A 54,978-nucleotide genomic window follows, 5' to 3' on the forward strand; every position below is an offset into this window, starting at 1 on the left:
TCAACTGCCTCGACGGACTCGGCCTCGGTCACGTTCTCACTGGTCATCGATGCATCTTCCTTGATCAGGAGTTACACCGAACGTTTTACAGTCCCTATGTGATCACCCATCGGACACCACGCCTCGTGAAAGCCGGAGGTTAGGGGCCGGCGTGAGACCGAGGGGGTCGGCTGTGAGGTAGCGGGCGGTTTCGGGGTCGTAGTAGCGGAAGAGATTGTAGTGGAGCCCGGTTTCTGGGTCGGCGTATTGGCCGGGGAAACGGAGGGGGCATGCGACGTCGGCGAGGGCGGGTGGGCCCTGGAGAAGTGTGCCCCAAAGGGTGGTGCGGTGTTCCCAGGCGTGTGGCCGTCCGGAGTGACCAGTTCAGTGGGGGTGCCGGTGACGTCGGTGAGTACGACGTGGAAGCGGGGGTTGGTTGTTGGTTCGCCGATCTTGGTGAGGAGTGAGCCTCCTGGGCTGCTGGTCAGCGCGGTGTGGTCGGTCTGGGTGAGGGGACGGTGCGTGCCGGCGGCGTAGTCCCAGGCCGTGGTCCTGCCGTCGCTGGTGGTCTGTTCGGCCAGGCGAGTGCCATCCCAGGTGAAGGTGACGGTGGCACCCTCTGGGCTGATTTTCGATATGCGGCGGCCCAGCGGGTCGTAGGTGTAGTGTCATGGCTCGCCCGTGGGTGTGGTCGCTCGGGTGAGGCGGTCCTCGGAGTTCCGGGTGTAGGACCAGTTTTGCCGTTGGCCGTTGAGGCGTTTGCGGTTCTTGTGTGTGAGTCGGCCAGCCTCATCGTGTCCCTTGTTCCTGTCATCGCGGGAGGGACTTCCCAGGTGAAGCACTCTATCGGGTCCTACCCTCGCGTCCGTGTCCAGGACGACGGCCGCCGGATCGTCTCCCAGGCCGGGTCGCTCTTGCTAATCGAAACATTCCGTAAGACCGGTCTTGACCGGGCCGTATTCCAGGCTCTGGCTCCGTGAAGCAAACCGCGAGCTGTCCACGATCCCGCAAGGCCCCGCTGTACGTCGCTCGGGCGGTCGCACCGGGTGGGGACTGCCACGCGGACGCCGCGACGCTGCGCTGTGAGCCGACCGTCTTTGGCCTGGTGGCCTCCGCCCCGACCATCTCCTGCCTGATCGACACCCTCCCCGCTTCCGGCGAGAAAGCCATGCAGGCTATCCGGTCCGCACGCTCCGAAACCGGGTGTGAGTAGTTGAGGTGCAGGGAATCCCGGTGACAACGATTGGGACGTTTAGTATATGTAATCGGCCTGGTGCGGGGGTTCGGAGGAAGATCCTCGATCGATTCCGGGGTATGGCTACCGTCCGCCGCATGCCGGTGGAACTTCTAGTTCGACGTGTACGTGCGGAATCGTGGTGGAGTCGTCCTGAAACTGAGTCATGTCGGCTCAACGGCTTGCCGTCCCGCGCTCCCGATAGGCGGACAACAGGGGTTCTCCCGCCTGGTCGATCTCGGGGGCAGAGGCGAGCGGCGACAGCGAAGCGTCGTACATCTCCATCATCCCGCGGGCCTGGTGAAAGTCTGCCCCGAGGGCCTCGTACAACACTCGCATGAGATTGAACGGCGTGGCGGCAAAAGATTCGGTTTCACAGAGATCTGCCACAATCACCGTGAAAGACTTGCCTTCGATCGCCATCCGGCGAACCATTTCCAGTGCTTCTTTCATTGATTTTCCCTTTTTTATGGTTCATCTGATGAATCTCACCTGAACATTCGTGTAATGTCCTAGTGGGCCCTCCAGTTTAACCACTTCCACACGGCCGAAGCCATGCCGGGCTGCCATTTTTCCCGTAAATGTATCAGCTGCTGCTTCCTGGGGAGTCAGACCGGAACGTACCTTCTCGTTAAAGGTGTTGAGGTTGCTGGGCATCGCCGGAACCCATTTCCCTTCCACTGCGTTCAGTTTTTCCGGGCCGAAGTGTCTGATAGCGTCATCGAACATCTGGGCCCCCCTGGGGGTAGTCGGACCTTTCTCAATAGCAAGGCTCAACACGCCGTCCTTCACATTGGCTATTACACCGCCTTCCTCCCCGCCGTACAGATTTGCGTAGTCACCGTCTGAGCATCCCGCAAGGCCGAGAGGGTCGGACCATGCGTGCGGGTTGGTCACGTACGCGTGATGATTCGGAGCCGGCGCCAAGCCGAGGGGATCGGGCGTGAGGTAGCGAGCCGTCTCGGGGTCGTAGAAGCGGAAGTAGTTGTAGTGCAGGCCCGACTCAGGGTCGGCGTACTGGCCCGGGAAGCGGAGTGGGCAGGTGACGTCGCCGTGGCCGTCAGGCGAGGGGAGGGGAGTGCCCCACAAAGCGGTGCGGTTTTGCCAGGCCAGCACCCCCTCGGGGGTGACGAGTTCTGTGGGAGTGCCCGTCAGGTCGGTGACAACAGCGTGGAATGCGGGACGCGTTGCCGTGGGCTCGGTGAGTTTGGTGAGAAGTGAGGAACCGGGCTCCGGGACGAGCTCGGTGTGGTTGGTTTGAGTGAGGGGGCGGTGGGTGCCCGGGGTGTAGTCCCAGGTGATGGATTTGCCGTCGGGCGTGGTCTGCTCGGCGAGGCGGGTGTCGTCCCAGGAGAAGGTGGTCGTCTCGCCGTCCGGAGAACTCTTGGATATTCGGCGGCCCAAAGGGTCGTAGGCGTACGTCCAGGTCTCGCCGTCCGGCGTCGTGACTGCGGTGAGGCGGTCCTCCGCGTTCCAGCTATAGGTCCAGGCGCGGCGTTGGCCGTTCAGGAGGCGGCGTGTTGTGGCGGTACGCCGGGCCGCCGCATCATGGTCGTACGAGGTGCGGCCGGCTCGGTGGAGAAGGGTTCCTTCGGCCTGGCGTTTGCCTGGGACCGGGTGGTCGGGTGCTTCGGCGTTGGTGAGGTTGCCTGCCGGGTCGTACGCGTATGTCTCCCGCCAGCCGTGCGCGCTGACGCGCGTCACGCGGCCGATCGGGTCGAGGGTGAAGCGGCGGGTGCCTGTGGCGAGCTCGCGGATCTCGGTGAGGTGGCCGTCCGGGCGATAGCCATAGGTGCGGTGCTGGAGAAGCTCCGGCCCTGACTTTGCCGTCTGTGTGGTGAGGCGGTTGGCCGCGTCCCACTGCTGGGTGAAGGTGACCGCGCCGCTGCGGCGTTCGGTTTCGCGGCCTGCTGCGTCGTAGGTAAATGCCAGCGCACCGTGATCAGTGGACAGTTCCAGAGGCTGGCCTTCGGGATCATAGGTCCAGGTAGAGGTGAGTCCGGAGGGTGTGATGCGTTGGGTGCGCCGGCCGAGCGAATCGTAGGTGTACGAAACAGTGAGGCCGTTGATCGTCTCGGTCAGTACGCGACCGAGCACGTCTCGGGTGAAGGCGAGCTCAGCATCCGGGTTGGTGGCACGTATGAGGTCGCCGGAGGGGTCATAGGTATACGTTGTCACCTCGGTCGCGTCCTCGTCGTGCTGCTCGACGATCCGTCCCAGCACATCACGGGTATAGCGAAGGGTCTGGCCCATCGCATTGTTGCGAGACGTCAGTCGGCCCACTGCGTCGCGTTCGTAGCAGAGGGTCGCGCCATTGAAGTCGGTCTCGGATATGAGGCGGCCTGCCGGGTCGTACGTGTATTCCCAGTGCAGGCCCTGTGGGTTGGTGACCCGGGTGAGGCGGAGGGCCTCGTCGTGGGTGAAGGTGTAGGTGGCCCCGTCCGGGTCTGTGCGCGACACCGGCATGTCCCATGGCCCGTGGGCGTGGTGGCTGGTGTAGCCGGCAAGGTCGGTGTGGGTGAGGAGGTTGCCTTCGGCATCCCAGGTCCAGCTCTCGCGTCCCCCTTCGGCATCCTCTCGCCAACGTGGTTTGCCTTCGACCGTCCAGGCCATGCGGGTGACGTGTCCGAGGGGGTCGGTGATCGAGGTGATGCGGCCGAAGGTGTCGCGCTCGATGTGAGTGGTGTGCCCCAGCGCGTTCGTCACGGCGGTGGGAAGTCCTGCCGCGTCGGGAGTGATCTCGCGTGTGTGGTCGAGGGCGTCCGTCACGCTGGTCAGATGCCCGTTCGTGTCGTACACGTAGTGGGTGGTCGCTCCGGTCGGGTCTGCCGAGCGGGTGAGGTTGCCGAATGTGTCGTAGGTGTGCTGCCAGCGCGCGCCGCCCGGTTCTGTCACCTCGGTCGGCTGGTGCAGTGTGTTGTATGTGGCGGTTGTGCGGGAGCCGTCGGGCAGTATTACTTCGGCCAGGTTGCCGTCCTGGTCGTAGTGGTAGCGGGTGGTGTGGCCGAGTGCGTCTGTGTGGGAGAGGCGGTCGTGGCCGCGGGTGTCCCATTCGGTGTGGGTGGTGTTGCCCAGTGGGTCGGTTTCGGTGGTGACTTGGCCGTCGTCGTTGTAGTGGTAGACGGTGCTGTGGCCGAGTGCGTTGGTGTAGGTGGTGGTGCGCGTGGCGTCGTCGTAGGTGAAGGTGTCGTTGTAGATGCCGTCGGTGCCCTCGGTGCGGACCGCGCGGCCCGCCTCGTCGTAGGTGAAGCGGCACCACACCCCGTTGCGGTCGGTCCACGAGAGCATGCGCCCGTCACCGTCGTAGGTGAAGCGCATCGCCTTGCCGCTGGAGTTGATCACCTCGGCCAGATTGCCGGCCTCGTCGTATCCATAGCGCATCACCAGCGTGCCCGGTGCCGGCGCCTGCTCCCGCTCATACGCCGAGGGCGCCTCCTCCAGCAGCCGCAGGGCGGTGATCCGCTGTCCCTCGGTCTCGAGGGCGAGGTGGTAGCCGCCGGAGTGGCGCACCGCGCTGGGTATCCCGTTCGCGTCGCGGTCCACCTCGATGCGGGTGCCGTTGCGGTCCTGCCAGGATTCCACCGGCAGTCTGAGGGTTGTCTCGTCCTGGGTGGGGCCGGGGTGGGCGAAGGTGCGGGTGACGCCGCTGTCGGGGTCGGTGACGGTCAGCACGCCGTCGGGTTTGCCGTCCCATTCCAGGGGCCAGCGCGGGCCTTTCTCCGGCAGGAGGGGCACGCCCGGCTCCGGGACGGGGTAGACCAGCCGCATGCCGTCGGCGGCCGCGAAAACGATGCCCTGCGGATCGAGTTGGACCTGTTCGTCCAGGGTGGAGGACCAGCTCGGGCCGAAACACACCCCGGCCCGGTACGACGACACATGAGTGCGGGTGAAGTGCAGCGGCAGCGACGCCGGCAGGGACAGGTCGGTCAACTGCATGAACATCGCGCCCGTGGCGACATCGACCGGCTCACCGGCGCCCGGCACCTTCTCCGTCGGCCGCGCGGATTTGCCCGGGATGAGCTTCTCGCGCAGCGAGGCGGGCGGGCGCATCATCGGCGGCCTCGCCCCCGGTCCGGGGGCGAAGGGTCCCAGGACCGCGCCGGTCAGGGTGCCGTACTTCGCGGCGTTGCTGACCTCCTCCAGGCTGATCCCGTCCTGCTGTCCGGCCAGGATGCGCGCGGGCTGGGCCACGGCCAGGTCCATGGCGACGCTGCTCACCCCGGCGAAGACCGCACCCCGCGCGATACGTGCGACCAGCGCCGCGGCGCGTGTGGCCAGGGACGTGGACTTCTCGATGCTGAGGGTGACGATCCCGGTCGCCGCTGCTGCCGCCGCCGCGTCCGAAGCTCCGAGGGTGGGGCCGGTCAGCACGATCCCGGCCGCGATCACCGCCGCGCTGCCCACGATCTCGCTGCGGATCTGCTTCTTTGTGCCGTCGATGTCATCGGCGAGTTCGTCGAGCATCTTGGCCATGTCCCGGGCCGCTTCGGGCAGGCTGCGCAGCCAGCCCTTCTCCCCCTTGCCGACATAGCGGGACCAGAACGTCTCGAACGCGTCGACCCCTTCGCCGCTGTTGACCTCCAGGATCCGCTGCGCCGAGTGGTTGGTGTCCCCCTGCACCTCCTCGGCGTCCTTCGCGAACGCCCGCCATGCCTTGGCCGCATCCCGCAGCTTGCCCTCGTCCCCGTCGGGCCAGATCAGGCCCATCCGCTCGAGGATCTCCCACGCCTTCTCCAGAGCGCTCACGCGCCGCCGCCCCCCTGTGTGGTCCTACTTGCCGTCCGCATCCCGGTCACCGCGCTCACGGACAGCCTTGGTGAACATCCCCTTGATCAAGTCCTCGTTCTCGACATGCCCGTCCTTCATGTCGTCAAGCGCCTCATGAATACTCACCAGCCCGAGCACCAGCACCCCCGCCGCCTCCTCGAGAGACCGCTGGTAGGACTTGTAGTCCTTGGCGAAGTTCTCACCCGTAGGGTCATCGCCCCACGGCTCCCCCAGACCGTCCAGCGTGGTGATCAGCGTCGTCAGCGCCCTGCTCAGCTTCCTGCTCTGCTTGCCGAAGACCGGAGCCGCCAGCTTCAACTCCGGCACCTCGATCCCCAGCACCTCCCCACCCTTGGTCGCCCCCGCCCCGTAATCCGAACTCGTGGTGTGATTCAGCTGCATCCGCGCAAGCTCATCACCGTGCGACAAGGCAACCTCCTGCATAGCTGGTCGAGACAGCCGACCGCGTGATCAATCGCGGACGAAAGACTGGAACTCCTGGACGGTCAATTCCTGCCGGAAGGTCTGACTACCTGTCGGAAGGCTGTCATCGACCGTCGGGGCCGTCGGGGTGTGCAGAGTCGGTAAAGGGCATGTCCCATACCGGGGTGTGCCGTTTGCGCGTAGGCACCTTCGCCACCGTGGAAGGAGGCGTGCTCATAACCGATGTTGCACTCAGCGTCTCTCGCCTCGGCCCGGCGGTCTCCTGAGCCGTCCTCGCGACGTACGTGCAGGTTCGCGGGTCCGCATCGCCCTCGCCGGAGTCGACCGCGAGGGACTCGGCGGCGGGGGAGGCCGATGTGGCCAACGAGGCGTGACAGAAGCTCCGCTTGCTCACCGAGTTCAACTCCAGAATGACCAACTGGCGGCGCGGCACGGTCGGTTCAGATCGCACTCGAGCCCCCGCACGCCGAAACATACTCGATTGTAATCATGCCATCACTCAGACAGCTGGATGAATGTCCATTGGCAGGGCGCGGGCCGCTGCGGTACGCCTCTCCTGGAGTGGGTGCAGGCGTTCGAGTCGGTGGCGGACAGGGGGTGCGAGCTGGGCGAGCGTTATGACGGCATGATTCGCCAACTTGTGCTTGGTTTCCCGTACTCACTCGAGAGGTGCTGATCGTCGCGTCCGGAGCTCTGCGTGCGAGGAGCTGCATGTCGGAGCCGAGCCGGTGTGTCAACCAGGTGGCCCCGTAGAAGCCGAGACGCCCAACTTCTCGCCGATCAGGGGGCATGACCATGCCGGACCCTGCGGACTCCGTCTCCGTGGTGCCGGCAGCCGCTTAGCTTCGTGCTGTGTCCGCCACTTGGGACCCCGGTGCTCCGGGGGTCTGCGTCTGCCGTCCGGGAGGCTCGTCCGCGGTCGCGGGCTGCGCCATGCCCTGCCGTCCGGCGCGGAGCCGGAGTTCGGCATCTACCTGGGGCGGCTGCCTGCCCTGGCCGTCAGGGAGTCCCGCTGGCTGCGGTGGCCCGGCTTCCGGTTGCCGAGTGACCGCGCCGAGGCACGGTCCGCGCTGCGCCAGATGTGGGAGCGGGCGGCGGACGAACGGGTGGAGGTCGCCTGCGGTGGCGGGGTGGGCCGCACCGGTAGCCCTCGCCTGCCTGGCCGTGCTCGACGGGGTGCCGGCCGAGCGGGCCGTCGGCTACGCCAGGAGCACTACGCGCGCCGCGCTGTCGAGACCCCGTGGCAGCGCCGGTATGTGTGGCGGTGCCGGCGGACTCAGCGTGCCTCATCTGGCGTCGCGGCCGGAGGAGTTGCCGGACCCGTCGCCGGACGCCGGCCCGCCGCCGGACCCGTCGCCGGACGCCGGCCCGCCGCCGGACGCGCGCCGGGCGGCGGCGACGCGGGCCGCGAGCCGGGGGTGGTGGGCGCCGGGCCAGTAGAGGTGTCCGCAGGCGGTGCAGCGGGTGAACGTGTCGTAGGTGCGCCGGGTGCCGGACGGGAGCTGCTCGGCGACCTCCTCCTTGGGGACGGACGCGAGCGTCCCGTTGCACGCCGGGCAGCGGGTCCACGGGTCCAGGGGCGGGGCGAAGCGGTCCAGTACGTCGGTGAGCTGCTCGTCGGGGCGGCTCCCGCGCACATAGGCGCCCAGCCACAGTGCTCGTCGGAGCAGCAGGCCGCGGTCCTGGGTCAGCAGGATGCGGCGCTCTGCCGCGGCCTGCTCCACCAGCTCCGGGTCGGCCGCGTCGTTGCGGTAGGCGGTGTCCACCCCAAGCAGCCGCAGCCGCCGGGCCAGCGCTCCCAGGTGCACGTCGAGCACGAACCGGGGCGGCATGGGTGCCGTGGGCGGCAGCGACTGTGGGCGGGGCACGGGGAACAGTTCGATACGGGCGCCGTCCGGCGGGCGGTACGCGGCAGGAACAGGCTCGCCGTCGGCCCGCAGCCGGGACACTTCCGTCAGCGGTACGCCGAGCGACTGCACCACGTGGCCCAGCGAGGCGGCACCGTCGTAGGGGCAGGGCATGCCGTCTGGGTCCCGGGCCGAGCCGCGCCGCCGCGCGGGGAGGAAGTGGCGCAACTCCTCGGGTACCAGGATGCGGAGCCGGGCCGCGGAGGCCGGCGGCCGCGCCGGGGTGGTCACCGGGTCCCGCCCCGGGGTGGGGCGGTCACGGGCCCAGGTCCGGTGTCAGGGCGGTCACCGGTCCTCCTCCGGTGCGGGCGCGGTGGTGCGTACCTGGAAGGCGGTGTGTCCCTGCGGTTCCTGTTCGGTGATCCACACGTCGTCGACGAACGCGTCCGGTGGTCCTTCGCGGGCCCACTCCACCAGGGCGTCGACGTCTTCCGGCGCACCCTCGAAGACGGCTTCGACACCGCCGTCCGGCAGGTTGCGCACCCATCCGCGTACTCCTTGCGCGGCGGCCGTCCGGCGGCAGGTGTCCCGGAAGAAGACGCCCTGCACTTGCCCCGTCACGACGACCCGCCGGGATCGCACAGCCATCGGTTCACTCCAGCCCTCGGGTGGTGGCCCGGCCATGGTCGCGCGAACCCCGCCCGGGGGCATCCCGGCTTCCCGCGTCTCTCATGGACGCGGTGCTCCGGGCCGGACGCGGTTGTTCCGGGCGTTCTGCGGCCGCTCGGCGCCGGGTTCGCAGCCCGCGCCCGCGTACGAGGGGGTCAGCCGCTGTGCTGCCGGGCCCGGCGGGCGGGCGCGGGGGAGGGGGTGCTCAGGTGGCCGGTGGCCAGGTGCTCCAGGAGCCGTAGGAACGTCTCCCGGTCGCCGTCCGGCAGCGCGTCGAGCGCTTGTCCGTGCACGGAGTCCACGATCCGCTGGCTGCGTTCGGCCGTCCGGGCGCCCTTCTCGGTGACGGCGATGATCCGTGCCCGGCGGTCGGTGCTGGAGGGGCGGCGCTCGGCGAGTCCGGCCTTCTCCAGCGCGTCGACGGTGACCACCATCGTGGTCTTGTCCATGTCGCCGATCCCGGCCAGCTCGCTCTGGGTGCGCTCGCTCTCCAGCGCGTGCACCAGTACGCAGTGCATGCGCGCCGTCAGCCCGATTTCCGCGAGCGCCGCCGCCATCCGGGTGCGCAGCACATGACTGGTGTGGTCCAGCAGGTAGGAGAGGTCCGGCTGGGTGCGGGCCGGTGGGGTCATGGCGGTCATGGGGTCAGCCTACCGGGAGGATCGTCCCCAAGAATATCGTCTGCAACAAAACTATCTGCTACGGTCATGTCTCGTTCCGCTCCCTCCGCCGTGCGAACCGAGAGGCCGCCATGTCCGCATCCCCCTCACCCTCCGCAGCCAGAGGCCCCCGCGGCCTCGCACTCGGCGTCATCGCCGCCGGCACCTTGATGATCATCCTGGACGGTTCCATCGTCACCGTGGCGCTCCCGGCCATCCAACGGGACCTCGACTTCGCCCCCTCGGAGCTGAGCTGGGTCGTCAACGCCTACCTCGTCGCCTTCGGCAGCCTGCTGCTGCTCGCCGGCCGGCTCGGCGATCTCCTCGGCCGCAAACGGATGTTCCTCGCCGGGACCGGCGTCTTCACCGCCGCCTCGCTGCTGGCCGGACTCGCCACCACCCCCGCCCTCCTGCTGGCCGCCCGCTTCCTGCAGGGCGTCGGCAGCGCCATGGCGACCGCCGTCGGGCTCGGCATCCTCGTCACGCTCTACCCCGGAAGCAAGGAACGAGCGGGGGCCATAGCCGTCTTCAGCTTCACCGGCGCCGCCGGGGCCTCCATCGGCCAGGTCCTCGGCGGCGTCCTGACCGACCTGCTCGACTGGCACTGGATCTTCTTCATCAACCTGCCCATCGGCGCCCTCGTGTTCGCGCTCGCCCTCCCCTCGCTCCCGTCGGACGCCGGGATCGGGCTGCGGGCCGGCGCCGACGGCTGGGGCGCGCTCCTGATCACCTCGGGGCTGATGGCGGGCATCTACGGAGTCGTCAACGCCACCGGCCACGGGTGGGGTTCGCCGCACACCCTGGTGCCCGCACTCGCGGGCGCCGTCCTGCTCGCGGGCTTCGCGCGGCGCCAGGTGCGGGCCCACACCCCGCTGATGCCGCCACGCGTGCTGCGTTCGCGCAGCGTGGCCGTGGCGAACCTCGTGCAGATGCTGATGGTCGCGGCCCTCTTCTCCTTCCAACTCCTGCTCGCCCTCTACCTGCAGAACGTCCTCGACTACAGCGCCGCCCGCACCGGCATCGCCATGCTGCCCGCCGCCGTGATCATCGGAGCGGTCTCGCTGGGCGCCTCCGCCCGGCTGATCGCGCGGTACGGCGAACGCGCCGTGCTGCTGACCGGGATCGCGCTCCTGATCGGCGTGCTGGGACTGCTCGTCCGACTGCCGGTGCACGCGCACTACGCCACCGACCTGCTGCCCGTGATGCTGCTCGCGGCGGGCTTCGGCCTGGCCCTGCCCGCCCTCACCTCGCTGGGCATGAGCGGCGCCGACGAGAGCGACGCCGGACTGGCCTCCGGGCTGTTCAACACCACCCAGCAGATCGGCATGGCGCTGGGCGTCGCCGCCCTCTCCACCCTGGCGGCCGCCCGCACCGACAGCCTCACCGCCGCCGGCGGCAGCCGCGCCGCCGCACTGACCGGCGGCTACCACGCGGCGTTCGCCACCGGCACCGGGCTGCTCGTCCTGGCCTTCGTCCTCGCGTTCGCGGCACTCCGCAAGCCCGTATCCGAAGGCGGCACTCCCGTGGCACCGGCCCCGGACCCGTTCGCCGCCGCTGAGCAACCCGCGAACTGACAGCCGACCTCCCGTCCCACCACCCCGAAGGAACCGCCATGCCCGGCCCCGCCCCCCGCCCGCTCACCGACTCCGAGCTCGACCACTCCTCTCCCAGCAGCAGTTCGGCACGCTGGCCAGCGTCCGCAGCAGCGGCCACCCGCACCTGACCACGGTGCTGTACCGCTGGGACGCGGCGGCACGCGTCCTGCGGATCTCCACCACCCGCGACCGCCTCAAGCCCCGGCACTTCCGCGCCGACCCGCACGCGGCCCTGCACGTGAGCCGCGACGTGTGGACCTTCGCGGTCGCCGAGGGCGAGGCCGAGGTCTCCGAGCCCACCGCCGATCCCGGCGACGCCGTCGGCCGTGAGCTCGCTGCCATGGCCGGCGGCTTCGCCACCCCGGAGGACGAGGAGAGGTTTTTGGCCGAAGCCGTACAGGAACGGCGTGTGGTCATCCGCCTCCGGGTGTCCCGGCTCTACGGCACCGCGCTCGATGTCGAGGGCGCCGGCTGACCCGCACCGGGACGCGGCGGCCGGGGACGGCTGCGGATTTCTTCCGGGCCGAGCGATGAATTCCGGCGACGGAGCCGGTCCGCCTCTGTATGACACGCATCATCGCCGACATCTCGGTCTCTCTGGACGGCTTCGTCACCGGCCCGGACCCCGGCCCCGAGAACGGGCTGGGCACCGGTGGCGAGGCCCTGCACACCTGGGCGTTCTCCGACGACCCCGACGACCGCCGGATCCTGCGCGAGGCGACCGCCCGCTCGGGTGCCGTGGTCCTCGGCCGCCGGCTCTTCGACGTGGTCGACGGGCCCCACGGCTGGGACGACCGGAGCGGCTACGGCGCCGGCGAGGTCGGCAAGCCCGCGTTCTTCGTCGTCACGAGCACGCCGCCGGAGTCGGTGCGGCTCACCGACCTCGACTGGACCTTCGTCACCACCGGCCTGTCCGACGCGGTCTCCGCCGCGCGCGCTCGCGCCGAGGAGGCATCGTCGGGCAGCGGCAGGGAGCTGGACGCATTCCTGATGGGTGGCGGCGCACTGGTCGGCTCGGCGCTCGACGCCGGGCTGGTCGACGTGCTGCAACTGCACCTCGCACCCGTCGTGCTGGGCTCCGGGACGCCGCTGTTCACCGGCGGGACGCCGCGCACGCTGGTGCAGCGTGCCGTGACGGCGACCTCGACCGCCACGCATCTGACCTACGACGTCCGCTGACGGCTCCCTGCCTCGCGCCTCAGGACGGGTCCAGGAGCCCGGCGAGCGCGCCGCGGCTGCGCTGCAGCGCGTCGATCCGCTCGTCCATCTCGGCCAGCTCGCCGTTGAGAATGTCCCGCAGCTCCGCGCACCACCGGATTTCCGGCTTCTCGCCCCGGGCGCACGGCAGCACCGAACGGATCACTTCCGTGGACAGACCCGCGCGCAACAGGGCGCGGGTCTGTGCGACGGTGACCACGGCTTCCTCCCCGAAGTCGCGGTAGCCGTTCGGCCCGCGCCCGGCCACCAGCAGCCCCTGCGCCTCGTAGTAGCGCAGCATCCGGGAGCTGACTCCGGTGCGCTCCGACAACTCGCCGATCAGCATGTGCCCCTCCCCTGTCCGACCGTGTTGACCTTCACACCGGTGTCAGACCTTAACGTCCGGATCATGAACCACCATTCCGAACCCGTCCTGGAACCGTCCCGCAGAGCAGACATGTACGCAGTGCACCGGGACGGCCGCCCGGCCACACCCGAGGAACTGGCCCCGCTCGCGTTCGCGGGATACGCGCACTTCACCGCGATGCAGGTGCGCGGCGGCCGGGTGCGAGGACTCGACCTGCACCTGGAGCGGCTGCGGAACGCCTCCGTGGCGCTGTACGGCAGGGCGCCGTCCCAGGACCGCCTGCGGGCGCACCTGCGGGCGGCACTGAAGGCCGGTCCCGCCGATGTCTCCCTCACCGCCGTGGTCTACTCCGCGGCCCCCGAATTCACCGCCGGACAGGCGGACGCGGAGCTGTCCGTCCTGGTACGCACCGCACCCGCCGCCTACGGCCCGGAAGGCCCGCTGAGCCTGGGAACGGTCGAGTACGAACGTCCCCTCGCGTCCGTGAAGCACGTCGGCGAGGTGGCCAAGACCCACTTCCTGCGCCAGGCCAGGGCCCAGGGGTTCGACGACGCCGCCTTCGTCGACCGGCGCGGCCGGCTCAGCGAGGCGACGATCTGGAACCTGGCCTTCTGGGACGGCGAGACCGTGCTCTGGCCCGACGCCGACGTGCTGGCCGGGACCATGATGGGCACCGTCCGCCGACAGCTCGACCGGCTCGGCATCCCGCAGCACGAGCGTGAGATCACCCCGGCCGACCTGCCCGCTCTGCGCGGAGCGGTCGTGCTGAACTCCTGGACCCCGGGCATCCCGGTGCACCGCATCGGCTCCGTACCGCTGCCGGCCGCGCCCGGCTTCCTGGAACTGCTGCACCGTGCCCACGAGGCGGAGCCGCCTACGTCACCCTGAGTGGCCGCCGCGGCGGAGGCGGTGGACGACGCGTGCCGCCGACCTCACGGCACCCGGATGCCACGTTCGACGCGACTGTTCCGACGGCATCGCACAGGGTCTTCGGTAGTTGCCCCGGATACCGGCCGCCCGGTCGGCGGCACTGCGAAGTGCGTCGGCACTGCGGAGTGCATGGGTACCGCTTCTGCCCCTGCGAGGAGGGAGTCCATGCCGGACGTGACCGACGGCGGTATCCGGGAAACCGCCCCGCCTGCGGCGAAGCTGTCCTTCTTCACGCTCGCCGCGCTGGTCGTCGGGTCCATGGTGGGTGCCGGTGTGTTCTCGCTGCCGGGGAGGTTCGCGCAGGAGACCGGCGTCGCCGGGGCGCTGATCGCCTGGGCGGTCGCTGGTGTCGGCATGCTGATGCTGGCCTTCGTCTTCCAGATTCTCGCCAACCGGCGGCCGGATCTCGACGCCGGTGTGTACGCCTATGCCAAGGCGGGTTTCGGCGAGTATCTGGGGTTCTTCTCCGCCTTCGGTTACTGGGCCAGCGCGTGCGTGGGCAACGTGACGTACTGGGTGCTGATCATGTCCACGGTGGGCGGGGTGTGGCCCGCGCTCGGTGACGGTGACACGGCGACAGCGGTGGTACTCGCTTCCGTCTGCCTGTGGGTGTTCTTCCTGATGATCAGGCGCGGCGTCAAGGAGGCCGCGACCGTGAACCGGATCGTCACGGTGGCGAAGATCGTTCCGATCGTGGTCTTCGTCGCGCTGGCTCTGGGGTATTTCGACCCCGGGGTGTTCGCCGACAACGTCGGCGGTGCCGACTACGCGGGCTCGCTGTTCGGGCAGGTGCGCGGCACCATGCTGGCCACCGTGTTCGTGTTTCTCGGCATCGAGGGTGCCAGCGTCTATTCCCGGCACGCCAAGAAGCGTTCCGACGTGGGGAAGGCGACTGTTCTCGGGTTCCTCGCCGTCTTCGCGATCTTCGCCTCGGTGACGATCGTGTCCTACGGAATTCTGCCGATGGCCGAGATGGCCGAGCTGCGCCAGCCGTCCATGGCGGGTGTACTCCAGGAGGCGGTGGGGACCTGGGGGAAGGTCTTCATCAGTGTCGGACTGATCGTGTCGGTGCTCGGCGCCTATCTGGCCTGGACGCTGATGGCGGCCGAGGTGCTTCTCGTGGCGGCCAAGGACGACGACATGCCGCGCTTCCTGCGCCGCACGAACCGAGCGGACGCCCCGGTGCCTGCCCTTGTGATGACGTCCCTGCTTGTTCAGCTCGCCCTGATCGTCACCGCGTTCTCGGACGACGCCTTCAACTTCGCCCTCGATCTGACGAGTTCCCTCTCCCTGATCCCCTATCTGCTGGCGGCGGCCTTCGCGGTGAGGTTCGGTCTGGCCGGAGCCACCCCCGGGCGGACCGTTGCGGGCGGCGGCCTCTCGCGCTCCGAACTCGTCATCGCAGCGCTCGCCACGGTGTACACCGCCTTCCTGGTCTTCGCGGCCGGGCTGAAGTTCGTCCTGCTGTCCCTCATCGTGTACGCCCCGGCCACGGCCCTGTTCGTGATGGCCCGCCGGGAGCAGGGGCGGCGCCTGTTCTCGGCGGGGGAACTCGTCATCCTGGCGATCTCGGCTGTTGGTGCCGTGGTGGGCATCATCGCCCTGGCCGCCGGGTGGATCAGCCTCTGAATCCGATTCCCCGTCCCGGGAGGCCGCACATGGCCGACACGAACACCGCATCCCAGCCGGACCTCGGAGTCCACTCCGAGGTGGGAACCCTGCGCAGGGTCCTGGTCTGTGCTCCGGGAGCCGCACATCGCAGACTCACCCCGAGCAATGCGGAAGACCTGTTGTTCGACGACGTCATGTGGGTGGAACGCGCCCAGCAGGACCATGCCGACTTCGTCGCGCAGCTGCGCGACCGCGGAGTCGAGGTGCTCGAACTGCACGACGTCCTGGCCGAGACGATGGCCGTGCCCGGCGCCCGCACCTGGCTCCTCAAGCGCAAGATCGTCGCCAACCAGGTGGGCGTCGGCCTCGTCGACGGCACCCGGGAATACCTGGAGACCCTCGATTCGCGCAGCCTGGCCGACTGCCTGATCGGCGGTCTCGCCACCACCGACCTTCCCGGTGAGTACCGTTCCCGGTACGTGGCGCTGGCACGCGAATCCTCGGGCGTACGGGAGTACGTGATGCCGCCCCTGCCCAACACCCTCTACACGCGGGACACCACCTGCTGGCTGTACGGGGGCGTCACTCTCAACCCGCTGTACTGGCCGGCCCGGCACCACGAGACCCTGCTGATGAAGGCCGTGTACGCCTTCCACCCCGCGTTCCGGCAGGCACAGGTGTGGTGGGGCGACCCTGAGGCGGACTGGGGACAGGCCACTCTCGAGGGTGGGGACATCATGCCCGCCGGCAACGGGGTCGTCCTCATGGGCATGAGCGAACGTACCTCCCGCCAGGCTGTCACCCAGGTCGCCGCAGCCCTGTTCCGCCAGCGCGTTGCCGAACGTGTCGTCGTCGCGGGCATGCCGAAGCTGCGCGCCGCCATGCATCTGGACACCGTCTTCACCTTCGCCGACCGCGATCTGGTCACGCTCTACCCGGCAATCATGGACGGGGTGCACACCTTCTCCCTGTATCCCACCGACAAGCCGCCGGGTCTGGATGTCGTCGACGAGGGGTCACGCCCGTTCGTGGACGTTGTGGCCGAGGCGCTCGGCCTCCCCGCGCTGCGCGTGGTCGGGGTCGGCGGCGACGTCTACGCCTCTGAACGCCAGCAGTGGGACAGCGGCAACAACGCCGTCGCCGTCGAGCCCGGCGTCGTCTTCACCTACGACCGCAACACCCACACCAACCAGCTCCTGCGGAAGGCGGGAGTCGAGGTCGTCACCATCGCCGGAGGCGAGCTCGGACGTGGCCGAGGCGGGGGCCACTGCATGACCTGCCCCCTGAGCCGCGACCCGGTCGACTTCTGAGGTGCGTGTGCTCGAGGGCCCGCGCAGGCGCATGGGCACCGGCCTCTCGTCCGCTTCGTCGTGCGCCGGGCCGCGGACGGGGAGTCCTGTGGTGCGGCACCCTTCGCCCGCTTGCCTGTGCCGCTGTGTGTCGTCCTGCTGCCTGCTGGAAGGAGCGTGGTCGGAGTGTCGCGGAACCGCCGCCTGATCATGAGTCCACCGCCCGAGGTCTGGAGCCTGCTGTCCGACGGCAGCCGGTACGGGGAGTGGGTCACCGGAACCCAGCGCGTCCTCGACGCGGACCCGCACTGGCCGGAGGTCGGCGCCCGGCTCCGGGTGCGCGTCGGCATCGGTGCCCTGACCCTCGACGACACCTCTGTCGTCCGGATCTGCGAACCCGAGCGCCGCCTGGAACTGGAAGCCAAGGCCGACCCCTTCGGCGCGGCCCGCATCGCCATGGAGCTGATCCCCTGGGGCGAGCACACCCTCGTCGTCCTGGAATGGCATCCGCTGCGCGGTCCGGGTACGCGGATGCACGGTCTTCCCGTCGACTACGTCGTCGCAGTCCGCAACGGCATGATGCTGACCAAACTGGCCCGCATCGCCGCACGCGAACACATGCGCGGCATCGGACGCACCACCCCACCAGAAGGCCCCGAGCCGCAACCGCGGCCCTCCTCCGCGCCCTCCTGACGGTGACCTGCCGGGAAGGTTCTTCCGGCGATCCGGGGCGGCCGGGACGACGGCCCGCCGCAGCAGCCGATCACCCCGCGTCCCCCGAGTGGCCGCCGCGGCGGAGGCGGTACACGACACTGTGCCGCAGCGGGCCGGGCGGCACGGTGGGATCCTCGAAGTCGTCGGCCGGGTCGTGGGTCATACCCAGCCGGCGCATCACCGCCTGGGAGCGCACATTGCCGACGGGAGTGATCGCCACGATCTCCGGAAGGCCCAGCGACGCGAATCCGAACTCCAGCGCCGCGCGGCCCGCCTCCGTCGCGAAGCCGTGCCCCCACGCGGAGCGGGCCAGCCGCCAGCCGACCTCCACCCCCTCGACCGGCAGCTCCTCCTCCACCGGGTCCAGCCCGGCGAAGCCGATGAACTCCCCGCTCGCGCGCACTTCGACCGCCCACCAGCCCCAGCCCCGCGCCTCCAGATCCGCCTGGAAGCGGGCCACCGACGCATCGCTCTCCGCCCGGTCGAGCACCCCGGGAAAGTGCTCCCGCACCTGCGGGTCGGCGTTCATCGCGGCCCAGGGAGCCAGGTCGCTCTCCCGCCACGCGCGGAGCAGCAGGCGTTCGGTCAGCAGCTCGGTCGTCACGGCGCCAAGTTAGCGGTCCGGGTGCGGGGCGGCGAGAGCATTTCGCCCCGGCGAGGCGGTCGCGGACCGCCCTGCGGGCCCGGGTGCGGGATGCGCGGCGCACGGCCGCCCGGTCCGCGCCGCTGCCCTCGGACGTCGCCTCCCGACGCCGGGGTGTACCGGCGTGCGCATGAGGCTGCGAGCAGCGCGGACGGGAACCTCCCCCCGTCCGCCGTGGACCGGGCGGCCGACCGAGAAGGCCGGGGGTCACCCGGCGTGAGATCTCGCGCACACCGAAGGTAGGACGGACCGCGCCCCCGGGACTATGTACAGATGTCACACCCCTGGAGCCCATGGGTGTGACAGATGCTCAAGACGGCCGCCGTCAAGCGCTCAGGTGCTTTCGCAGCTCAACCGTGTCGGCCGGGAACCGGGCCCGCCGAGCGCGCTTCCACCGGCCGTCTCGGTGTGCCGGGCACGTGGAGCCAGGCCCTGCCGGGCGCCTTCCGACTGCACAACTCGCCCTCGCCCCGCGGCGCGTGGTCTGCGGGGAACGGCCTCTCGCCCCGCGGCTCGAGCGGGCGGTCCCAGTTGGGCCGCGGCAGCCGGGGCGGGATCAGGGGAGGGCGTAGGCCCGGGCGAGTACTTCGATGGTGGCGGCCATGGCCCGGCGCAGTTCAGCCGGTGCCACGACCTCGACGTCGACGCCGAGCCGCAGCAGTTCACCGCAGGCGTGTCCGGTGCTCTCGGTCGGGATGACCGCCTCGATCCAGCCCTTGTCGCCGACGGCGGTGGCGGTGGCGTCGACCGATCGCACCACCTCCGGGGGGACGTTGTCCGGCAACCGTCGGCGTCCCTGGGGCGACAGCCGGATGGTGGCGCTGCCGGTGTAGCGGCGTGCCTCGAAGTCCGCCAGGTAGGCGCTCCAGTACGAACCCAGGTCGAAGCCGCCCGGCCGTTCGAACACCTCGTCGCTCAGCGCCGCCTCCAGCACCTGCCCCGCACGGTAGGTCGCGACGCCCTTGTCCGTGGCGGCCACCAGATACCAGGTGCCGGACTTGAGGACCAGCCCGTACGGGCGGAGGCGGCGGTCCACCTCCTGCGGTGCCCGCCAGCGGCGATAGCGCACGTCCACCGCACGTCGGGTGAGCACCGCCTCCACGAGGAGGGGCAGCTGCGGCGCCGGCTCCGCCTCCCGGTACCAGCCGGGAGCGTCCAGATGGAAGACCGCGGAGGTCCGCGCCGCCTCCGCGCGTGCGCCCGTCGGCAACGCCGCCAGCAGCTTCAGCCGGGCCGCCGTCACCTCCTCGGCCAGCCCCAGCTCGGCGGCCGGGCCGGGCAGCCCGGCGAAGAACAGGGCCCGCGCCTCGCCCTCGGTCATCCCGGTCAGCCGGGTGCGGTAGCCGTCCAGCAACTGGTACCCGCCGCCGCGGCCCGGCTCCGCGTACACCGGAATCCCGGCGGCCTGCAGCCGTGCCAGATCGCGGTAGGCGGTGCGTACGGACACCTCCAGCTCCTCGGCGATCGCCTGCGCCGACATGCGGCCGCGGGACTGGAGCAGCAGAAGCACCGACAGCAGGCGACTGGCAGTCATGACGGCATTCTCCTCGGAAACCCTGACAGTCTCTGTCACACGGCTCTTCTACTGTCGGTCCGCATCCCGGCGCGGACCGTACGTGCCGCGATTCCCATTCGCCGAGCACCGGACAGGAGCCCCGCCGTGCCCTCGAACGACCTCCCCGGCCCGCCCGCCGTGATCGAGCTCCGCCAGTACACGCTGCGCCCCGGCCGCCGGGAGGAACTCGTCGATCTTTTCGAGCGGGAGTTCGTCGAGTCCCAGGAAGACGTGGGCATGCGGGTGCTCGGCCAGTTCCGCGAGCTCGACGACCCGGACCGGTTCGTCTGGTTGCGCGGATTCCCCGACATGACGGCGCGCCGTCGCGGGCTCACGGACTTCTACGGCGGCCCCGTCTGGGCCCGGCACGGCCCCCGGGCGAACGACACCATGGTCGACTCCGACGACGTCCTCCTCCTGCGCCCGGCGCCGGGCGTGCGCGTCGCCACCGACTCGCCGCCTGTGCGGCCCCCGGTCGGAGCCCCCGCACTGGACCGGTTCGTCTCGGCGACCGTGTGGTCCTTCCCGCCGGGACAGCACGAGGGCGTCGCGATGATCCGCGACGGCCTCCTGCCGGCCCTCAGGGAGTCCGGGCCCGCGCCGCTCGCCTTCCTGATCACGGAGCAAGCCCCCAACACGTTCCCCGGACTGCCGGTCCGCGTCGGCGAGAACGTCGCCGTGCTCCTCTTCTCGTACCCCGACGAGAGCGTGCACCGTCGGCACCTGGACGAGGTAGCCGCCCGTTCCCACGTGCGGGACGCCATCCTGCCGGGACTCGCCCGTCTGCAGACAACGGCACCCGGGAGACTCCGGCTGGCGCCCACCGGCCGCTCGCTCCTCACCTGAGCCGTCCGCTTCTCACCGCCGTCCGCCGAACTCCCAGTCGTGGACCTCGATGCCGGCGTACTGCTCCGCGGCGAGGGCGGCGCGCGCCGCGTCCGCGTCCGGCGCCCGCACCAGGGCCGCCGTACCGAGCCAGGCGGTGCCGTCGTCCGACAGCAGCGGTCCGAATGCGATCAGCTTGTCCTCGCCGGGCGGGAGGGTGGGGCCGGTGGCCTGTGCGCCGTGCTCCTCCCGCGCCGGCCCCAGGCCGAGCACCAGATACCGGTCGCCGCCGGTACGGCCACCGGGGAACTCCCACATCGTGCGTCCGAGCAGATTGCGCCACCGGAAGAGCAGCACGTCCCGGTAGATCCCCGCCTGATGGTTGGGCTCCTCGAACGCGAACGCCCGGGCCGCCGCCGGGTCCGGCAGGTCGACGGCATGCACACTGCCGGTGGGTGTCTCGCCGTCGGCGGCGAGGGTCGGGCCACGTGCGATCAAGCCCTCTGCGTATCCGTCCATGTAGGACCAGTGCTCCTCCAGCAACTGGTACCGCAGTGTGGCCGAGCCGGGACGATCGCGGTGGTAGCAGAAAAACTCCATGCCGAAGAGTGCACCAGTGGGCGGAGATTCGGCCAGGTCGGACCATTGAGGAGTGTGCATCGTGAAGACTGCCCGTCAGGTGGGCTGGTGTGCGTAGGTGTCGGGACGCTCGGCCAGGTCCGGGCCGGTAGTCCAGCGACAAGATCGTCCGTCATCGGGCAATTTCCTTGTTCGTGAGGACCAGCAGGGCCCGCACCAGCGCGGTCGCCCACGTCGGATCCGTGCGCACCTTGCCCAGGACGCGCCAGTTCTTCAGGTGGGCGAAGCCGTGCTCGACCGGGGCGCGCACTGCGGCCAGTGCCTTGTTGGACAGCTTCTGGCCACGGGTCGGCGACAGGTTCCGGGCGGCCTTGTAGCCGGTGATCACCGCCGGGTCGGCGTCCGGGCCGCTGTCGTCGAGGCCGACGAATCCCAGGTCAGCGATGGCTCCGAGGCTGGCCGCGCGGAGATGGGCGGTGAATTGTCGTGACGGTAGGCGGTGATCTCCGAGGTCTGCCCGGGCCGGGCCGCGGAGACCCACAGTAGTCGGCCCCGGTCGTCGGTGAGCGCGATCACCAGCAGGCCATGGTGATTTGTGCTTGCCGGAGTAGTTCACGATGCGCACTGCTCAATGTGGCAGGCATCGGCATACGCGGTCGCGTGCTTCTTGTCGGTCCGGCTCGGGTGCACGGACGCGGGAGCGCGCCGACATTCCCTGCGAAGGGAGAGACCTGTCCGCAGGGCCTCGTGCCGCCCCTACTCAAAGGCCCGTCGGAGCTTGGCACGAAAGAAGCAGAACAACAGGATGCCCTCGACGGCAACGACGACACCCGTGCTCCAGTGCGCGGTTCCGTCAGGCACCAGGCCAGGCGTGTTGCTGAAGGTCTCCATCAGCAGGGCGAGGCCCAGCCAGGCGTACATGAAGCTCGCCGCGATACCCCAGCTGTGGGCCACTTGAGCGTCCTGCCGGCGAGCTGTGAATCCCCATGCGGCAAAGACTCCACACATCATGCCCGGCAAGGCCAACAGTGGCGTGTACGTGCCGTGTTGACCTCCAGTCAGCGCCTCCAAAGCCGAGAAGGAAATCACGTACAGCATGCCCCAGCCGAACAGCCAGACCGTCAGAATGTTGAGCAGGATCACTCCGCGCCCGATGGCTTTACAGAGCTTCCAAAAACCACTTTCGATGTAGTTGTGTTGATCACCAGTTCCAAGGTGAACGCCGTACGCCCGAGACCTGTAGAAGACAACTCTCACGACGGACCTCAGGGCCGAAAGGTGTTGTGCTGGTCACCCGTTCCCGTGTGCAGGCCGTTGACCGTGCTGTTGTGAAATAGGTTCTTGGCTCCGGACTGGTTTCGGTTGGCGGCTCCCGGGAAGAGTTTCTCCACGTCGGCCACAGCCTGAGGGTGGGCGGTCAGCAACTGCTCGAAGCGGTCACGCCAGGCACTTTCGACTGTTTGCCTGTCTGTGGGATGCTGCCGGAGCCATTCCACGGAACCGTCGAGTTGTTCCTCGATGCCACTCTGTGCGTCCGCTTCGCCCCGTTTGAACAAGGCCACGACTCGGCCTCGCAAGGCGTCCCAACCGTCGGAAACCATGACACCGACTAGGGCCGTCGAAGCGACAGTGATCAGCTCAGGGTCCACAGGGTCCTCCGTTGCTTGTGTCACCACATTCTATGTGATTACTAACTGTCTGTCAGGAAGTTGAGGCCACCACTAGGCTGCGGCCTTCCTGCAAGCCGCGAACACCTCCTCGTTTCACCCGTGTCCGCTGCCTGGGCGGGGGCGGGGAACCAGCAACACCAGGTCCCACTCAAAATCATGAGGCTCGCCCCCGCCACTCGATCAGCCCTGAGTCGCCGTCCATCAGCATCTCCGCAGCGTCGAGCCAAGCGGTGGCGGCCGTGCGGACCGGTCGTGCACGGCTTCGCGCACCGATGACCTTCGACGAAGTCCTCCGCCCGTGACCAGCCTGAGCATCCCGAACCCCACGCACGCCAGGTACGTGACCAGCAACTTCACGATGCACAGTGCTCATTGCTTCCGAGGCGAGCAGGCGTCAACGAGCAAGCGTTGGCGAAGATTGATGAAGCGTCAGCTCAGTGCGAGGTGTTGATTCCGTCCCGACCCCGGTGACAGGGTTCTTGCGTCTTGTACACCGTACAATCACGCAGACAGGAGTTTCTGTCATGAGAACCAGAACTCTCGGGTTCGCCGGCAAGTCCTGCGCCGCCATCGCCTTCGCCTTCGCGGCCACGCTGCTGATGCCGACCACACCGGCCGCCGCCTCGGACTGGGACCGGAGCTGCTACCACATCTCAGCCCCGTACAAGGGCATCAGCGAGGTCATCGGCGCGGCCAGCAAGGCCCGCAGCAGCTGCAATGACGCCACGATCTCCCTGCAGCGCCACCGCTGGTACGGCTGGGAGGAGATGGACTGGGTCCGCCTCGAGAGCGACTCCGAAATCGCTTGGTGGACCTGCACGGGTTCCGGCACCTACACCTACAAGACGCAAGTTGCTGTCGGTTCCCTCGGCGTCTACGAGAGCGCCGAGCGCCGCATCACCTGCTGAGGCCGGTCCGGCGGGGCCGGGTGGGCCGGTGAGAGGCCCGCCGGCGTTGTGTGCGCCATTCCGCTGCCCGGCACCACCACCCGGCCCACCGAAAGTGGCGCCCTCGAACGCCGGCGCTGGACGTCGCCATCGCGGCGTCGTACCAGCGTCACCGGCTGGGGTGAAACTGCCACGGCCGGTAGGAGAACAGCCCGCCCCACCTCGCCCCCCGCCGCGCTGTGTGCAGATGTCACTCGCCCGTCGCGGGGCCCTCGTGCAGGGGAGACACTCGCTGATCAGCGCTCGAAGCTCCCACTGCGGACCGCCGCGACGAAGTGCCTCCACTGCGGCGCGGGAAAGACCAGCACCTGCCCTCCGGGCCCTGCCTTGGTATCCCGCATCGGGACCACCCCACCGTGCGCCGGAACGGCGACCTCGACGCACTCGCCACCGCTACCGTTGCTGTAACTGCTCTTGCGCCACTGCGTGGAGTTGGGGTGGGGCTGCACGGTCATCTCCGGCGCTCCTCTGACTGCGGGAAGGTCAGGCGTTTCTGTGCCCGTTGTGCAGTGTGGTGACGAAGCGGGCCCACTGGGTTGCGGGGAACACGAGGACGGGATCAGTGGGCGCTCTCTTGGTGTCGCGCACCGGGACGATGTCTGACGCGGCGAGTGTGCCGATCTCGACGCAACTGCCCCCGTCGCCGTTGCTGTAACTACTCTTCCGCCAGCGGAAAGCGCTCAGGTCGAACTCTCGGCTCGCCATTCCGGTACTCCTCTGCCGCTGCCTCGATCATGGCCAGGGACGCCTGTGGCGACAGTGCGGCGGCCCTCAACCGATCGTATGCCTTACGGTACGGCCTCACGAGTGCCGGATCGTCGATGGCTTCTCCGCTGTACATCGACTCCGTGTAGACCATGGGCGGAGCGTCAGGGAATGTCATGATAGTGGCCATGCCCATCATGAACGGATGGGCTCCGGCACTCCACGGTAGGATCTGTGGAACGACGCGCCTCCTGCGGACCAGCCTCACAACGCTGTCAAGCTGTTCGGCCATAGCCCTGGGCGGGAGGATGGGGTGCCGCAGCAGATACTCGTGTAGTACGGCCCAGAATTCAGGACGCTCGCGTTCTCTTTCGAAGAGCTCGGCACGGGTGAGCCGAGCCTGAACTTTGGCGTCGACCACATCTGGCTCTGCCAGCGGATGAGCCGCTTCAACGACCGCTCGCGCGTACGTCTCGTTCTGCAACAGGCCTGGCAAGAGCATAGGACTCCACTCTTCGATGGAGTCGGCGCGCTCTTCAGCCTCCAAAGCCTTCTCGAAGTACGGGGCGTGCCCCCTCAATCGCGCGTTCCGCACATCCTCGCAGCGGCGGCTGAAGAAGCCGTCGGTCTTCAGTACCTTGTCCACGTGTGCGGCGAGGTCCGGCGGCATGCGCCGCTCGCCGCGTTCGATCTCGCTCAGGTGGCTGTGGCCGTAGAAGCTGCCCTCCACCAGTTGGGGTTGGGTCAGTCCGGCCTGCTCGCGCTTCCAGCGGAGCTCCTTGCCGTAGAAGGTGGGCACGCCCGCCGAGCCGTCGATGTCCTTGGGTCCTGGCACGGTTCACCGCCGAGAGAGTGCTGGCTGTTTTCGCTCACTGGGGAGCCATTCCCGGGGGGTCCGCAATTGGTCGTAGCTGATGGGCAGTTCGCTTGCGGAAGCCCGATCGGCCGCAACGTTACCCGCCCTCCGGCCATTGTGTGGGGTGTCAGTCACACACTGCTCAAGGAAGGTGCGACACATGAACGAGTGTGCGTACGGGCGATCGAAAAACGGCGACGAAGGTGAGGAATGCATTGCGGAACTGGGCGCGGCGCTGCGCGCGCACGGGCTCACGCTGCCGTCCCTCGGCGTCGATCCCGTGACGTATGCCGGACGGCAGCCCCGCCCGCTCGTCTCGCTCGGCAACTGCAACGTCGAGACCGCCCGTGCTCTCGCGGCGGTGCTGCGTGCCGCGGCGGGGGAGAGGCGGGCGGGAGGGTGAGGACCCAGACCTGGCGGATCGCCGAGGCGCCGCAGCGTCCCGCGCTCTCGCTCGCCCTGCTGGCGCGGGCCGCGGACGTCGGCGCGGTACGGCGCCAGGTGGCCGGGCACTGTGCGCAGTGGGGTGCCCGCAGAGCGGCGGACGCGATGGCGCTCTGCGTCAGTGAACTGCTCACCAACGTGGTCGTGCACGTGGGGGAGGGGGTCCCGGTGACCGTACGGGTCACATGGTGCGGCGGTGAGCGGGTGCGGCTCGCGGTGACCGACCCGGACCCGCGGCCGCTCCCGCTGCTGCTCGCCGCCGCGCCGGAGGCCGAGTCCGGCAGAGGGGTCGCGCTGGTCGACTCGCTCGCGCTGCGCTGGGGCGTGGAGCAGGGCGCCTACGCGAAGACGGTCTGGTGTGAGCTGGCCTGCGAGGACGAGGATCGACGGGGAGTGTAGACAGTGTCTACCGATACCTGGTAGACACTGTCTATGGATGAACCGAACACGGACGCCGGGCTGCGCGGGCGGCTGGTCCGCGCAGGGGTCGAGCTGGTCGCGGCGGAGGGGGCCCGGGGGGTCTCGCTCCGGGAGATCGCCCGGCATGCGGGGGTCTCCCACGGGGCGCCCCGCCGGTACTTCCCGACGCATCTCGCGCTGCTGTCGGCCATCGCCCGGGAGGGGTTCGGCCAACTGGCGGCCGAGGCGGGGGAGGTGCTGGCCGACCGGCCGCAGGAGACTCCGCGTGCCCAGCTCGCCGCGCTGGCCCGCGGCTATCTGGCCTTCGCCCGGGAGCACCGGGGCATGTACGAGCTGATGTTCCGGCACGACCTCCTGGAGAGTGGTGAGCTGGGGCTGCGGGAGGTGAGCCTGCCGCTCTTCGAGGTGCTGGTGGACCTCGTCGCGCGTGCGGGCCGGGAGAGCGGGGACGGCCCGGTGGCCGACCCGCGGGCCCGGGCCGGCGCGCTGTGGGCGAACCTGCACGGGATCGCCCAACTGAGCGCCTGGCGCAGCCTCCCGTTCGCCGCCGCGGCCGGGCAGGACGAGGTGCTGGACGCGGCCCTGGACGCCCACCTCGGCCCGGTGGGCAGGTGAGCGTGCCGCCGGAGCGCAGGGTGCGGGCGCTGACGTTCTTCGGCAGTGTCACGGGCGCGGCCGTGGTGGCGCTGGACGGCACGGTCCTCACCGTCGCCCAGCCCCGGCTGCAGCAGGAGCTGGGCGCCACGTTCGCGCAGGTGCAGTGGACGAGCACCGGATATCTGATCGCCGTCGCGAGTCTGCTGGTCTTCGCCGGGCGGCTCGGCGACCGGTACGGGCATCAGCGCCTGTTCGCGCTGGGGATGCTCGGCTTCGGGGCCGCCTCGGCGGGGATCGGGCTGTGCGGAAGCATCGGCTGGGTCGTCGCGCTGCGGGTCGTCCAGGGTGTCTTCGGCGCACTGCTGCAACCCGCCACGCTCGGCATGCTGCGCGCCGCGTTCCCGCCCGAACGCCTCGCGACGCCGATCGCGGTCCGCACCAGCGTGATCGGGCTGGCGGCCGCGTGCGGGCCGGTGCTCGGCGGGCTGCTCGTCGCGGGACCGGGCTGGCGTGCGGTGTTCCTGCTCAACGTCCCCGCGGCGGCGGTGGGCCCGCTGGTCCTGCTGGCCGGCCGCCGGGACCGGCCCGAACCGGCTCCGCGCGAAGCCCTCGACCTTCCGGGCGCCTGCCTGCTGGGGGGCGCGCTGCTGGGCCTGGTGCACACGCTGGTCGTCACCGTCCAGGACGGCTGGACGGTGGTGAACGCGTGCCTGGCCGTCGGTGGCGCGGCCGCAGCGGTCGCCTTCGTCCGGCACGAACGCCGTGCAGCCCACCCTCTGGTGCCCGCCGGACTGCTGCGTGCGCCCGGGATCGCCCCCGCGCTGGCGCTGCTGGTGGTCTCCTCCGCCGCGCTGTTCGGGACGCTGTTCGTGGGGACCTTCTTCCTCCAGGACGTCCTCGGCCTCGACCCCTTCGTCTGCGGACTGCGCACGCTGCCGCTCGCCGCCACGATGGTGCTCGGCGCGCCGCTGTGCGCCGTGCTGCTGCGGCGGTGCGGTCCGCGCCGCACGGCGGGGGCGGGCGCCGCGTCGCTGGCGGCCGGGGTGTGGCTGCTGTCCCGGATGGGTGCGGACGCCGGGGCCGGTGCGGTCGGCGTCGCGTTCTTCGCGCTGGGCGCGGGTTTCGCCGCGGTGCTGGTGACGGCCACGTCCGTGGTCGTGGGGCGGGCTCCGGCCGAACAGGCCGGGGTGGCGGGCGGGGTGAAGCAGACGGCGATGAACGTGGGGCCGACGGCGGGAGTGGCGCTGGCGACGACGCTGCTGGCCCTCTGGACGCCCGCGCGGCGGTCCGGGGACGGTGCCGGGTTTCTGACGGCGATGGGCCCGACGTTGACCGTGCTGGCGCTCCTGGCCGCCACCGGTGTGCTGCTGGCCGTCCGCCTCGGCCCCGACCGGGGAATTCGTGGTTACCGACGAGTTGACAGTGTTTCTCGCCGCGCCCACTCTTAGCTGCGCCGTGTACATGTCACCTTCACCCGTAGGGGGTGGTGTCTGTGCCAGACACACACGAGGAGAGACGCATGGGAACTCTGGGGGCCGGCACCGGCGTCAGCAGGCGGACGGTGCTCGCGGGAGCCGGCGGGGTGGGCGCGGCCGCCGTACTGGGCGGCGCGTCGGTGCCGCAGGCGCTCGCCGCCGGGGTCGACAAGCTGCCGATACCCGACAAGGCCGAGCTGACCGTGCTGCTCACCGGCGACGCGGGCACCGGCGGGGACGGCCAGTGGCAGGTCGCCGACGCCGCCCGCACCGTGTGCGCACGCCGCGGAGTGGACCTGGCGATCGGACTCGGCGACAACATCTACGAGAACGGCCCCGAGAGCGACACGGACGACGAGTTCCAGTCCAAGTTCGAACGGCCCAACGCCGGCATCGACGTGCCCTGGCTGATGGTGCTCGGCAACCACGACACCAGCGGCATCATCCCCGGCAGCGGCGGCTGGCCCTCGCGCGGCGACCACGAGGTCGCCTACCATGCGCACTCGGCCCGCTGGTACATGCCCGGCCGCTACTACTCGGTCGCCGTGCCCGGCGGTGCCGACGAGCCGGTGGCGGAGTTCTTCGCGCTCGACACCACCCCGCTGGCCTCCTACGTGTTGCAGACCGACCCCGAGTACTACTGGAACGGTCCCTTCGCGCGCGAACAGCGCGCCTGGCTCCAGCAGTCGCTGGCCGCCTCCCGGGCCCGCTGGAAGTTCGTCTTCGCGCACCACCCGCTGCGCAACAACGGCACGCACCGCAACGCCGGGGAGTACGAGGGCATCTCCTGCGGCGACTACCTCAGCGGCAAGCACGTCAAGGAGCTGTACGAGGACGTCGTGGCCGGGAAGGCGGAGTTCCTGCTGGGCGGGCACGACCACACGCTGCAGATCCTGGACACGGCGGCGCGGTACCAGGGCACCCAGCAGATCGTCTGCGGCGCCGCGGCCAAGACCAAAGGCCGGGCGGACGAGCCGAGCAACAAGGCGTTCTGGGAGGCGTACGACACCCTCGGCTTCATGCTGCTGACCATCAACGCGCAGCAGGTCGTGGTGGACGCCTACACCCTCGAACCGGGCACGGGCGAGCCCGTCCACGCCTACCGGCACACCCGCACCGACCGGCTGCCCGCCGGGGCCCGCCGCGCGGACGCGGTCGGCTGAGCGGGGACACGGCGGCCGGCCGGCTGACCGGCGACACAGCGGCCGGCCGGGAAGGTCACCGCACCAGGTGCGCCACCCGCTCGCCCGCGGAGCGGGAGTGGGGAAGTTCCGGTGCCCTCCGGGGTGATTCACGGAAGGTGATCAACTGCCCTTAGATTGTCCGGATGGCAGACGGAACGCGGCCGGTGGCCGCTGCGCGGACAGCGCCCGAGTCCCCGACAGCCCCCGGCCGGTCCGGGCTCGCCCGCTCGTCGCTGCTGATGGCGGCGGGCACCGTCGTCTCGCGGGCCACCGGGCTCATCCGGCAGGTGCTGCAGGCAGCGGCGCTCGGCACCGGACTGCTGGCCAGCACGTACAACACCGCCAACACCGTGCCCACCAGCCTCTACACCCTGCTGATCGGCGGGGCCCTCAACGCCGTACTCGTGCCGCAGCTCGTGCGGGCGCGCGCCACGCACGCCGACGGCGGCAGGGCGTACGAGCAGCGCCTGGTGACCCTCGTGGTCACCGTGCTCGCACTCGGTACGGCACTCGCCGTCTGGGCGGCGCCGCAGATCGTGGGCCTCTACATGCGGGACACGCACGCACAGCACGAGGCGTTCGAGCTGACCGTCGTCTTCGCGCGCTTCCTGCTGCCGCAGATCTTCTTCTACGGGCTGTTCGCCATCCTCGGCCAGGTCCTCAACGCGCGCGAGAAGTTCGGCGCGATGATGTGGACCCCGATCCTGAACAACGTCGTCCTCATCGCCATGTTCGGCGTCTACCTGGGCATGATGACGGCCCCCGAACGGGTCGCGGACATCACCGGCACCCAGGTGCGGCTGCTGGGCCTGGGCACCACCGGCGGCATCGCCCTGCAGGCCCTCGCGCTGGTCCCGTTCGTGCGCGCCGCCGGATTCCGCTTCCGGCCGCGCTTCGACTGGCGCGGCACCGGCCTGGGCCGCAGCGCGCACGCCGCCAAGTGGACACTGCTGTTCGTGCTGGCCAACCAGGTCGCGCTCACCGTCGTCACCAACTACGCCAACGCAGCCGACCAGGCGCTCCCCGACGCGGGCGCCGGATACTCCGCCTACACCTACGCGCAGACCATCTGGATGCTGCCGCAGTCCATCGTGACCGTCTCGCTGGTGACCGCGCTGCTGCCCCGGATGAGCCGCGCGGTGGCCGAGGGACGGCACGCGGACCTGCGCGCCGACCTGGCCCGCGGGCTCCGGCTCACCGGCGCCGCCATCGTCCCCACCGCCTTCCTCTTCCTCGCCCTCGGCCCGCAGATCGCCGCGCTGCTGTTCGCACACGGCGCCGCGGACGCCGAATCGGCCCGGCCCCTGGGACAGATGCTCCAGGCGTTCGGACTCGGCCTGATCCCCTTCTCCGCGCAGTACCTGCTGCTGCGCGGCTTCTACGCCTTCGAGGACACCCGCACCCCCTTCTGGACGGCGGCGTTCATCGCGGCCGCGAACATCGCCCTGGCCACCGGCTGCCATCTGCTGCTGCCGCCCCGCTGGGCGGTGACCGGCATGGCCGCCGGGTACGCACTGGCCTACGCCGCCGGACTGCTGCTCACGCTCCGGCTGCTGCGCCGCAGGCTGTCCGGCCGGCTCGACGCCTCGGGAGGACTGGCTCGGGCGTACGGAAAGGTCGCCCTCGCGTCGGCCGTGGCCGCGGGACTCGGCTGGGCGGCGGCGGACGCGGTGCGGCGCACCCTCGGCGGGGGCACGCTGCCCGCGGCGCTGTCCCTGGCATCCGGCGTCCTCGCACTGGCCGTCGGCTACCTCGTGCTGGGGCGGCTGCTGGGGGTGCCGGAACTGCGGACCCTGCCGGGCCGCGCCCGGCGCACCCCGTGACCGTACGGTGGTGCCGACAGGGCCGGAGAGGCGCCGAGTTGTGAGACCGGAAGGGCCGAGATGACCGCAGAACTTCCCCTCGCCGTGCTGGGCGAGTGCGTCGCCGACGCGTTCGTGACCGAGCCGTGCAGCTCCGGGGACGACGCCCCGGCGCCGCTCGCGCTGGACGTCTTCCCCGGCGGCGGGCCCGCCAACACGGCCGTGGCGCTGGCCCGGTTGGGCACCCCGACCCGGTTCCTGGGGCGGCTCTCGCACGACGTCTTCGGGCGGCTGTTCGCCGCCCGGCTCGCGGAGTCCGGCGTCGACCTGGGCCACGCGGTACGCGCGGCGCCCGAACCCAGCACCCTGGCCGTGGCGGATCTGGCCGAGGACGGCAGTGCCGACTACTCCTTCCACGCGCAGCGGACAGCCGACTGGCAGTGGACCGACGCCGAACTCGCCGCCGCCACCGCCGATCCCGTCGGCTGCCTGCACACCGGCTCGCTCGCGCTGGTCCGGCAGCCCGGCGCGGCGGCCGTCGAACGCCTGCTGGCGGCCATCCGCGAGCGGGCCACCGTCTCGGTCGACCCCAACGTCCGGCCGCTGCTCGTCGAACCGGCCGACTACCGTGCCGCGTTGCCCCGCTGGTGCGCGGCGGCCGACATCCTGCGGCTGTCCGACGACGACCTGGCCCACCTGCGGCCCGGCGCCACCCCGGAGGAGGGGGCCGACGCCTTCCACGCGGACGGTGTGCCGCTGGTCGTGGTCACCCTCGGCGCCGAGGGCGTGCTGGCCTCGCTGGACGGGACCCGCGTGCGCGTTGCGACCCCGCCCACCCCGGTCGTGGACACGGTCGGCGCGGGCGACTCCTTCATGGCGGGCTTCCTGCACGCCCTGCGGAGAGCCGGGGCGCTCGGCGGGAGGCTGGACGGTCTCACCGGGCAGCAGGTCACCGAGGCGCTGGAGTTCGGCGTCCGGGTGGCCGCCGCGGTCGTCTCGGTGCGCGGCGCGAACCCGCCCTGGGCGGCCGACCTGGCGGCGGACTGACCCACACCACCGGCGGGGACACCGAGTCACAGCACCAGCGGGAGGACGTGGTTCCGGACGGCCGGGGCCAGGTTGAGATCCGGGGAGACCGCCGCGCCGGTCCAGCGAAGCGCGGCGATCTCGGCGGCCGGCGCGGGCCGTCCGACCAGGTCGGCCCGGAAGACCACCAGCCGCATCGGGACGCCCTCCAGCGCCGCCGTCCCCCGTATCTCGGTGAGCGGGGTGGCGGACGACGGCGCGACGCCCAGCTCCTCGCGCAGTTCGCGCTCCAGCGCGGCGCGCAGGCTCTCGCCGGGCTCCGGCTTGCCGCCGGGCAGGTAGAACAGGTCGGGCGCGGCGTGCTTGCTCACCACGAGCAGCCGCCCCCGTTCGACGACGGCCGCCGCGGCGACGACGAGTTCGGCGGCGGTCTCCCCGACGGCTCCGGTATGCATGGGACCGATCCTGTCAGCCGCCGCCGGAGACGCTGTCACGGGCAGCGGATCACCTGGCCCGCCCAGGACAGGCCGCCGCCGAAGCCGAGCAGCAGCACGGGCGCGCCCGGCGCGATCTCCCGCCGCTCCACCAGTTTGGCCAGCGCCAGCGGCACGGAGGCGGCGGAGGTGTTGCCGGACTCGACCACGTCCTGGGCGACCACCGTGTCCTCGGGCAGGCCGAGCCGGTCCAGCAAGGCCTCGATCAGCCGCAGGTTGGCCTGGTGGGTGACCACCCCCGCCAGGTCGCGGGGTGCCAGCCCGGCCCGTTCGCAGGCGCGGCGGGCCACGGCGGGGAGTTCGGTGGTGACCCAGCGGAAGACCGCCTGTCCCTCCTGGGCGAAGTGCGGCTGCCAGTCGTCCAGCAGCCGCACCATCTCGCCCCGCGTCGGGTCCGAGCCCCATTCGACGGGCCCGATGCCCTCCGGTCCGGCCTCCGCCACCGCGTCGCCGTCCGCGTCGCCGTCCGTGTGGTTGTCCGGGACGGCGCTGACGACCGCCGCGCCCGCGCCGTCCCCCAGCAGCACGCAGGTGCTGCGGTCCGTCCAGTCGGTGACGTCGGACATCTTCTCCGCGCCGATCACCAGCGCGTGCCGGGCGGCGCCCGCGCGCACCGAGTGGCTCGCGGAGGCGAGCGCGGTGCAGAAGCCCGCGCAGCCGTTGTTGAGGTCGTAGGCGACCGCGGAGGGGATCCCCAGGGCGCGGGCGACCTGGGCCGCGTTGCTGGGGCAGCGGTCCCGCGCCGAGCAGGTGGCCAGGACCACCAGGCCGATGTCTTCGGGGGCGAGTCCGGCGGCGGCCAGCGCTTTGCCCGCGGCCGGGGCGGCCAGGTCGGCGACCGTCTCGTCCTCGGCCGCGATGCGCCGGGCGGCGATCCCGGTGCGCCGCCGGATCCAGGCGTCGCTGGTGTCGACCAGGCTCGCCAGGTCGTCGTTGGTCAGGACGCGGTCGGGCTGGTGGTGGCCCAGTGCGGCGATGCGGGTTCCCGGCACGGTGCTGCTCTCCTCGCTGCGGCGGATGGGAGCCGGGCGTCGGGGCTGCGCGTCCAGAACGTCCGGCGCCGGACGCCCTCGATGCGCGTCCGGCGCCGAAAATATAGCAACCGATCGATCGGAAGTTAAATGGGGGAGGCCGGATACGATGGAGGCATGAGCCCACGCAAGTCCGCCGCCGAGGCCCGCCGCACGCGGGAGCGGATCATCGAGCGCAGCGTCGCCATCGGCTCCGTCGAGGGGCTGGAGGGGCTGACGATCGGACGGCTCGCCACCGACCTCGGCATGAGCAAGGCGGGCGTACTCGGCCATTTCGGCACCAAGCAGGCGCTGCAACTCGCCGCCCTGCACGGCGCCTCCGGACTCTTCACCCGGCTGGTCTGGGAACCGGTCGCCGACCTGCAGCCGGGCCTGGTCCGGCTGCGCGCCTTCTGCGAGGCGTGGATCCGCTACCTGGAACAGGAACGCACGGCCTTCCCCGGCGGCTGCCTGTTCACCGCCGCCTCCGTCGAGTTCGACACCCGCGGCGGCCCCGTCCACGACACCGTGGCCCGGTTCATGCTGCGCGGACGGCGCCTCCTGGTGAACGACCTGCGGATCGCCGTCGAGGTGGGAGAACTCGGCCGCGGCGAGGACCCCGAACAGCTCGCCTTCGAACTGCACGGGCTCTACATGGGGCTCAACCAGGAACTGCAGCTCTTCGCCGACGCCACGGCGCCGGCCCGCACCCGCCGGGCCCTGGACCGGATGCTGGGTGCGGCACCCCCGGCGGGCACCGCACCCCGGAACTGAGTAGCTACACCTGCGGCAGCGCCCGCTCCACCAGCGCCGCCAGATCGGCACCCGAGGGCAGCGTGCCGAAGGCCGCGCCCCAGTCGCCGCCCAGCCGCGAAGCGCAGAACGCGTCCGAGACCGCCGTCGGCGCGAACCGCACCAGCAGCGAGCCCTGCAGCACCAGCGCCATCCGCTCCACCAGCCGCCGGGCCCGGGCCTCGATCCCCTCCAGATCCGCCAACTGCGCGAACACGTCCTTGACGGCGGCGTCCAGCCGGTGGTCCGCGCCGTGCGCCCGCCCGATCTCGGTCAGGAACGCATCCAGCGACTGCGGCGAGCGCTGCAGCGCCCGCAGCACGTCCAGCGCCTGCACGTTCCCCGAGCCCTCCCACAGCGAGTTGAGCGGCGCCTCGCGCAGCAGCCGCGGCATCGGCGACTCCTCCACATAGCCGTTCCCGCCCAGGCACTCCAGCGCCTCGCCGGTCAGCGGCACACACCGCTTGGTCACCCAGTACTTCGCCGTCGGCAGCGCCAGCCGCAGAAACGCGCGGTCGGCGTCCGCCTGCGGGCCCTCACCCGCCGCGCTGTCGTAGGCCGCGGCCAGCCGCAGCGCCAGCGTGGTGGCCGCCTCCGACTCCAGCGCCAGGTCCGCCAGCACGTTGCGCATCAGCGGCTGCTCGACCAGCGGCCTGCCGAACGCCGAACGGTGCGCGGTGTGGTGCGTGGCCTGCGCCACCGCCTGCCGCATCAGCGCGGCCGAGCCCGTCACGCAGTCCAGCCGGGTCGCGGCCACCATCTCGATGATGGTGGCCACCCCGCGGCCCTCCTCGCCCACCCGGCGCGCCCAGGTCGTGCCGTCGAACTCGATCTCACCGGAGGCGTTGGAGCGGTTGCCCAGCTTGTCCTTCAGCCGCTGGATGCGGAACGCGTTGCGGGTGCCGTCCGGCAGCACCCGCGGCACCAGGAAGCACGTCAGACCGCCGTCCCCGGCCGCCGGGGCCGTCCGCGCCAGCACCAGGAAGACGTCCGACATCGGCGCCGAGCAGAACCACTTGTGCCCCAGCAGCGTGTACTCGCCCTCGCCGGAGAGCGGCACGGCCTCGGTGGTGTTGGCCCGGACGTCGCTGCCGCCCTGCTTCTCGGTCATGCCCATCCCGGCGATCGCCCCGAGCTTGGCGCTCGCCGGCCGGTCCAGGCCGTAGTCGTAGCGGTGCGCACTCAGCCGCGGCTCCCACTCGGCGGCCAGCTCCGGCTCCTTGCGCAGCGCGGGCACCGCGGCGTGCGTCATCGAGACGGGGCAGCTGTGCCCGGCCTCCACCTGCGACCACACGTAGAAGCCCGCCGTGCGGCGGAGCTGCCCGTCGGGCCGCGACCAGGCGTCCGTCAACCCGGCGTGCACCGCCTGCTCCATCAGGTGGTGCCACGCCGGGTGGAACTCCACCTCGTCGATCCGATGCCCGAACCGGTCGTGGGTACGCAGCACCGGCGGGTTCTCGTTCGCCTGCCTGCCCCACTCCTGTGCCTGCGCGGAGCCCGCCGCACGGCCCAGTCCGGCCAGCTCGGACCGGGCCTCCTCGGCCTGCTCGGGGGCGATGTGCCGGGCGACGCCCTCGGCCAGCACGGCGTCGGTCGAGAAGACGTCGTAGTCGGTCAGCGGCGGGGCCTGGTTGGTCACGGTGTGTGTCGAGGGTGGCATACAGATACGTTAAAGAGGTGCGTGCAGTCGAGGAAACCCCTGAGCAGACCGGCGGACGGGCCCTGAAGTGGGCCCCCCGCCGGTCCCGCAACCAGTTCCGCAGGGCGCGGGTGAAGTACCGGGACGTCCCCAAGCGGAGGATGGCCTGGCTGCTGCTCAAGGACACCGTCAACTCCTGCATGGAGTACCGCGTCCTGGGGCTGGCCGCCGAGGCGGCGTTCTTCACCCTGATCTCGATCCCCCCGCTGCTGCTCGGCCTGATCGGCTCGCTCGGCTACCTCGACTGGGTGGGCGCCGACACCATCGAGAGCATCCGGCAGAACTTCCTGGACGCCTCCGCCACCGTGCTCTCCGACCGGGGCGTCGACCAGCTCGCACGCCCCCTGATCGACGACGTCATCCGGGGCGGCGGACCCGACGTCATCTCCCTCGGCTTCGCACTGGCCCTGTGGTCCGGCTCCCGCGCGGTGAACGTCTTCATCGACACCATCACCGTGATGTACGGGCTGGACGGACGGCGCGGCATCGTCAAGACCCGGCTGCTGGCCTTCGTGCTGTACCTCGTCGCGCTGGTGATCGGCGCGGTGGCGCTGCCGCTCATGGTGGCCGGGCCGGACGCGGTGCTGCGCCTGGTGCCGCAGGCCCAGTGGCTGGTCAGCGCCTTCTACTGGCCGGTCGTCCTGCTGCTGTCCATCGTCTTCCTCACCACGCTCTACCACGTCTCCGTGCCCGTGCGCTCGCCTTGGCGCGAGGACATCCCCGGCGCTTCGGTGGCGCTCGTGATGTGGGTGCTCGGCAGCTTCCTGCTGCGGCTGTACCTGACCAACACCGTCGAGGGGCCCACGATCTACGGCTCCCTGGCCGCACCCGTCGCGGTGCTGCTGTGGATCGGCGTCTCGGCGTTCGCGGTGCTGGTGGGGGCCGCCGTCAACGCGGCCATCGACCATGTGTGGCCCTCGGTGGCCACCGCGGCGGCGCGGCGCGCCAACGAGCGCCGCCGCGAGGAGGCGGCGGCCGAGGTCGTCGCCGCCGTCCAGGCCCGGCGCCGCCGCCGCACCGGGGACGAGGCCGACGAGACCGACGAGGACGACTCCCCCTTCGACCTGGACGCGCCCGCCGAGTTCCCGGAGCGCTGGACCAAGTTCCTGCCCCCGTCCGACGTCCGCGGCCGGCTGCTGCGCCCCCGCGGGCACGACCGCGAGGACCTCAAGGAACCCGCCGAGTCCGCCCGGCGCGAGCCCGGGAGCGGCGGCCCCGGGAACTGACCGCTGCCCGCCCGGGTACTGCCGCGGAGGGCGCGGACGGCCGGGTGGGCAGCGGAACGCGGAAGGGAAGCCGAAAAAACGGTGGCGGCCGGGCGTCGGAGCGCGCTACTGTCCTCGCATTCCGCACGGCGGCGCCACGACCGCCGTGCCCTGCGACAAGAACGGAGGTGTTGACCGATGGCTGTCACCGCGCCGGGCGCTGCCCGCATCCAGTCCGTCACACCCACCTCCGTGGCCACCGGCTGAACCGGCCGATCCTTCCTGCGCCGGGCCGGGGCCACCCATGTGAAGGGCCCTCCCTTGTCACAGAGCACGTCGCAGAGCACGTCACGAACGATCAACACCCCCGCACACCCTGATCACCCGGCGCTGGCCGTATACGGCTGGGACGCCGGATGGCAGGCCGAGTTCCAGCGGGCGATCGCCGACCCGGCCGCGGCCGGGCCCGACCCGCTGCCGGGCCGGGTGGTGCGGGTCGACCGTGGCCAGTGCGATCTGGTCACCCCGGCGGGCACCCTGCGCGCCGACACCGAGTACGTCGTCCCGCGCGACCCGATGCGGGTCGTGTGCACCGGCGACTGGGCGGTCGTCGACGCCACCGGTACCCCGCCGTACGTCCGCACCCTGCTGCCCCGGCGTACCGCCTTCGTCCGCTCCACCTCCTCCAAGCGTTCCGAGGGGCAGGTCCTGGCCGCCAACGTGGACCACGCGCTGATCGCCGTGTCCCTCGACGCGGAACTGGACCTGGGCCGGATCGAGCGGTTCGTCTCGCTGGCCTGGAGCAGCGGCGCACAGCCGATGCTCGCCCTCACCAAGGCGGATCTCGTACCCGACGAGGCCACCGTCGCGCACCTGGTCGCCGACGCGGAGACCTCCGCCCCCGGCGTCCGGGTGCTGCCCGTCAGCGCGCGGACCGGTGCGGGGCTCGATCCCCTCGCGACCGCCCTCGCGGGCGGCACCACAGCGCTGCTCGGCCAGTCGGGCGCGGGCAAGTCCTCGCTGGCCAACGCACTGCTGGGGCACCGGACACAGCGTGTGCAGGCCATCCGGGACCAGGACGGCAAGGGCCGGCACACCACCACCACCCGCAACCTGCTGCCGCTGGCCGCGGAGCGCGGCGGGGGCGTCCTCATCGACACCCCCGGCCTGCGGGGCGTCGGCCTGTGGGACGCCGAGGAGGGGCTCGGCCAGGCGTTCTCCGAGATCGAGGAGCTCGCCGCCGACTGCCGCTTCCAGGACTGCGCCCACGAGGCGGAGCCCGGATGCGCGGTGCTCGCCGCGGTGGAGAGCGGCGCGCTGCCCGAACGGCGTCTGCACAGCTACCGCAAGCTGCTGCGGGAGAACACCCGGCTGGCCGCTCGTACGGACGCGCGGCTGCGCGCCCAGCAGCGCAAGCTGTTCAAACAGCGCCAGGAGCTCGGCCGCCACCTGGGCGAGCGCAAGCGCGGCCCGCGCCGCAAGGCGTAGCGGGCCGGTGAGCATGGTGGGGGCGGTTGGTACCGTCCCCACCATGCTGCCGCTCCCGCCACCCCGGCCACCCGCGTGATGGGCCCCCCGACCGGCTCCCCGGCGGCGTTCGGCGCGCTGGAGTTCCAGCTCGTGCTGCTGCGCAGGATGGCCGACTTCCAGCCCGGCAGGGTGGCCGCGGCGCTGCGGGAACTCGGCGTCGACCGGGCGGCCATGCGCGAGGCCAACAAACGCTGGCAGGCGATGCTCCACGCACCCCGCGGCACGTCCGCGCCCTACCGTGCGGTCCTCGGCCCGCCCGAGCGCACCGAGCAGCGTCGGCTCGGGGACCTGGTGTGCCAGGCGCGCTCCTGGGCCCTGCCGCTCTGGCCCGACCTGCGCTTCGAGGTGCTGAGCGCGCCCGGCGGGGGGCCCGCGTGGAACGCGTGGCTGGTGCGCGCCCCCGGCGCCCCCGGGCCCCGGCTGCGCACCGTCGAGGACCTGGTCCCCTGGTCCTGCACCGTCGACGAGGCCGCCCGCGCCTTCCACCCCGCGCAGCCGCGCGAGGGCTCGGCCCCCCACCGCCGGCGGCTCGCCTGCACGGCGCCGGACCGGGCCGGCACCCCGCACGCGGTCGTCGCGGAGTTCACCTGGGGACTGCTGCAGCGCCTCCCGGTCGGTCCGCAGCCGCCCGGGGACGCACCGACGGCCACGTCCGATTCCCGCTAGCCCCCGGCCCGGCGCTCTTCCACACTGGAGCACGTGACCACAGAAGACAGCAGGTACGAGGCGGTACGCAGCAGAGACGCGCGCTTCGACGGAGTGTTCTTCCTCGGGGTGCGCACCACCGGGATCTACTGCCGGCCGAGCTGCCCCGCGGTGACCCCCAAGCGGGAGAACGTCCGCTTCTACCCCACCGCGGCGGCGGCCCAGGCCGCGGGCTTCCGTGCCTGCCGCCGATGCCGCCCGGACGCGGTGCCCGGCTCCGCCGAGTGGAACGTACGGGCCGACCTGGTGGGCCGCGCGATGCGGATGATCTCCGACGGGGTGGTGGACCGCGAGGGCGTGGCGGGCCTCTCCCGGCGGCTGGGCTACAGCTCCCGCCAGGTGCAGCGCCAGCTCACCGCCGAACTCGGTGCCGGCCCCGTGGCCCTGGCCCGGGCCCAGCGGGCGCACACCGCCCGGGTGCTGCTCCAGACCACGCCGCTACCCGTCACCCAGGTCGCGTTCGCCGCCGGTTTCGCCAGCGTGCGGCAGTTCAACGACACCGTCCGCGAGATCTACGCCCGCACCCCGAGCGCGCTGCGCGCGGCCTCCGCCCGCGGCGGGCACGGCCCCGCGGGCCGCCCGGAGGCGCGCGAGGCGGCGGCACACGGAGGCGCGGCCGTCGCCGGGGTGCCGCTGCGGCTCGCCTACCGCGGCCGCTACGACACCGGACAGGTCTTCGGCTTCCTGGCACGCCGGGCCGTACCGGGAGTCGAGGAGGTACGGGGCGCCCCCGGCGGCCGCACCTACCGGCGGACCCTGAGCCTGCCCTACGGCATCGGGATCGCCGAGGTCGACGAGTGCGCGGCACGCAGCAGCAAGGGCTGGCTCGACTGTCGGCTCCACCTGGGGGACCTGCGGGACCTGACGACCGCGGTGCAGCGCGTGCGGCGCCTCTTCGACCTGGACGCGGACCCCTACGCGGTCGGCGAGCGGCTCGGTGGCGAGCCGGCCCTGGGCCGGCTCGTCTCCCGGACGCCCGGGCTGCGCTCACCCGGCGCCGCCGACACGCACGAGCTGGCGGTCCGCGCCGTGCTCGGGCAGCAGGTCACCGTCGGCGCCGCACGGACGCTGGGCGGCACGCTGGTCGCCGGCTACGGGAAACCGCTGGCGGCCCCGGACGGCGCGCTCACCCATCTGTTCCCGGACGCCGGAACGCTCGCCGAGGCGCCGCTGGGCGAGTTGGGCATGCCGCAGACCCGCCGCCGCACCATCCGGGCCGTAGCGGCGGCACTCGCGGACGGCACCGTCGTGCTCGACCCCGGTGCCGACCGGGAGGAGACCGAAAGCGCTCTGCTGGCGCTCCCCGGGATCGGGCCGTGGACGGCGGGCTACATCCGGATGCGCGCCCTGGGCGACCCGGACGTCTTCCTCCCCGGCGACGCGGGAGTGCGGCACGGGCTGGCGCTGATCGGTTCGGAGGGGCAGGCCGACCGGTGGCGCCCCTGGCGCTCCTACGCGCTGCACCACCTGTGGCACGCGACCGGCCTCACGCCTCCTCCAGCCCCCAACTGAGCACCCGGCGCGGGTGGATGACGATCAGCTCGTCGCTGAAGTGCGGGCCGAGGCCGTGCGGCCCCTCGCGCAGTTCGGCCACGCCCCGTACCTCCACGCCGCGCACCTGCCACGGCGAGAAGCTGACGATGTCGTCCACCACGAGGGCGAGCCGGGGCTGCGCCCGGAGGTTGCGCCACTTCTTCGTCGTCGCCAGCGCGAAGCCGCCCACCAGGATGGTGCCGTCCTGCTGCGGGAAGAAGCCGACCGGGTTGTTCTGCGGCTGGCCCCGGGGATCCACCGTCGCCAGCCGCCCCAGCCGCTGGGAGGCCAGGTACTCCCACTCGGCGGCGGTGAACGCCTGGTCACGGGGGTCGCCCGGGGTGCCGGGAGGGCCGGCGGGTGGTGTCGTCTCCGTCATACGAAGCAGCGTCACACACCGCGCTCGCACCCGCATCGGACGCCGGTCGCACCCGGCCCGCGTCCCGGGACCTACAACCGGCGCCGCGGTCGGTGCCCCGTACCGGTCCTGCAGCCCTCGGACACCGGCAGCAAGCACCCTGTCATGGGAGCTGTCTCCCCCGACCGTCTCCGTGACCACCTGGCCTGCCGAAGGGCCAGGGCCGGGACTATGCGGCCGTCTTGAAGGAGGAGCGGCGCCCCCGGCGGGCGGCGGGCCGGCCACGCCGTGTCCGCTGCGCAGGGGCGGGCTTGGGCGGTTCGGTGTCCGCGGCGGTGAGCGGGATCCCCGAAGGCGTCTGCGCACCGGTGATGCGCCCCAAGTCGGCGTCGCCGGAGCGGACTCGGGTCTGCTCCGGGGTGATGGAGGCGTCCGACATCAGGCGGTTCATGTCACGTCGCTGTCCGGGAAGAACCAGGGTGACGACGGTGCCCGACTCACCGGCGCGGGCGGTGCGACCGCCGCGGTGCAGGTAGTCCTTGTGGTCGCTCGGCGGGTCGACGTTGACGACGAGGTCGAGATTGTCGACGTGGATGCCGCGCGCCGCGACGTTGGTGGCCACCAGGACGTTCGCGTGACCGGACTTGAACCCGGCGAGCGTCCGGGTGCGCTGGGACTGCGACTTCCCGCCGTGCAGGGCCGAGGCGCGCACCCCGACCGCCAGCAGGTCCCGGGTCAGCCGGTCCACCGCGTGCTTGGTGTCCAAGAACATGATCACCCGCCCGTCGCGGGCCGCGATCTCGGTGACCGCCGCGTGCTTGTCGGCCCCCTGCACGTGCAGCAGGTGGTGCTCCATGGCGGTCACCGCGCCCGCAGTGGGGTCGACGGAGTGGACCACCGGGTCGCTCAGGTAGCGGCGCACCAACAGGTCGACGTTGCGGTCCAGGGTGGCGGAGAACAGCAGCCGCTGCCCGTCGGCGCGTACCTGGTCGAGCAGGTGGGTGACCTGGGGCATGAAGCCCATGTCGGCCATCTGGTCAGCTTCGTCCAGCACCGTGATGGCCACCTGGTCCAGTGCGCAGTCGCCGCGTTCGACGAGGTCCTTGAGCCGGCCGGGGGTGGCGATCACGACTTCGCTGCCGACTTTCAGGTCGCGTGCCTGACGGCTGATCGACATGCCGCCGACCACGGTGGTGAGCCGCAGCCGCAGCGCGTGTGCGTAGGGGGTGAGTGCCGCGGTCACCTGCTGGGCCAGCTCCCGGGTGGGAACGAGGACCAGCCCCAGCGGGTGCCGGGGTTCGGCGCGCTGCCCATGGGTTCGGGCCAGCAGAGCGAGACCGAAGGCGAGCGTCTTGCCCGAGCCGGTGCGGCCGCGGCCCAGGACGTCCCGGCCGGCCAGCGCGTTGGGCAGCGTCGCTGCCTGGATGGGGAACGGGGAGCTCATTCCCTGGGCGCGCAGTGTGGCCTTGAGGCGGTCGGGCATGTCGAGGCCGGCGAACGTCTCGACGGCCGGCAGCGGCGGGGTGTGGGTGACCGGCAGCGCGAACTCCTTCGGGGGGCCCGAGGGCCGTCCCTGCGCCGGGCGCTTGGTCGAGCGCGGAGGCCCGGCCCGGTGGGCGGCCTGCGAGCGGCGGCCGTCGCGGCCGCGTCCGCGGGAGGAGCCGGCAGCGGTGCGAGCAGTACGGTTCATGCGGAACCTTCCTCGATGCGGCACGAATCGAGGAATTCACCGCAGCATGCGCCGCACAAGGATTCACAAGACCGAGCCGAAGAAAAAGACGAAAAACCCGTGGCCGAAATAGCTACGGAGTCGTCAGGAAACGCACCGGTTCGCTGCCGGCCGGGGCGGCCGGAAAATAACGGTGCGGGGAAGCCGTGGAGAGCGGGGCAGGTGCCGCTCCGCAGTCCGGCGACGCGACAGACAGACTGTGCTGCCGCTCACTCGCCACTGTCGGAGAGGGGCGAGCGGGAAATAACGCGACGAGCCGGGGCCGCACGCACGTGCGTGCCCCAGCTCGTCGCACATGTCAGCGTCAGGCGGGAACGATGTTCTCCGCCTGGAGGCCCTTCTGGCCCTGCGTGACATCGAAGCTCACTGTCTGGCCTTCGAGCAGCTCACGGAAGCCGGTGGCGTTGATGTTCGAGAAGTGGGCGAACACGTCTGCGCCGCCGCCCTCCTGCTCGATGAAGCCGAAGCCCTTTTCCGCGTTGAACCACTTCACGGTGCCAGTAGCCAAAATGCATCTCCTTCAAGGCGGTGCCCGGAGCCGCACTGCGCGGGGACCGGGGTTGCCGCGATGATAACCCTCCGCACAACGGACGAACGCAAGGCTCTTTCCGGGGGTCCGGACGAGCGCTTGAAGTTTCAGGGAACCACAACTGCAACTGGACGTAACCGTAGCACGGCCACTCCCTGGATTACGACCGTTTCTCACGCCGGCTCCGCCGGGGTAAAACTCCTCCCCGCGCATTACTCATGTTTCTGTAGCGGCGAAAATAGATTTCTGTGTCCGGGCAGGGGACGGAATTGGCCGGTGTGGCCGAGGCGGGGCGCTCGCCACCGGCCGACCCCCAGGTTCTCCGGGGCGTCGGGTCGCCTGACCTCGGGTGCTGCTGGGGGCCAGGCCGACCGGACCTTCCGAAGGGCAGGTCGACCCCAGGGGGCAGCTGGAGGAGGGCCCCGTTCGTCAGCCTGTCATCGGTGGCGTCGCCGACCACGCCGAGGGTCGCGCTGAGACCCGGGTCCCGGTCTCCTCGGTGGCCCCTCGATCCGCGCCGCGGTGACCCGGAATGCGATGCGCGGGTGCGACAGAGGCGCAGGCGACAGGCGAGAGGTGTCAGGCGACAGGCGACAGGCGTCAGGCGTCGGCCTTCGGGCCCGAGGGATTCCCGTTGCGCAGCTGTTCGTTGATGCGCCGGGCCTCTTCGAGCTGGTCCTCCAGGATGATGATGCGGCAGGCCGCCTCCACGGAGGTTCCCTGGTCGACCAGCTCGCGAGCCCGGGTGGCCAGCCGCAGCTGGTAGCGGGAGTAGCGGCGGTGCCCCCCTTCTGAGCGCAGCGGCACGATCAGCTTTGCTTCGCCGATGGCTCGCAGGAAGGCGGGCGTGGTACCGAGCATGTCGGCTGCCCGCCCCATGGTGTAGGCGGGGTAATCGTCGTCGTCGAGGTTGCTCGACGGGGTGGGGTTGTCTGCGGCCACTGGCACCTCTCGGCTGACGCGTCGAGGGGCCTTGGTGCCATGCGGCACCAAGGCCCCGAGGGGATCAACACCATCTACCGGCTGCTTGTGCCGGCTCCTGTATTCCGCTCCGCGGCCTGACAGGGCAGCGGTGCGGGGATCGCAGTTGCGTGACCGGGGACCACCTTCCAATCCGGGGCCTGCGGTACCCGGGCGGTTTGCCCTGCCCGGGCGATCCTGATGGCGCTCTCTCCTCCTTCTCTGCTGCTCTGTCATGCACTGCTTGATCTTGCAGAACTACCTGCGACCCCGAGGATCGCCTGGCCCGGCAGTCAGTGGTGGAGCCCCCAGCATCCGGCCACACCACTCGACTGCCGTTCCACAACTTCCTTGACCTGCATGCGGGGCAGTTCCGTCATCTGCCCCGCCGAACTGATCTCTGCGAGTACGAGAAGAACGCTACCCCCGAGGCTCTTCAATGTCTACTCTCGCAAGTGCAGATTTTCTTCGGGCGGGACACCCGCAAAGTCTCACCTCTGTGTGCAGCGAAAATCTGCACCACCCCACCGCTACGAGGGACTGGCCGGCTGTCCGCACGACCCGCGACTGTGCGCTCTCGACTGCTGCGCCTGTCCGCCTGGCTGCTCCGGCACCCGCTTCGACGCCTCATCGGGACGCGTCCTCGGCCCGTGCGGAACTGTGCTAGGGCGCCCGCGACGGCCACCACCCCGGAGGGCCACATGAGCGGCCCCCGCCTTCGACAGGAGCGGATCGCCCACACGGCCGGGCTCCGCAGGCGAACAACGTCGAACAAGCGTCCTCTGCCGACACTCGCGCGCGTGACCACGAACCTCCAGGCACCCCGCAGGAGTATGGATCAGGCCGCCGGCCGGAAGCAGAAGCGCTTCCGGGGGCGGCCGGGGGCGGCCTGTCGCCACGACGCCGAGCTTGCCGGGAAAGGGCTACCGTCGAGCCTCCGAGCGGCGAGATCAGGGGCTGGCGCGGCATCGCCACGACAGGACTCCCGAACGCGCGCCGGACTCCCTCTCCGTGCCTCGATGATCCGGCTCAAGGATCTCGCCCGGGCCGCTCGACGAGCCCGGCTCCGGCTGCTACCCCGCCGGTGACCAGGGAGCGGAGCGCAACTGCGCGACGCTGTGCCGGCCACGGCCCTCCGGAGGTCCGCCGGCCGCCCTGCCCACCGCGGCCATGGAGACGATCACCCACCCCGGGTTCGGGTCCAGCTCCTTGGTGAGCCCTTCCAGGTCGAAGGCCCGGAATTGGTGCGCCGCCAGCCCCATCGCCTGGGCCTGCACCGTCATGTGGGCGATGGCCTGACCGAGGTCGTAGTCCGCGAACTCGGAGTAGAGCAGCTGTGTGTCATCGACGTGCCGCCGCGTCAGCGTGACGACGAGCAGGCCCGCGTCCGTCGCCCAGCGGGCCGAGCTCGGCGCAAGATGAGGGAGTATCCGGTCGTGCTCCGGCTCACCGGGCCTGCCGGTGAAGAAGCCCCACGGCTGGGAGTTCCCCGCCGACGGTGCCCACCGCGCGGCTTCCAGCAGCAGGCCGAGGGCGTCGTCGTCGACAACCGCCGACGGATCGAATCGGTAGGGGCTGAAGCGGCCGGCGAGCAGTGGGTGAATGCCGCTGGACGGCTCCTGTGAACGGTGCATGTTCCGCTGCAACCGGGGACTGCCGAGCGCGTATTCCGGCTGGTGCGAGTGGAGGCACCGGCCATGCCTGCCGGCCGGGGAAGACCGCCGCTGCGAAGCCTTGAGAGCTACCGCCGCGCTGTTCGTTCTCCTGTGTTCGATCTGAGTCCACAGTGCCGTGTCCCGCGCAGGGCCTTCCCAGCCGGTTCGTGCGCGGGACAATGAGCCGATGAGCGGACAGGGGGCGCAGGACGCAGGCGAACACCGCGACTGGTGGGCCCAGTTGTACGACCCGCATGCTCCGGACACCGGCCGCGCACGCGCCCGGGACACCCTGGACGAGCGCTACCGCTCGGTGAGCCGCACACTGACCGGCCCGCCCGCCGCCGCGCCGGTGTCCGGCCGTGCGGACCCCGCGACTGCCGGGGCCCCGCCCGGACCGGAGCCCGCCACCGCGCCGGTGTCCGCGCTGCCGACCGGGTTGCTGCCGTCGGCCGCGCCGGACGCGCCGGGGGAGTGGGTGCCGGACACCGTGCTGGAGTCGGCGCGGTTCGGGTCAGCGGTGCTGCACGCGGTCTCCGTGCGCGGCGCCGCCGGGCGGCAGGAGGGGCGGCCGCGCACGGACGCACTGCTGGCCGCGCGGTTCGGCGCGGAGGAGGACGGACTGCTGCTGGTGGCCGTCGCGGCCGGGGGGCGGTCGGGGCCGGACGGGCACCGCGCCGCGCGCGAGGCGTGCCACGCGGTGGGGGAGGCGGTCGGCCGCAGCAGCGCACGGATCGCCCGGGACCTGCGGGACGACCGCACCAGCGCGCTGCAACCGGGCCTGCACCGGCTGACGGACCGCACTTTCGGCCGACTGCGCGCCCAGGCCGCTGCCCTGGGGCTGGAGCCCGAGCGGCACACCGTCGACCTGCGCTGCCTGCTGCTGCCCGCCGACCCGCGCTGCCGCACCCGGGTGTGGTTCGGCGCCGGTGTGGGCGGAGCCTTCCGGCGCAGCGGCGACGGGTGGGAGGACATCGAACCCGTCGGCGCCCACGCGCCGCCGCCTCCCGACACTCCGGCGGGCCGCGATCCGGCCGCGGGCGCGGCGGCCCGGGACGGCTTCGCTCCGGCCGAGCGGGCCGCAGGGCCGGCCGCCGAGCCGTTCCACTTCCGCTCCCACGCCGCGGAGCCCGGGGAGGTGCTGCTGCTGTGCGGCCCCGGGGTGGCGGAACCGCTGCGGGCCGAGCCCGCTTTCGCGGAACGGCTCGCCACCCGCTGGACCGGTGCGTACGGCAAGCCTCCCGGTGCCGCGGCCTACCTGGACGGCCTCCTGTGTGCGGTGGAGGGGCACTCGGGTGACCGCACCGCGGTCACGGTGTGGGAGAGCTGACGCGGGCGTCGCCGGGTGCCGGGCCGGTGTGCACGGGTGCGGCGGACGCCGCCGCCGGCGCGTCCACGCCTCGCGTCTCCCTGGCGTGTTCCGGTGCGCGGGTGGCCCGTACCTCTTCGAGGTAGGCCGCGATGGCGTCCCGGTTGCGGGCCAGGCACTGCACTCGGGCCGTCATCCGCTCCAGTTGGTCCTCCAGCGTGGCCAGCATCTCCGGGGTGGCGTCCCGGAAGTGGATGACCCGGGGTTTGTCGAGGCACGGCAGGATCTGCTTGATGATCCGGGTGGGCAGCCCGGCGTCCAGCAGCCCCCGGATCTGCAGTACGCGGTCGACGAACCGGTCGTCGTAGTCGCGGTAGCCGTTGGGGGTCCGGTCCGCGGCGATGAGCCCCTGCTCCTCGTAGTAGCGCAGCAGCCGCCGGGGCGTCCCGGTCCGCTCCGAGAGCTCTCCGATCCGCATCCGGCCGCCTCCCACCCTCCCCGGCATGCTGCGGAGCCCTTCCGAAGACGCTCCGCGGCCGCCGACTTGACCTTCACATCCGTGTGAGGGTTCGAGCATACCGGTCATGCGAACCGACACCGCGTACGACGCGCTCGCCCCGGACGGCGCTCCGGGGTCGTCCGAAACTGCCGGCTCCGAGCGCGGGGCGCTTCCGCTCGCCGCCCTGCTGGCGCTCGCCACCGCCGTCTTCGTCACCAGCCTCACCGAGACCCTGCCCGCCGGCCTGCTGCCCGCGATGAGCGGCGACCTCGCCGTCAGCGAGTCCGCCATGGGCCAGAGCGTCACCATCTACGCGGTCGGCACCGCGCTCACGGCCGTCCCGCTCACCGCGTTCACCGCCGGATGGCGCCGCAAGCGGCTGCTGCTGACCGCCATGGCCGGCTTCGCCGCGGCCAACACCGTCACCGCCGTCTCCACCGACTACACCCTCACCATGACCGCGCGCTTCGTCGCCGGTGTGGCGGCCGGGCTCGCCTGGGCGCTGCTCGCCGGATACGCACGCCGCCTGGTCCCCGCGCACCTCGGCGGCCGGGCCCTCGCGATCGCCATGGCCGGTATCCCGGTCGCACTGTCGCTGGGCGTTCCCGCGGGCACCTTCCTCGGCAACGCGCTCGGCTGGCGCACCGCCTTCTGGGCCATGACGGCGCTGACCGCCGTCCTGCTCGGCTGGATCACCGCCGCCGTTCCCGACCACCCCGGGCAGCAGCCGGACGACCGCACCCCCATGGCGGCCGTGCTGCGCATCCCCGGAGTACGGCCCGTCCTGCTCACCACACTCGGCTGGGTACTCGCCCATACGGTGCTCTACACCTACATCGCCGCCTTCCTCGACCACGCGGGCCTGGGCGGCTCGGTCGACCGCGTCCTGCTGGTCTTCGGCGCCGCCTCGCTGCTGAGCATCTGGTTCGTCGGCGCGCACATCGGCCGCGGGCTGCGCGCGCTGACGCTCGGCGGAGCCCTGCTGGTCGCTCTCGCGGCGGCAGTCCTGGCGGTGGCGGCCGACAGCACGCCGCTCGTCTACGCAGCGGTCGCCCTCTGGGGGCTCGGCTGGGGAGGGGCGCCGACGCTGCTGCAGACGGCCGTCGGCGAGGCGGGCGGCGAGTCCGCGGACGCCGCGCAGGCGATGCTCGTCACGCTGTGGAACGCGGCCATGGCGGGCGGGGGCGTCGTGGGCGGGGTGCTGCTGGACGCCCTGGGCGCCGCGTCGTTCCCGTGGAGCGTCCTGGTGCTGATGCTGCCGGTGCTGGCCCTGGTGTACGCGGCCCGCAGCCGCGCCTTCCCCGCCGCGCGCCCCGGGGCGGGTGACTGAGGCGTCTGCCCTCCCGGCCGGTACGACCGGCACCGCCGGTGCGGAGAAGAGGCCCTGCAGGGCTTCCGCACCGCACCGGCGGACTGCCTCACCGTCAGCCGAACTGCCGCTCGATCTCCGCCAGTTTCTCCTCCAGGGTGTCCAGCCGCGGGCTGGCCGCGCTCTTCTCGCCGCCCTCCCGGCCGGACTCGCCGCCCGTGAGTTCGCCGTCCCGGCGGCCGCGCGCCGAGGCGCCGTCGTCCCCGACGGCCTGTAGCGCGGGCCTGCCGCGGGGCGGCACGGGAGAGGCGGCCACCGCGGGCAGTTCGCCGGACGGCTCACTCCCGCCTGGCGGTGCGGCCGGCGCGGGCGTGCCGAGCTCGACCTCCACGTGCGGTGCCGCCGCCGGGCGTCCCCGGCTCCACCGGCGGTGCTGCCGGTTGAGGGCCTTGACCCGGGCCCGGTCCAGGCGTTCCTGGTCCTTGCGGCGCTGCCGCTCCTGCTCGTGCCGCCGCCGGTCCTCGCGCACCTCGTCGACGGCCTCGTCCAGCGTCCGCACTCCCTCCAGCAGCATCAGCGACCACGCCCCGAACGTCTCCCGGGGGGCTCGCAGCCAGCGGACGATGCGGATCTGCGGCAGCGGACGCGGCACCAGGCCCTGGTCGCGCAGCGCCGCCCGGCGGGTCTGCTTGAGCGCCCGGTCGAACAGGATCGCGGCCGAGAGCGACATCCCCGCGAAGAACTGCGGTGCGCCGTCGTGTCCGGTGCCGCGCGGCGCGTGCACCCAGTTGAACCACGCAGCGGCCCCCGCGAAGATCCACACCAGCAGGCGCGATCCCAGCGAGGCGTCTCCGTGGCTCGCCTCCCGGACGGCGATCACGGCGGAGAACATCGCGGCGCCGTCCAGCCCGAACGGGACCAGGTACTCCCAGCCGCCGCCCAGGCCCAGGTTCTGCCTGCCGAATCCGACCAGCCCGTGGAAGGAGAGCGCTGCGGCGACCGCGGCGCAGCAGAACAGCAGCAGGTAGGCGGCCGTCGCGTAGAGGGTCTCCTTGCGGCGGCGCCGCTCCTCGGCCCGCTCCGCGGAGTCGGGCTGTCCGTGCGCGGTCGCGCTCTCGCTCTCGGAGGCGGAGCCGTGCCGGCGCGAGCGCGCCATCACCAGCACCGCGGCCAGAGTGCCGACGAGCAGCACGGCGCTCGGCAGCACCCAGTTCAGCGGTATGTCGGTCAGTCTCATCGGGGTGCCCCTTGCCGCGCGTACCGAGGACGCACGCCGGGGGCGCCGAGTAGGCCCCGTCGCGTGCGAGGCGGTGTCGCGCTCGCGCTCTGGCTTGCTTCGTCCCGAGCATCCTTACGGGAGCGCGCCACCCTGCCGGGGGGTTTCAGGGGAAGAGCACGCGAAATGGGGGCGCAGGGGGCCGGGAGAGGGGCCAGGGGTCGAACACCTCAGCGGGCTGCGGTCATCCGCTCGATTCGCTCCGCGTCGCACGTCCGGGGACAGGTGACGCAGGTGTCCTGGGGGCGGAGGGTGTAGTAGAGGCAGCAGCTCGCCCGGTCGCGAGTGGTCAGCGCCGCCCCTCCGGATCCGGGCAGCTCACGGAAGCCCGCACCCTGGGCGAAGGGTGCGACCGCGCCGGGGAGCAGCAGTTCGGCCTCCGCCCGCGCGCGCGGTTCCTCGCCCAGCAGGTGGCCCAGGTACCAGAGCCCCTCGGTGATCTCGTCCGTCACCATCCCCCACAGCGCCCGCGCGCCGCGCCGCATCCGGGGCCTGAACCCCTCCAGCACCGGCGCGAGATGAGCGGCCACCGCGTCCCGCACCTCGGCTCGCAGCGCCTCCTCGCCGGGCACCACGCGTGCGCCCGGTGCGGCCGCCGCGGGGTCGTCCGGCAGGCAGGCGAACTCCTCGATCCGGACCGCGAGCCGCCCCTGGGACCGCTGGACCGCCACGGCCTCCACCGGCAGCCGGGGTACCCGCCGCCGGAGGAACCACGGGACGGTGACCAGCAGGCAGACGGGCCAGGCGTAGCGGTGCAGCCCGAAGCTGGCGACGACGTCAGGGCGTCCGGGTCGCCCGTGGTCCCGCAGGATCTGCTCCTCGTCCCAGGCGAGGAACGTGTCGAGCGCCTCGCCGCCGTCCGCGAGGGCTGCGGCGCGCACCCAGCCGGGGCCCTCGGGGAGCGGTTCGCGAGCCGTGGTCTCGGTCACACCCAGCGACGGGAGCACCTCGGTCAGCCGGGCGTAGGCCGTACGGAAAGGGGAGACGTCAGAGGCCACGGAGGCGAGGGTGGGCACGGTCATGGGGACCACCGAATCGACGAGCATCAGCAGGTAAGCCTTACCTTAACTGATCACGTCCGAGGTTTGATCTCGTGTCGCCGCGGCCTAGGGTGCACGGCAGCCTGGATGGCGAAGACATGTACGCAGAGTGCTGGGGGCCCTATGGAGCAGAGCCGAGCGGAGTCACCTGCGGGGCCCGCTGCCGTCCCGCCGGCGGCCGGCCCGCCGTCCGCCGTGCCCCGGCGCCCCGCCCCGGCCGGTCCCGCACCGGTCCGGCGTGCCACCGAGCCGTCGGCCGCCCGCGCCCGGCGGACGGAGGGCAGTGCCCGCGGTGAGCACACCCACTGCGAACCGGCGGCTCCGAAGGTGGTGCCGCAGCGTCATTCCGTACGCGACCAGATCCTCGAAGCCCTGCGCGGTGCGCTGCTCTCCGGCGAGCTGGCACCGGGCGAGGTCTACTCCGCACCCGCGTTGGGGGAGCGCTTCGGCGTCTCGCCGACCCCCGTACGGGAGGCCATGCAGCTCCTGGCGAGCGAGGGCGCCGTGGAGACGGTGCCCAACCGGGGCTTCCGCGTCGCCGCGCACAGCCCCCGCGATCTGGCCGAACTCACCGAGATCCGGGCCCTGCTGGAGGTCCCCGCGGTCCTGGCGCTCGCCCGGACCCAGCCCCCCGGCTACTGGGCCGAGTTGCGGCCGCTCGCGGACGACACCCTGCACGCGGCGGCGTGCGGGGACCGTACCGCCTACGCCGAGACCGACCTCGCCTTCCACCGCGCCCTGCTGGAGGCGACCGGGAACCGGCAGCTGGTCGCCGTCGCCGAGGACGTGCAGCGCCGGGCGCAGCTGTCGGCCCTGCGGGCGGCGCCCGCTCCGCGTACCACCGACCTGCTCGCCGAGGCGGCCGACCACCTCGCGCTGCTGGACGCGCTGGCCGACCAGGACTATCCGGCCGTCGAACGACTGGTCCGCGGCCACTTCTGAGGCGCGGCGCGGCCCGCCCGGGTGCGGGTCACGCCCGGTTCGGGGGCACCGCCGTGGCGGCCTCGCCGTCCGGCTGCTCGCCCCGCTCCCCGCCCCGTTCGGACTCCGGCAGCCGGTCGGCGAGCCAGGAGGGTACGCCGCCCAGCAGCCGGAACAGCCGCCCTGCCTCCTCGCGCAGCCGCGTCGCCTCCGGCTCCGGCTGCACCTCGGCGAGCGAGGCCAGAGCGGGCGCCATGCCGACGAGGAACCCCAGTTCCTCCCGCAGCCGGAGCGACTCGGCGAAGCCGTGGCGGGCCTCGGCCAGTTCGCCCTCGCGGGCCGCGAGTCCGGCCAGATGCCGCCAGGTCGAGGAGCACAGCAGCAGGTCCCCGCGGGCGGTCGCGCCCGCGTGCGCCCTGCGGTAGGCGGCGCGCGCGGACTCCGGGGTGTCGCTCAGGTTCTCCGCCAGCAGCCCGCGCCGGAAGTCCAGCAGCGCCCGGCCGGGCGCGCCCGGCTCCAGGAGCGCGGCGGCCCGGCCGAGCGCCGCCCGCGCCTCGTCGGTCCGGTCGCGGACGCCCAGCACGGTGGCCGCGTAGGCGAGTTGGCCGCGCTCGCAGGCCGCGGCCCCGCGGTCGTCGTCCACCCGCGCCACCGCTTCGGCGCCCCGCAGCGCGTCCTCCGCCGCGGGCCAGCCGTCCCCGGTGTACATGCACCGTTCGACGAGCAGTCCGGCCCGTCCGACCGCCGCCTGCGGATGCTCCTGCACATACGGCTCCAGCAGCGCCGCCGCGTCCTCCCAGCACCCCCGCGAGCGCAGCCGCCACACCGCCTGTCCCAGCGGGCTGTCCGGGCCGATGTCGGGGCCCGCGGGGCCGCCGTGACCTGTCGGGCCTCTCGGATCCAGCCTTTCCGAACGTGACATGGCGGTGTCCGCCACAGTGCCCTCCCCAAGCGCGCCGTCGAGCCGGATGTGAGCGCATCACAGCACGGGTTGAGCCGCCCGGCCAAGGGGGTGGTGTGAATCAGTTCACAAAGTTTTACCGGCGGCGGCAGATCGACAAGCGCCCGGCTCCCGGCGGTTCGGGGGAGCGGCGGGGTAGTGCCTGCTCTACCCCGGGTCGGCAACCTGCTGCAGTGAACTCCGGGCCGATCAGCGGTTGGCTGGCGGAGTGAACCCCATCGCCGCAGGTCGCGGCTCCCTGAGGCCCCTGTGCCGGCGGGTGGCCGCACCGGCCCGGCCCGGTCCGCGCGCCGTCTGCGCGGTCACTGCCGCGCGCCGCCGTACCGGACGCGGAGCGCCCGCGGACATCGGCCACGCCCGCCCGCCGCCGTACCCCGGGGGCCGCGCGGACCGGCCGAAGAGCGGCCGTGCGCCCGCGCTTCGCCGTGTTCCCCCGCTCGGCGCGGCCCCCGCGCGCCTCTCGTGCGCGCGTTCACAGGCGGGGCTCCGCGCCGGGCACCCGCCTGCCCCTCTGCTTGTCTGTCCCCCTGCCCGTCCTGCGGGCGCACTCCGGAGGCTGCCGATGCCCGACGACCCGAACCCGCCCGCGTCCCACCCCGACCGGCCACCCGGCCCGCCGGAACCCGGTGCCCCTGCTCCCGAGGTCCGCGCGCACCGGAGCCGGGACCTGTCCCCGGCCGGGGACCGCGGCCGCACGCTGATCGTGACGAACGACTATCCGCCCCGCCGAGGCGGCATCGAGACATTCGTCCACGAGATCGCCCGCCGGTTCCCGCCCGCCGAGGTCGTCGTCTACACGGCGGCCCAGCCCGGCTCCGACGCGTTCGACGCCGCGCAGCCCTTCCCCGTCGTCCGCGACCGGTTCCGGACGCTGCTGCCCACCCCGCGGGTGGCCGCGACGGCCCGGGCGCTGGCCTTCCGCTACGGATGCGACCGCGTGTGGTTCGGTGCCGCCGCCCCACTGGGACTGCTCGCGGGACGCCTCGGACTGCCCTCGGTCGCCACGACCCACGGGCACGAGATGTGGTGGGCCGCGCTCCCCGGCACCCGCGGACTGCTGCGCCGGATCGGCGACAGCGTCGACACGGTCACCCACCTCACCGCGCACTCCCGGGCCCGGACGGCCCGGGCGTTCGGCCCGCGCCCCCGCACGGCCCGGCTGGTGCCCGGAGTCGACAGCACGCGCTTCCGGCCGGACGGCGAAGAGCGGGCCGTGCGCCGCCGCCTGGGCCTGGAGGACAAGGCGGTGGTGCTCAGCGTCTCGCGGCTGGTCCGGCGCAAGGGGCAGGACACCCTGATCCGCGCCATGCCGCGGGTACGTGCCGCGGTGCCCGGGGCGACTCTCGTGATCGTCGGCTCCGGCCCCCGCGAACGGGCGCTGCGCAGGCTGGCGCGGCGGCTGCCGGAACTGCCCGACGACGCCGTCGTCTTCAC

52 protein-coding genes and 4 pseudogenes (1 of these 56 only partly in view) are annotated in these 54,978 nt (G+C 71.9%); 27 read left to right on the forward strand and 29 right to left on the reverse strand.

All coding sequences use genetic code 11. The features are described 5' to 3' along the window. Positions 1 to 138: 138 nt before the first annotated feature. Positions 139 to 776: pseudogene (locus ACFYNS_RS21035) on the reverse strand (RHS repeat-associated core domain-containing protein); the annotation flags it as partial. Between the two features lie 36 nt (positions 777 to 812). On the opposite strand from ACFYNS_RS21035, the pseudogene ACFYNS_RS21040 reads away from it, so the two are divergent. Further along, positions 813 to 1,177, forward strand: a pseudogene (locus ACFYNS_RS21040) (transposase); the annotation flags it as partial. A gap of 210 nt (positions 1,178 to 1,387) precedes the next feature. Here ACFYNS_RS21040 and ACFYNS_RS21045 read toward each other — a convergent pair. Genes ACFYNS_RS21045 through ACFYNS_RS21055 form a run of 3 tightly spaced genes read right to left on the reverse strand, consistent with a single transcriptional unit; the run spans position 1,388 to position 6,382 of the window. Next, complete coding sequence (locus tag ACFYNS_RS21045; RefSeq protein WP_360295930.1) at positions 1,388 to 1,666, reverse strand: hypothetical protein; 279 nt, start codon at positions 1,664 to 1,666, stop codon at positions 1,388 to 1,390. A gap of 21 nt (positions 1,667 to 1,687) precedes the next feature. Then, on the reverse strand, positions 1,688 to 5,959 hold the full coding sequence (locus ACFYNS_RS21050; protein ID WP_388604464.1) for a DUF6531 domain-containing protein: 4,272 nt from the start codon (positions 5,957 to 5,959) through the stop codon (positions 1,688 to 1,690). Between the two features lie 24 nt (positions 5,960 to 5,983). Beyond that, positions 5,984 to 6,382 carry a hypothetical protein gene (locus ACFYNS_RS21055; protein WP_388604466.1) on the reverse strand — a complete coding sequence of 133 codons (399 nt, stop codon included), beginning with the start codon at positions 6,380 to 6,382 and terminating at the stop codon, positions 5,984 to 5,986. 894 nt (positions 6,383 to 7,276) lie between these two features. Here ACFYNS_RS21055 and ACFYNS_RS21060 point away from each other — a divergent pair. Beyond that, positions 7,277 to 7,689, forward strand: a pseudogene (locus tag ACFYNS_RS21060) (protein-tyrosine phosphatase family protein); the annotation flags it as partial. Positions 7,690 to 7,710: 21 nt separating this feature from the next. On the opposite strand, the gene ACFYNS_RS21065 reads toward ACFYNS_RS21060, so the two are convergent. The 3 genes from ACFYNS_RS21065 to ACFYNS_RS21075 all read right to left on the reverse strand — a co-directional run bounded on the left by ACFYNS_RS21065 (position 7,711) and on the right by ACFYNS_RS21075 (position 9,581). Next, positions 7,711 to 8,562 carry a Mut7-C RNAse domain-containing protein gene (locus ACFYNS_RS21065; protein WP_388604468.1) on the reverse strand — a complete coding sequence of 284 codons (852 nt, stop codon included), beginning with the start codon at positions 8,560 to 8,562 and terminating at the stop codon, positions 7,711 to 7,713. A 54-nt stretch (positions 8,563 to 8,616) separates the two neighbouring features. Beyond that, a complete protein-coding gene (locus ACFYNS_RS21070) occupies positions 8,617 to 8,919 on the reverse strand; it encodes an acylphosphatase (RefSeq protein ID WP_388573996.1) in 303 nt (100 codons plus the stop codon). 176 nt (positions 8,920 to 9,095) lie between these two features. Further along, positions 9,096 to 9,581: a MarR family winged helix-turn-helix transcriptional regulator gene (locus ACFYNS_RS21075; protein ID WP_276477296.1), complete on the reverse strand. Its 486-nt coding sequence runs from the start codon at positions 9,579 to 9,581 to the stop codon at positions 9,096 to 9,098. A 110-nt stretch (positions 9,582 to 9,691) separates the two neighbouring features. Here ACFYNS_RS21075 and ACFYNS_RS21080 point away from each other — a divergent pair, with 110 nt between their 5' ends. The 3 genes and pseudogenes from ACFYNS_RS21080 to ACFYNS_RS21090 all read left to right on the forward strand — a co-directional run bounded on the left by ACFYNS_RS21080 (position 9,692) and on the right by ACFYNS_RS21090 (position 12,373). After that, on the forward strand, positions 9,692 to 11,173 hold the full coding sequence (locus ACFYNS_RS21080) for an MFS transporter (RefSeq protein WP_388604470.1): 1,482 nt from the start codon (positions 9,692 to 9,694) through the stop codon (positions 11,171 to 11,173). Positions 11,174 to 11,211: 38 nt separating this feature from the next. Continuing rightward, positions 11,212 to 11,669 (forward strand): annotated as a pseudogene (locus tag ACFYNS_RS21085) (TIGR03618 family F420-dependent PPOX class oxidoreductase). Positions 11,670 to 11,758: 89 nt separating this feature from the next. Then, on the forward strand, positions 11,759 to 12,373 hold the full coding sequence (locus tag ACFYNS_RS21090; protein WP_388604471.1) for a dihydrofolate reductase family protein: 615 nt from the start codon (positions 11,759 to 11,761) through the stop codon (positions 12,371 to 12,373). Between the two features lie 19 nt (positions 12,374 to 12,392). Here ACFYNS_RS21090 and ACFYNS_RS21095 read toward each other — a convergent pair whose 3' ends face one another. Further along, positions 12,393 to 12,737: a MerR family transcriptional regulator gene (locus ACFYNS_RS21095; protein WP_360689813.1), complete on the reverse strand. Its 345-nt coding sequence runs from the start codon at positions 12,735 to 12,737 to the stop codon at positions 12,393 to 12,395. 63 nt (positions 12,738 to 12,800) lie between these two features. Here ACFYNS_RS21095 and ACFYNS_RS21100 point away from each other — a divergent pair, with 63 nt between their 5' ends. The 4 genes from ACFYNS_RS21100 (at position 12,801) to ACFYNS_RS21115 (ending at position 17,281) form a co-directional block, all read left to right on the forward strand. After that, complete coding sequence (locus ACFYNS_RS21100) at positions 12,801 to 13,646, forward strand: aminotransferase class IV family protein (RefSeq protein ID WP_388604473.1); 846 nt, start codon at positions 12,801 to 12,803, stop codon at positions 13,644 to 13,646. Between the two features lie 207 nt (positions 13,647 to 13,853). After that, positions 13,854 to 15,317 carry a basic amino acid/polyamine antiporter gene (locus ACFYNS_RS21105; RefSeq protein WP_388604475.1) on the forward strand — a complete coding sequence of 488 codons (1,464 nt, stop codon included), beginning with the start codon at positions 13,854 to 13,856 and terminating at the stop codon, positions 15,315 to 15,317. 29 nt (positions 15,318 to 15,346) lie between these two features. After that, on the forward strand, positions 15,347 to 16,609 hold the full coding sequence (locus ACFYNS_RS21110) for an arginine deiminase (protein WP_360689817.1): 1,263 nt from the start codon (positions 15,347 to 15,349) through the stop codon (positions 16,607 to 16,609). 165 nt (positions 16,610 to 16,774) lie between these two features. After that, complete coding sequence (locus ACFYNS_RS21115) at positions 16,775 to 17,281, forward strand: SRPBCC family protein (RefSeq protein WP_360689819.1); 507 nt, start codon at positions 16,775 to 16,777, stop codon at positions 17,279 to 17,281. A gap of 70 nt (positions 17,282 to 17,351) precedes the next feature. Here the strand turns inward: ACFYNS_RS21115 and ACFYNS_RS21120 are convergent, their stop codons facing one another. Together ACFYNS_RS21120 and ACFYNS_RS21125 are read right to left on the reverse strand one after the other, a co-directional pair. Continuing rightward, entirely contained in the window at positions 17,352 to 17,906 is a 555-nt protein-coding gene (locus ACFYNS_RS21120) for a GNAT family N-acetyltransferase (RefSeq protein WP_388604477.1), read from the reverse strand. A gap of 595 nt (positions 17,907 to 18,501) precedes the next feature. Beyond that, complete coding sequence (locus ACFYNS_RS21125) at positions 18,502 to 19,479, reverse strand: helix-turn-helix transcriptional regulator (protein WP_388604479.1); 978 nt, start codon at positions 19,477 to 19,479, stop codon at positions 18,502 to 18,504. Between the two features lie 126 nt (positions 19,480 to 19,605). Between ACFYNS_RS21125 and ACFYNS_RS21130 the strand changes: the two genes are divergently transcribed. Continuing rightward, a complete protein-coding gene (locus ACFYNS_RS21130) occupies positions 19,606 to 20,346 on the forward strand; it encodes an NIPSNAP family protein (RefSeq protein ID WP_388604481.1) in 741 nt (246 codons plus the stop codon). Positions 20,347 to 20,358: 12 nt separating this feature from the next. On the opposite strand, the gene ACFYNS_RS21135 is transcribed toward ACFYNS_RS21130, so the two are convergent. The 4 genes from ACFYNS_RS21135 to ACFYNS_RS21150 all read right to left on the reverse strand — a co-directional run bounded on the left by ACFYNS_RS21135 (position 20,359) and on the right by ACFYNS_RS21150 (position 22,553). Further along, on the reverse strand, positions 20,359 to 20,925 hold the full coding sequence (locus tag ACFYNS_RS21135) for a YciI family protein (RefSeq protein ID WP_388604483.1): 567 nt from the start codon (positions 20,923 to 20,925) through the stop codon (positions 20,359 to 20,361). A 151-nt stretch (positions 20,926 to 21,076) separates the two neighbouring features. After that, the gene (locus ACFYNS_RS21140) at positions 21,077 to 21,445 is read right to left on the reverse strand and encodes a transposase family protein (protein WP_388604485.1); all 369 of its coding nucleotides are present in this window, start codon (positions 21,443 to 21,445) and stop codon (positions 21,077 to 21,079) included. Positions 21,446 to 21,660: 215 nt separating this feature from the next. Beyond that, positions 21,661 to 22,047, reverse strand: coding sequence for a hypothetical protein (locus tag ACFYNS_RS21145; protein WP_276477286.1), 387 nt, complete (start codon positions 22,045 to 22,047; stop codon positions 21,661 to 21,663). A 122-nt stretch (positions 22,048 to 22,169) separates the two neighbouring features. Next, positions 22,170 to 22,553 (reverse strand): hypothetical protein, encoded by a 384-nt coding sequence (locus ACFYNS_RS21150; protein ID WP_388604487.1) that lies wholly within the window; start codon positions 22,551 to 22,553, stop codon positions 22,170 to 22,172. A 545-nt stretch (positions 22,554 to 23,098) separates the two neighbouring features. Between ACFYNS_RS21150 and ACFYNS_RS21155 the strand changes: the two genes are divergently transcribed. Then, positions 23,099 to 23,482 (forward strand): hypothetical protein, encoded by a 384-nt coding sequence (locus tag ACFYNS_RS21155; protein ID WP_276477284.1) that lies wholly within the window; start codon positions 23,099 to 23,101, stop codon positions 23,480 to 23,482. A gap of 275 nt (positions 23,483 to 23,757) precedes the next feature. Here ACFYNS_RS21155 and ACFYNS_RS21160 read toward each other — a convergent pair whose 3' ends face one another. Genes ACFYNS_RS21160 through ACFYNS_RS21170 form a run of 3 tightly spaced genes read right to left on the reverse strand, consistent with a single transcriptional unit; the run spans position 23,758 to position 25,061 of the window. Further along, positions 23,758 to 23,976 (reverse strand): DUF397 domain-containing protein, encoded by a 219-nt coding sequence (locus ACFYNS_RS21160; RefSeq protein WP_388604489.1) that lies wholly within the window; start codon positions 23,974 to 23,976, stop codon positions 23,758 to 23,760. Positions 23,977 to 24,004: 28 nt separating this feature from the next. After that, the gene (locus ACFYNS_RS21165; protein WP_276477282.1) at positions 24,005 to 24,226 is read right to left on the reverse strand and encodes a DUF397 domain-containing protein; all 222 of its coding nucleotides are present in this window, start codon (positions 24,224 to 24,226) and stop codon (positions 24,005 to 24,007) included. Then, positions 24,177 to 25,061, reverse strand: a complete 885-nt coding sequence (locus ACFYNS_RS21170; protein WP_388604491.1) for a helix-turn-helix domain-containing protein — start codon at positions 25,059 to 25,061, stop codon at positions 24,177 to 24,179. Before ACFYNS_RS21170 ends, ACFYNS_RS21165 begins: the two co-directional genes overlap by 50 nt. Positions 25,062 to 25,242: 181 nt before the next feature. Here ACFYNS_RS21170 and ACFYNS_RS21175 point away from each other — a divergent pair, with 181 nt between their 5' ends. The 7 genes from ACFYNS_RS21175 (at position 25,243) to ACFYNS_RS21205 (ending at position 32,051) form a co-directional block, all read left to right on the forward strand. Then, on the forward strand, positions 25,243 to 25,485 hold the full coding sequence (locus ACFYNS_RS21175; protein ID WP_360298191.1) for a hypothetical protein: 243 nt from the start codon (positions 25,243 to 25,245) through the stop codon (positions 25,483 to 25,485). Beyond that, entirely contained in the window at positions 25,482 to 25,925 is a 444-nt protein-coding gene (locus ACFYNS_RS21180) for an ATP-binding protein (protein WP_388604493.1), read from the forward strand. Before ACFYNS_RS21175 ends, ACFYNS_RS21180 begins: the two co-directional genes overlap by 4 nt. A 33-nt stretch (positions 25,926 to 25,958) precedes the next feature. Next, a complete protein-coding gene (locus ACFYNS_RS21185) occupies positions 25,959 to 26,561 on the forward strand; it encodes a TetR/AcrR family transcriptional regulator (RefSeq protein WP_388604495.1) in 603 nt (200 codons plus the stop codon). Then, the gene (locus ACFYNS_RS21190) at positions 26,558 to 27,991 is read left to right on the forward strand and encodes an MFS transporter (RefSeq protein ID WP_388604497.1); all 1,434 of its coding nucleotides are present in this window, start codon (positions 26,558 to 26,560) and stop codon (positions 27,989 to 27,991) included. Before ACFYNS_RS21185 ends, ACFYNS_RS21190 begins: the two co-directional genes overlap by 4 nt. A gap of 71 nt (positions 27,992 to 28,062) precedes the next feature. Continuing rightward, the gene (locus tag ACFYNS_RS21195; protein ID WP_388604499.1) at positions 28,063 to 29,181 is read left to right on the forward strand and encodes a metallophosphoesterase; all 1,119 of its coding nucleotides are present in this window, start codon (positions 28,063 to 28,065) and stop codon (positions 29,179 to 29,181) included. 164 nt (positions 29,182 to 29,345) lie between these two features. Continuing rightward, positions 29,346 to 31,025: a murein biosynthesis integral membrane protein MurJ gene (gene murJ, locus ACFYNS_RS21200; RefSeq protein WP_388604501.1), complete on the forward strand. Its 1,680-nt coding sequence runs from the start codon at positions 29,346 to 29,348 to the stop codon at positions 31,023 to 31,025. Positions 31,026 to 31,085: 60 nt separating this feature from the next. Next, complete coding sequence (locus tag ACFYNS_RS21205; protein ID WP_388604503.1) at positions 31,086 to 32,051, forward strand: carbohydrate kinase; 966 nt, start codon at positions 31,086 to 31,088, stop codon at positions 32,049 to 32,051. A gap of 26 nt (positions 32,052 to 32,077) precedes the next feature. Here ACFYNS_RS21205 and ACFYNS_RS21210 read toward each other — a convergent pair whose 3' ends face one another. Further along, a complete protein-coding gene (locus ACFYNS_RS21210) occupies positions 32,078 to 32,485 on the reverse strand; it encodes an NUDIX domain-containing protein (protein ID WP_388604504.1) in 408 nt (135 codons plus the stop codon). Positions 32,486 to 32,520: 35 nt separating this feature from the next. Continuing rightward, positions 32,521 to 33,516, reverse strand: a complete 996-nt coding sequence (locus tag ACFYNS_RS21215) for a beta-ketoacyl-ACP synthase 3 (RefSeq protein ID WP_388604506.1) — start codon at positions 33,514 to 33,516, stop codon at positions 32,521 to 32,523. Positions 33,517 to 33,672: 156 nt separating this feature from the next. Between ACFYNS_RS21215 and ACFYNS_RS21220 the strand changes: the two genes are divergently transcribed. Continuing rightward, positions 33,673 to 34,308 (forward strand): TetR/AcrR family transcriptional regulator, encoded by a 636-nt coding sequence (locus tag ACFYNS_RS21220; protein WP_074999979.1) that lies wholly within the window; start codon positions 33,673 to 33,675, stop codon positions 34,306 to 34,308. A gap of 4 nt (positions 34,309 to 34,312) precedes the next feature. On the opposite strand, the gene ACFYNS_RS21225 is transcribed toward ACFYNS_RS21220, so the two are convergent. Further along, complete coding sequence (locus ACFYNS_RS21225; protein ID WP_388604508.1) at positions 34,313 to 35,986, reverse strand: acyl-CoA dehydrogenase family protein; 1,674 nt, start codon at positions 35,984 to 35,986, stop codon at positions 34,313 to 34,315. Positions 35,987 to 36,003: 17 nt separating this feature from the next. Here ACFYNS_RS21225 and ACFYNS_RS21230 point away from each other — a divergent pair, with 17 nt between their 5' ends. The 4 genes from ACFYNS_RS21230 (at position 36,004) to ACFYNS_RS21245 (ending at position 40,977) form a co-directional block, all read left to right on the forward strand. Next, positions 36,004 to 37,251: a YihY/virulence factor BrkB family protein gene (locus ACFYNS_RS21230; protein ID WP_360290169.1), complete on the forward strand. Its 1,248-nt coding sequence runs from the start codon at positions 36,004 to 36,006 to the stop codon at positions 37,249 to 37,251. 300 nt (positions 37,252 to 37,551) lie between these two features. Next, positions 37,552 to 38,718, forward strand: coding sequence for a ribosome small subunit-dependent GTPase A (rsgA, locus tag ACFYNS_RS21235; protein ID WP_388604510.1), 1,167 nt, complete (start codon positions 37,552 to 37,554; stop codon positions 38,716 to 38,718). A 78-nt stretch (positions 38,719 to 38,796) separates the two neighbouring features. Continuing rightward, positions 38,797 to 39,426 (forward strand): hypothetical protein, encoded by a 630-nt coding sequence (locus ACFYNS_RS21240; protein WP_388604512.1) that lies wholly within the window; start codon positions 38,797 to 38,799, stop codon positions 39,424 to 39,426. 33 nt (positions 39,427 to 39,459) lie between these two features. Continuing rightward, complete coding sequence (locus ACFYNS_RS21245; RefSeq protein ID WP_388604514.1) at positions 39,460 to 40,977, forward strand: AlkA N-terminal domain-containing protein; 1,518 nt, start codon at positions 39,460 to 39,462, stop codon at positions 40,975 to 40,977. On the opposite strand, the gene ACFYNS_RS21250 is transcribed toward ACFYNS_RS21245, so the two are convergent. From ACFYNS_RS21250 to ACFYNS_RS21270, 5 genes are all read right to left on the reverse strand, one after another. Further along, positions 40,952 to 41,377 carry a PPOX class F420-dependent oxidoreductase gene (locus ACFYNS_RS21250; protein WP_388604516.1) on the reverse strand — a complete coding sequence of 142 codons (426 nt, stop codon included), beginning with the start codon at positions 41,375 to 41,377 and terminating at the stop codon, positions 40,952 to 40,954. The genes ACFYNS_RS21245 and ACFYNS_RS21250 overlap by 26 nt on opposite strands. A gap of 208 nt (positions 41,378 to 41,585) precedes the next feature. Further along, entirely contained in the window at positions 41,586 to 43,046 is a 1,461-nt protein-coding gene (locus ACFYNS_RS21255) for a DEAD/DEAH box helicase (RefSeq protein ID WP_360290158.1), read from the reverse strand. Positions 43,047 to 43,389: 343 nt separating this feature from the next. Then, a complete protein-coding gene (locus ACFYNS_RS21260; protein WP_360290156.1) occupies positions 43,390 to 43,593 on the reverse strand; it encodes a cold-shock protein in 204 nt (67 codons plus the stop codon). Between the two features lie 621 nt (positions 43,594 to 44,214). Continuing rightward, the gene (locus ACFYNS_RS21265; RefSeq protein ID WP_360290154.1) at positions 44,215 to 44,556 is read right to left on the reverse strand and encodes a MerR family transcriptional regulator; all 342 of its coding nucleotides are present in this window, start codon (positions 44,554 to 44,556) and stop codon (positions 44,215 to 44,217) included. A gap of 1,091 nt (positions 44,557 to 45,647) precedes the next feature. After that, positions 45,648 to 46,208, reverse strand: coding sequence for a nitroreductase family protein (locus tag ACFYNS_RS21270; protein ID WP_360290152.1), 561 nt, complete (start codon positions 46,206 to 46,208; stop codon positions 45,648 to 45,650). Positions 46,209 to 46,416: 208 nt separating this feature from the next. Here ACFYNS_RS21270 and ACFYNS_RS21275 point away from each other — a divergent pair, with 208 nt between their 5' ends. Next, on the forward strand, positions 46,417 to 47,559 hold the full coding sequence (locus ACFYNS_RS21275; RefSeq protein WP_388604519.1) for a protein phosphatase 2C domain-containing protein: 1,143 nt from the start codon (positions 46,417 to 46,419) through the stop codon (positions 47,557 to 47,559). On the opposite strand, the gene ACFYNS_RS21280 is transcribed toward ACFYNS_RS21275, so the two are convergent. Then, positions 47,540 to 48,016 (reverse strand): MerR family transcriptional regulator, encoded by a 477-nt coding sequence (locus tag ACFYNS_RS21280; RefSeq protein ID WP_388604521.1) that lies wholly within the window; start codon positions 48,014 to 48,016, stop codon positions 47,540 to 47,542. The two genes, ACFYNS_RS21275 and ACFYNS_RS21280, sit on opposite strands and share 20 nt — an antisense overlap. Before the next feature lie 106 nt (positions 48,017 to 48,122). On the opposite strand from ACFYNS_RS21280, the gene ACFYNS_RS21285 reads away from it, so the two are divergent. Further along, positions 48,123 to 49,367 (forward strand): MFS transporter, encoded by a 1,245-nt coding sequence (locus tag ACFYNS_RS21285; RefSeq protein ID WP_388604523.1) that lies wholly within the window; start codon positions 48,123 to 48,125, stop codon positions 49,365 to 49,367. Positions 49,368 to 49,461: 94 nt separating this feature from the next. Here ACFYNS_RS21285 and ACFYNS_RS21290 read toward each other — a convergent pair whose 3' ends face one another. Both ACFYNS_RS21290 and ACFYNS_RS21295 read right to left on the reverse strand, forming a co-directional pair. Beyond that, positions 49,462 to 50,583, reverse strand: a complete 1,122-nt coding sequence (locus ACFYNS_RS21290; RefSeq protein ID WP_388604525.1) for a DUF2637 domain-containing protein — start codon at positions 50,581 to 50,583, stop codon at positions 49,462 to 49,464. A 209-nt stretch (positions 50,584 to 50,792) separates the two neighbouring features. Further along, entirely contained in the window at positions 50,793 to 51,644 is an 852-nt protein-coding gene (locus ACFYNS_RS21295) for a (2Fe-2S)-binding protein (RefSeq protein ID WP_388604527.1), read from the reverse strand. Between the two features lie 141 nt (positions 51,645 to 51,785). Between ACFYNS_RS21295 and ACFYNS_RS21300 the strand changes: the two genes are divergently transcribed. Then, positions 51,786 to 52,604 carry a GntR family transcriptional regulator gene (locus ACFYNS_RS21300; RefSeq protein ID WP_388604529.1) on the forward strand — a complete coding sequence of 273 codons (819 nt, stop codon included), beginning with the start codon at positions 51,786 to 51,788 and terminating at the stop codon, positions 52,602 to 52,604. 28 nt (positions 52,605 to 52,632) lie between these two features. On the opposite strand, the gene ACFYNS_RS21305 is transcribed toward ACFYNS_RS21300, so the two are convergent. Beyond that, positions 52,633 to 53,505 (reverse strand): hypothetical protein, encoded by an 873-nt coding sequence (locus tag ACFYNS_RS21305; RefSeq protein WP_388604531.1) that lies wholly within the window; start codon positions 53,503 to 53,505, stop codon positions 52,633 to 52,635. A 601-nt stretch (positions 53,506 to 54,106) separates the two neighbouring features. On the opposite strand from ACFYNS_RS21305, the gene ACFYNS_RS21310 reads away from it, so the two are divergent. After that, positions 54,107 to 54,978, forward strand: partial view of a glycosyltransferase family 4 protein gene (locus tag ACFYNS_RS21310; protein WP_388604533.1) — the 5' portion only. It continues 382 nt past the right edge of the window; 872 of the gene's 1,254 nt are visible here — the first part of the coding sequence; it begins with the start codon at positions 54,107 to 54,109; the stop codon falls past the right edge of the window.

The organism is Streptomyces sp. NPDC006925 (assembly GCF_042869575.1).
GTDB lineage: Bacteria > Actinomycetota > Actinomycetes > Streptomycetales > Streptomycetaceae > Streptomyces.

Excerpts from the sequence above, each read along its gene's own strand:
- ACFYNS_RS21045 (WP_360295930.1), bottom strand. The coding sequence starts at position 1,666 with ATGAAAGAAGCACTGGAAATGGTTCGCCGGATGGCGATCGAAGGCAAG.
- ACFYNS_RS21055 (WP_388604466.1), bottom strand. The coding sequence starts at position 6,382 with ATGCAGCTGAATCACACCACGAGTTCGGATTACGGGGCGGGGGCGACC.
- ACFYNS_RS21070 (WP_388573996.1), bottom strand. The coding sequence starts at position 8,919 with ATGGCTGTGCGATCCCGGCGGGTCGTCGTGACGGGGCAAGTGCAGGGC.
- ACFYNS_RS21075 (WP_276477296.1), bottom strand. The coding sequence starts at position 9,581 with ATGACCGCCATGACCCCACCGGCCCGCACCCAGCCGGACCTCTCCTAC.
- ACFYNS_RS21080 (WP_388604470.1), top strand. The coding sequence starts at position 9,692 with ATGTCCGCATCCCCCTCACCCTCCGCAGCCAGAGGCCCCCGCGGCCTC.
- ACFYNS_RS21090 (WP_388604471.1), top strand. The coding sequence starts at position 11,759 with ATGACACGCATCATCGCCGACATCTCGGTCTCTCTGGACGGCTTCGTC.
- ACFYNS_RS21095 (WP_360689813.1), bottom strand. The coding sequence starts at position 12,737 with ATGCTGATCGGCGAGTTGTCGGAGCGCACCGGAGTCAGCTCCCGGATG.
- ACFYNS_RS21100 (WP_388604473.1), top strand. The coding sequence starts at position 12,801 with ATGAACCACCATTCCGAACCCGTCCTGGAACCGTCCCGCAGAGCAGAC.
- ACFYNS_RS21105 (WP_388604475.1), top strand. The coding sequence starts at position 13,854 with ATGCCGGACGTGACCGACGGCGGTATCCGGGAAACCGCCCCGCCTGCG.
- ACFYNS_RS21110 (WP_360689817.1), top strand. The coding sequence starts at position 15,347 with ATGGCCGACACGAACACCGCATCCCAGCCGGACCTCGGAGTCCACTCC.
- ACFYNS_RS21125 (WP_388604479.1), bottom strand. The coding sequence starts at position 19,479 with ATGACTGCCAGTCGCCTGCTGTCGGTGCTTCTGCTGCTCCAGTCCCGC.
- ACFYNS_RS21135 (WP_388604483.1), bottom strand. The coding sequence starts at position 20,925 with ATGGAGTTTTTCTGCTACCACCGCGATCGTCCCGGCTCGGCCACACTG.
- ACFYNS_RS21155 (WP_276477284.1), top strand. The coding sequence starts at position 23,099 with ATGAGAACCAGAACTCTCGGGTTCGCCGGCAAGTCCTGCGCCGCCATC.
- ACFYNS_RS21160 (WP_388604489.1), bottom strand. The coding sequence starts at position 23,976 with ATGACCGTGCAGCCCCACCCCAACTCCACGCAGTGGCGCAAGAGCAGT.
- ACFYNS_RS21165 (WP_276477282.1), bottom strand. The coding sequence starts at position 24,226 with ATGGCGAGCCGAGAGTTCGACCTGAGCGCTTTCCGCTGGCGGAAGAGT.
- ACFYNS_RS21175 (WP_360298191.1), top strand. The coding sequence starts at position 25,243 with ATGAACGAGTGTGCGTACGGGCGATCGAAAAACGGCGACGAAGGTGAG.
- ACFYNS_RS21185 (WP_388604495.1), top strand. The coding sequence starts at position 25,959 with ATGGATGAACCGAACACGGACGCCGGGCTGCGCGGGCGGCTGGTCCGC.
- ACFYNS_RS21195 (WP_388604499.1), top strand. The coding sequence starts at position 28,063 with ATGGGAACTCTGGGGGCCGGCACCGGCGTCAGCAGGCGGACGGTGCTC.
- murJ (WP_388604501.1), top strand. The coding sequence starts at position 29,346 with ATGGCAGACGGAACGCGGCCGGTGGCCGCTGCGCGGACAGCGCCCGAG.
- ACFYNS_RS21205 (WP_388604503.1), top strand. The coding sequence starts at position 31,086 with ATGACCGCAGAACTTCCCCTCGCCGTGCTGGGCGAGTGCGTCGCCGAC.
- ACFYNS_RS21210 (WP_388604504.1), bottom strand. The coding sequence starts at position 32,485 with ATGCATACCGGAGCCGTCGGGGAGACCGCCGCCGAACTCGTCGTCGCC.
- ACFYNS_RS21220 (WP_074999979.1), top strand. The coding sequence starts at position 33,673 with ATGAGCCCACGCAAGTCCGCCGCCGAGGCCCGCCGCACGCGGGAGCGG.
- ACFYNS_RS21225 (WP_388604508.1), bottom strand. The coding sequence starts at position 35,986 with ATGCCACCCTCGACACACACCGTGACCAACCAGGCCCCGCCGCTGACC.
- ACFYNS_RS21240 (WP_388604512.1), top strand. The coding sequence starts at position 38,797 with ATGGGCCCCCCGACCGGCTCCCCGGCGGCGTTCGGCGCGCTGGAGTTC.
- ACFYNS_RS21250 (WP_388604516.1), bottom strand. The coding sequence starts at position 41,377 with ATGACGGAGACGACACCACCCGCCGGCCCTCCCGGCACCCCGGGCGAC.
- ACFYNS_RS21255 (WP_360290158.1), bottom strand. The coding sequence starts at position 43,046 with ATGAACCGTACTGCTCGCACCGCTGCCGGCTCCTCCCGCGGACGCGGC.
- ACFYNS_RS21270 (WP_360290152.1), bottom strand. The coding sequence starts at position 46,208 with ATGCACCGTTCACAGGAGCCGTCCAGCGGCATTCACCCACTGCTCGCC.
- ACFYNS_RS21275 (WP_388604519.1), top strand. The coding sequence starts at position 46,417 with ATGAGCGGACAGGGGGCGCAGGACGCAGGCGAACACCGCGACTGGTGG.
- ACFYNS_RS21280 (WP_388604521.1), bottom strand. The coding sequence starts at position 48,016 with ATGCGGATCGGAGAGCTCTCGGAGCGGACCGGGACGCCCCGGCGGCTG.
- ACFYNS_RS21285 (WP_388604523.1), top strand. The coding sequence starts at position 48,123 with ATGCGAACCGACACCGCGTACGACGCGCTCGCCCCGGACGGCGCTCCG.
- ACFYNS_RS21290 (WP_388604525.1), bottom strand. The coding sequence starts at position 50,583 with ATGAGACTGACCGACATACCGCTGAACTGGGTGCTGCCGAGCGCCGTG.
- ACFYNS_RS21295 (WP_388604527.1), bottom strand. The coding sequence starts at position 51,644 with ATGACCGTGCCCACCCTCGCCTCCGTGGCCTCTGACGTCTCCCCTTTC.
- ACFYNS_RS21300 (WP_388604529.1), top strand. The coding sequence starts at position 51,786 with ATGGAGCAGAGCCGAGCGGAGTCACCTGCGGGGCCCGCTGCCGTCCCG.
- ACFYNS_RS21305 (WP_388604531.1), bottom strand. The coding sequence starts at position 53,505 with ATGTCACGTTCGGAAAGGCTGGATCCGAGAGGCCCGACAGGTCACGGC.